Annotated in this window: 52 protein-coding genes and 4 tRNA genes (2 of these 56 cut by a window edge); 26 read left to right on the top strand and 30 right to left on the bottom strand. The window is 61.4% G+C overall.

What is annotated here, in order from left to right; genetic code table 11:
• The 3 genes from ACN9MO_RS07170 to ACN9MO_RS07160 form a co-directional block, all read left to right on the top strand.
• Positions 1-243: the 3' portion of an HAD family hydrolase gene (locus tag ACN9MO_RS07170; RefSeq protein ID WP_057256088.1), read on the top strand. It extends 462 nt beyond the left edge of the window; the window shows 243 of its 705 coding nt (coding positions 463-705); the start codon falls outside the window, past its left edge; its stop codon occupies positions 241-243.
• A gap of 180 nt (positions 244-423) precedes the next feature.
• On the top strand, positions 424-681 hold the full coding sequence (locus ACN9MO_RS07165; protein ID WP_156414768.1) for a hypothetical protein: 258 nt from the start codon (positions 424-426) through the stop codon (positions 679-681).
• A 70-nt stretch (positions 682-751) separates the two neighbouring features.
• Positions 752-836 (top strand) — tRNA-Leu (locus tag ACN9MO_RS07160).
• Positions 837-918: 82 nt separating this feature from the next.
• On the opposite strand, the gene ACN9MO_RS07155 is transcribed toward ACN9MO_RS07160, so the two are convergent.
• From ACN9MO_RS07155 to wrbA, 3 genes are all read right to left on the bottom strand, one after another.
• Positions 919-1,137, bottom strand: coding sequence for a hypothetical protein (locus tag ACN9MO_RS07155; RefSeq protein WP_057255959.1), 219 nt, complete (start codon positions 1,135-1,137; stop codon positions 919-921).
• A gap of 81 nt (positions 1,138-1,218) precedes the next feature.
• Positions 1,219-1,461, bottom strand: a complete 243-nt coding sequence (locus tag ACN9MO_RS07150; protein WP_057255956.1) for a DUF2188 domain-containing protein — start codon at positions 1,459-1,461, stop codon at positions 1,219-1,221.
• Positions 1,462-1,689: 228 nt separating this feature from the next.
• A complete protein-coding gene (gene wrbA / locus ACN9MO_RS07145) occupies positions 1,690-2,289 on the bottom strand; it encodes an NAD(P)H:quinone oxidoreductase (RefSeq protein WP_057255954.1) in 600 nt (199 codons plus the stop codon).
• 166 nt (positions 2,290-2,455) lie between these two features.
• On the opposite strand from wrbA, the gene ACN9MO_RS07140 reads away from it, so the two are divergent.
• Positions 2,456-3,208 (top strand): competence/damage-inducible protein A, encoded by a 753-nt coding sequence (locus tag ACN9MO_RS07140; RefSeq protein ID WP_057255952.1) that lies wholly within the window; start codon positions 2,456-2,458, stop codon positions 3,206-3,208.
• Positions 3,209-3,382: 174 nt separating this feature from the next.
• Positions 3,383-3,880: a xanthine phosphoribosyltransferase gene (gene gpt, locus ACN9MO_RS07135; protein WP_057255950.1), complete on the top strand. Its 498-nt coding sequence runs from the start codon at positions 3,383-3,385 to the stop codon at positions 3,878-3,880.
• A gap of 182 nt (positions 3,881-4,062) precedes the next feature.
• Here the strand turns inward: gpt and ACN9MO_RS07130 are convergent, their stop codons facing one another.
• Positions 4,063-5,538, bottom strand: a complete 1,476-nt coding sequence (locus ACN9MO_RS07130) for an NAD(P)H-hydrate dehydratase (protein WP_112996228.1) — start codon at positions 5,536-5,538, stop codon at positions 4,063-4,065.
• 343 nt (positions 5,539-5,881) lie between these two features.
• On the opposite strand from ACN9MO_RS07130, the gene ACN9MO_RS07125 reads away from it, so the two are divergent.
• The 3 genes from ACN9MO_RS07125 to hspQ all read left to right on the top strand — a co-directional run bounded on the left by ACN9MO_RS07125 (position 5,882) and on the right by hspQ (position 8,318).
• Entirely contained in the window at positions 5,882-6,220 is a 339-nt protein-coding gene (locus ACN9MO_RS07125; RefSeq protein WP_003528058.1) for a P-II family nitrogen regulator, read from the top strand.
• Between the two features lie 64 nt (positions 6,221-6,284).
• On the top strand, positions 6,285-7,694 hold the full coding sequence (gene glnA / locus ACN9MO_RS07120; protein WP_057255946.1) for a type I glutamate--ammonia ligase: 1,410 nt from the start codon (positions 6,285-6,287) through the stop codon (positions 7,692-7,694).
• 294 nt (positions 7,695-7,988) lie between these two features.
• A complete protein-coding gene (hspQ, locus tag ACN9MO_RS07115) occupies positions 7,989-8,318 on the top strand; it encodes a heat shock protein HspQ (RefSeq protein ID WP_057255944.1) in 330 nt (109 codons plus the stop codon).
• Positions 8,319-8,395: 77 nt separating this feature from the next.
• On the opposite strand, the gene ACN9MO_RS07110 is transcribed toward hspQ, so the two are convergent.
• Positions 8,396-9,025: an invasion associated locus B family protein gene (locus ACN9MO_RS07110; protein WP_057255942.1), complete on the bottom strand. Its 630-nt coding sequence runs from the start codon at positions 9,023-9,025 to the stop codon at positions 8,396-8,398.
• 307 nt (positions 9,026-9,332) lie between these two features.
• On the opposite strand from ACN9MO_RS07110, the gene ACN9MO_RS07105 reads away from it, so the two are divergent.
• Positions 9,333-11,114, top strand: coding sequence for an extracellular solute-binding protein (locus ACN9MO_RS07105; RefSeq protein ID WP_057256086.1), 1,782 nt, complete (start codon positions 9,333-9,335; stop codon positions 11,112-11,114).
• Between the two features lie 90 nt (positions 11,115-11,204).
• The gene (locus ACN9MO_RS07100) at positions 11,205-11,867 is read left to right on the top strand and encodes a DsbA family oxidoreductase (RefSeq protein ID WP_112996229.1); all 663 of its coding nucleotides are present in this window, start codon (positions 11,205-11,207) and stop codon (positions 11,865-11,867) included.
• 55 nt (positions 11,868-11,922) lie between these two features.
• Here the strand turns inward: ACN9MO_RS07100 and mfd are convergent, their stop codons facing one another.
• Complete coding sequence (gene mfd, locus ACN9MO_RS07095; RefSeq protein WP_113133175.1) at positions 11,923-15,426, bottom strand: transcription-repair coupling factor; 3,504 nt, start codon at positions 15,424-15,426, stop codon at positions 11,923-11,925.
• A 7-nt stretch (positions 15,427-15,433) separates the two neighbouring features.
• Positions 15,434-15,739, bottom strand: coding sequence for a succinate dehydrogenase assembly factor 2 (locus tag ACN9MO_RS07090; RefSeq protein ID WP_057255936.1), 306 nt, complete (start codon positions 15,737-15,739; stop codon positions 15,434-15,436).
• A gap of 329 nt (positions 15,740-16,068) precedes the next feature.
• Between ACN9MO_RS07090 and recG the strand changes: the two genes are divergently transcribed.
• Positions 16,069-18,174 (top strand): ATP-dependent DNA helicase RecG, encoded by a 2,106-nt coding sequence (recG, locus tag ACN9MO_RS07085; RefSeq protein WP_057255934.1) that lies wholly within the window; start codon positions 16,069-16,071, stop codon positions 18,172-18,174.
• A 47-nt stretch (positions 18,175-18,221) separates the two neighbouring features.
• Here the strand turns inward: recG and ACN9MO_RS07080 are convergent, their stop codons facing one another.
• The 4 genes from ACN9MO_RS07080 to glmU form a co-directional block, all read right to left on the bottom strand.
• On the bottom strand, positions 18,222-18,911 hold the full coding sequence (locus ACN9MO_RS07080; RefSeq protein WP_057255931.1) for a DUF502 domain-containing protein: 690 nt from the start codon (positions 18,909-18,911) through the stop codon (positions 18,222-18,224).
• An 18-nt stretch (positions 18,912-18,929) separates the two neighbouring features.
• Positions 18,930-19,427, bottom strand: a complete 498-nt coding sequence (locus tag ACN9MO_RS07075; RefSeq protein ID WP_057256082.1) for a GNAT family N-acetyltransferase — start codon at positions 19,425-19,427, stop codon at positions 18,930-18,932.
• Positions 19,427-21,253, bottom strand: a complete 1,827-nt coding sequence (gene glmS, locus ACN9MO_RS07070) for a glutamine--fructose-6-phosphate transaminase (isomerizing) (protein WP_112996230.1) — start codon at positions 21,251-21,253, stop codon at positions 19,427-19,429. The genes ACN9MO_RS07075 and glmS overlap by 1 nt, the downstream gene beginning before the upstream one ends.
• 249 nt (positions 21,254-21,502) lie before the next feature.
• Entirely contained in the window at positions 21,503-22,873 is a 1,371-nt protein-coding gene (gene glmU, locus ACN9MO_RS07065; protein WP_112996231.1) for a bifunctional UDP-N-acetylglucosamine diphosphorylase/glucosamine-1-phosphate N-acetyltransferase GlmU, read from the bottom strand.
• 244 nt (positions 22,874-23,117) lie between these two features.
• On the opposite strand from glmU, the gene ACN9MO_RS07060 reads away from it, so the two are divergent.
• Entirely contained in the window at positions 23,118-24,884 is a 1,767-nt protein-coding gene (locus tag ACN9MO_RS07060; protein WP_057255924.1) for a hypothetical protein, read from the top strand.
• 10 nt (positions 24,885-24,894) lie between these two features.
• Here ACN9MO_RS07060 and ACN9MO_RS07055 read toward each other — a convergent pair whose 3' ends face one another.
• A complete protein-coding gene (locus ACN9MO_RS07055) occupies positions 24,895-26,541 on the bottom strand; it encodes a Na/Pi cotransporter family protein (protein WP_057255922.1) in 1,647 nt (548 codons plus the stop codon).
• A 349-nt stretch (positions 26,542-26,890) separates the two neighbouring features.
• Between ACN9MO_RS07055 and ACN9MO_RS07050 the strand changes: the two genes are divergently transcribed.
• From ACN9MO_RS07050 to glp, 5 genes are read left to right on the top strand one after another with little or no spacing between them, the layout of a single operon-like run.
• Entirely contained in the window at positions 26,891-28,783 is a 1,893-nt protein-coding gene (locus ACN9MO_RS07050; RefSeq protein ID WP_113133129.1) for a peptidylprolyl isomerase, read from the top strand.
• Positions 28,784-28,801: 18 nt separating this feature from the next.
• Positions 28,802-29,815: an anthranilate phosphoribosyltransferase gene (trpD, locus tag ACN9MO_RS07045; RefSeq protein WP_057255919.1), complete on the top strand. Its 1,014-nt coding sequence runs from the start codon at positions 28,802-28,804 to the stop codon at positions 29,813-29,815.
• 16 nt (positions 29,816-29,831) lie between these two features.
• Positions 29,832-30,647, top strand: coding sequence for an indole-3-glycerol phosphate synthase TrpC (trpC, locus tag ACN9MO_RS07040; protein WP_112996234.1), 816 nt, complete (start codon positions 29,832-29,834; stop codon positions 30,645-30,647).
• Complete coding sequence (gene moaC / locus ACN9MO_RS07035; RefSeq protein ID WP_057255914.1) at positions 30,647-31,135, top strand: cyclic pyranopterin monophosphate synthase MoaC; 489 nt, start codon at positions 30,647-30,649, stop codon at positions 31,133-31,135. Before trpC ends, moaC begins: the two co-directional genes overlap by 1 nt.
• Before the next feature lie 4 nt (positions 31,136-31,139).
• Entirely contained in the window at positions 31,140-32,351 is a 1,212-nt protein-coding gene (glp, locus tag ACN9MO_RS07030; RefSeq protein ID WP_057255912.1) for a molybdopterin molybdotransferase MoeA, read from the top strand.
• Positions 32,352-32,662: 311 nt separating this feature from the next.
• Here the strand turns inward: glp and ACN9MO_RS07025 are convergent, their stop codons facing one another.
• The 8 genes from ACN9MO_RS07025 to pcsA form a co-directional block, all read right to left on the bottom strand.
• On the bottom strand, positions 32,663-33,955 hold the full coding sequence (locus tag ACN9MO_RS07025; protein WP_057255910.1) for a hemolysin family protein: 1,293 nt from the start codon (positions 33,953-33,955) through the stop codon (positions 32,663-32,665).
• Positions 33,956-34,120: 165 nt separating this feature from the next.
• Positions 34,121-34,864 carry a FadR/GntR family transcriptional regulator gene (locus ACN9MO_RS07020; RefSeq protein ID WP_057255908.1) on the bottom strand — a complete coding sequence of 248 codons (744 nt, stop codon included), beginning with the start codon at positions 34,862-34,864 and terminating at the stop codon, positions 34,121-34,123.
• A 264-nt stretch (positions 34,865-35,128) separates the two neighbouring features.
• On the bottom strand, positions 35,129-36,199 hold the full coding sequence (locus ACN9MO_RS07015; RefSeq protein WP_113133130.1) for a BMP family ABC transporter substrate-binding protein: 1,071 nt from the start codon (positions 36,197-36,199) through the stop codon (positions 35,129-35,131).
• Between the two features lie 48 nt (positions 36,200-36,247).
• The gene (locus ACN9MO_RS07010; protein WP_057255904.1) at positions 36,248-37,168 is read right to left on the bottom strand and encodes an ABC transporter permease; all 921 of its coding nucleotides are present in this window, start codon (positions 37,166-37,168) and stop codon (positions 36,248-36,250) included.
• Positions 37,168-38,262, bottom strand: coding sequence for an ABC transporter permease (locus tag ACN9MO_RS07005; protein ID WP_057255902.1), 1,095 nt, complete (start codon positions 38,260-38,262; stop codon positions 37,168-37,170). The genes ACN9MO_RS07010 and ACN9MO_RS07005 overlap by 1 nt, the downstream gene beginning before the upstream one ends.
• On the bottom strand, positions 38,252-39,826 hold the full coding sequence (locus ACN9MO_RS07000; protein ID WP_057255900.1) for an ABC transporter ATP-binding protein: 1,575 nt from the start codon (positions 39,824-39,826) through the stop codon (positions 38,252-38,254). The genes ACN9MO_RS07005 and ACN9MO_RS07000 overlap by 11 nt, the downstream gene beginning before the upstream one ends.
• 48 nt (positions 39,827-39,874) lie before the next feature.
• Positions 39,875-40,852, bottom strand: coding sequence for a quinone oxidoreductase family protein (locus tag ACN9MO_RS06995; RefSeq protein ID WP_057255898.1), 978 nt, complete (start codon positions 40,850-40,852; stop codon positions 39,875-39,877).
• Positions 40,853-40,861: 9 nt separating this feature from the next.
• Positions 40,862-41,587, bottom strand: a complete 726-nt coding sequence (pcsA, locus tag ACN9MO_RS06990) for a phosphatidylcholine synthase (RefSeq protein ID WP_057255896.1) — start codon at positions 41,585-41,587, stop codon at positions 40,862-40,864.
• 275 nt (positions 41,588-41,862) lie between these two features.
• Between pcsA and ACN9MO_RS06985 the strand changes: the two genes are divergently transcribed.
• Entirely contained in the window at positions 41,863-43,074 is a 1,212-nt protein-coding gene (locus ACN9MO_RS06985; RefSeq protein ID WP_057255894.1) for a UbiH/UbiF family hydroxylase, read from the top strand.
• Here the strand turns inward: ACN9MO_RS06985 and ACN9MO_RS06980 are convergent.
• Entirely contained in the window at positions 43,042-44,004 is a 963-nt protein-coding gene (locus ACN9MO_RS06980; protein ID WP_112996236.1) for an AEC family transporter, read from the bottom strand. The genes ACN9MO_RS06985 and ACN9MO_RS06980 overlap by 33 nt on opposite strands.
• 226 nt (positions 44,005-44,230) lie before the next feature.
• Complete coding sequence (locus tag ACN9MO_RS06975) at positions 44,231-44,977, bottom strand: cytochrome c biogenesis CcdA family protein (RefSeq protein ID WP_057256079.1); 747 nt, start codon at positions 44,975-44,977, stop codon at positions 44,231-44,233.
• A gap of 191 nt (positions 44,978-45,168) precedes the next feature.
• Here ACN9MO_RS06975 and ACN9MO_RS06970 point away from each other — a divergent pair.
• Together ACN9MO_RS06970 and ACN9MO_RS06965 are read left to right on the top strand one after the other, a co-directional pair.
• A tRNA-Lys gene (locus tag ACN9MO_RS06970) sits at positions 45,169-45,244 on the top strand.
• Positions 45,245-45,999: 755 nt separating this feature from the next.
• On the top strand, positions 46,000-46,191 hold the full coding sequence (locus ACN9MO_RS06965; RefSeq protein ID WP_425986964.1) for a hypothetical protein: 192 nt from the start codon (positions 46,000-46,002) through the stop codon (positions 46,189-46,191).
• A 179-nt stretch (positions 46,192-46,370) separates the two neighbouring features.
• Here ACN9MO_RS06965 and ACN9MO_RS06960 read toward each other — a convergent pair whose 3' ends face one another.
• Complete coding sequence (locus ACN9MO_RS06960) at positions 46,371-46,700, bottom strand: hypothetical protein (RefSeq protein ID WP_057255887.1); 330 nt, start codon at positions 46,698-46,700, stop codon at positions 46,371-46,373.
• Between the two features lie 198 nt (positions 46,701-46,898).
• Here ACN9MO_RS06960 and ACN9MO_RS06955 point away from each other — a divergent pair, with 198 nt between their 5' ends.
• The 3 genes from ACN9MO_RS06955 (at position 46,899) to ACN9MO_RS06945 (ending at position 48,134) form a co-directional block, all read left to right on the top strand.
• Complete coding sequence (locus ACN9MO_RS06955) at positions 46,899-47,141, top strand: hypothetical protein (protein WP_057255885.1); 243 nt, start codon at positions 46,899-46,901, stop codon at positions 47,139-47,141.
• Between the two features lie 205 nt (positions 47,142-47,346).
• Positions 47,347-47,601, top strand: coding sequence for a YMGG-like glycine zipper-containing protein (locus ACN9MO_RS06950; RefSeq protein WP_057255883.1), 255 nt, complete (start codon positions 47,347-47,349; stop codon positions 47,599-47,601).
• 269 nt (positions 47,602-47,870) lie between these two features.
• The gene (locus tag ACN9MO_RS06945) at positions 47,871-48,134 is read left to right on the top strand and encodes a hypothetical protein (protein WP_057255881.1); all 264 of its coding nucleotides are present in this window, start codon (positions 47,871-47,873) and stop codon (positions 48,132-48,134) included.
• A gap of 164 nt (positions 48,135-48,298) precedes the next feature.
• Here the strand turns inward: ACN9MO_RS06945 and ACN9MO_RS06940 are convergent, their stop codons facing one another.
• Entirely contained in the window at positions 48,299-49,279 is a 981-nt protein-coding gene (locus tag ACN9MO_RS06940; RefSeq protein ID WP_057255879.1) for a GlxA family transcriptional regulator, read from the bottom strand.
• Positions 49,280-49,738: 459 nt separating this feature from the next.
• On the opposite strand from ACN9MO_RS06940, the gene ACN9MO_RS06935 reads away from it, so the two are divergent.
• Positions 49,739-50,551, top strand: a complete 813-nt coding sequence (locus tag ACN9MO_RS06935; protein ID WP_057255877.1) for an alpha/beta hydrolase — start codon at positions 49,739-49,741, stop codon at positions 50,549-50,551.
• Positions 50,552-50,615: 64 nt separating this feature from the next.
• Here the strand turns inward: ACN9MO_RS06935 and ACN9MO_RS06930 are convergent.
• The 3 genes from ACN9MO_RS06930 to ACN9MO_RS06920 form a co-directional block, all read right to left on the bottom strand.
• Positions 50,616-50,692, bottom strand: a tRNA-Arg gene (locus ACN9MO_RS06930).
• A 36-nt stretch (positions 50,693-50,728) separates the two neighbouring features.
• The gene (locus ACN9MO_RS06925; protein ID WP_034791376.1) at positions 50,729-51,034 is read right to left on the bottom strand and encodes an ETC complex I subunit; all 306 of its coding nucleotides are present in this window, start codon (positions 51,032-51,034) and stop codon (positions 50,729-50,731) included.
• 252 nt (positions 51,035-51,286) lie between these two features.
• Positions 51,287-51,363, bottom strand: a tRNA-Pro gene (locus ACN9MO_RS06920).
• Positions 51,364-51,606: 243 nt separating this feature from the next.
• Here ACN9MO_RS06920 and ACN9MO_RS06915 point away from each other — a divergent pair.
• Positions 51,607-52,791 (top strand): GGDEF domain-containing protein, encoded by a 1,185-nt coding sequence (locus ACN9MO_RS06915; protein WP_112996634.1) that lies wholly within the window; start codon positions 51,607-51,609, stop codon positions 52,789-52,791.
• Between the two features lie 486 nt (positions 52,792-53,277).
• Positions 53,278-53,919 (top strand): DUF1062 domain-containing protein, encoded by a 642-nt coding sequence (locus tag ACN9MO_RS06910; protein ID WP_112996633.1) that lies wholly within the window; start codon positions 53,278-53,280, stop codon positions 53,917-53,919.
• A gap of 48 nt (positions 53,920-53,967) precedes the next feature.
• On the opposite strand, the gene ACN9MO_RS06905 is transcribed toward ACN9MO_RS06910, so the two are convergent.
• The 3 genes from ACN9MO_RS06905 to ACN9MO_RS06895 form a co-directional block, all read right to left on the bottom strand.
• Positions 53,968-54,615 carry an outer membrane protein gene (locus ACN9MO_RS06905; protein WP_057255871.1) on the bottom strand — a complete coding sequence of 216 codons (648 nt, stop codon included), beginning with the start codon at positions 54,613-54,615 and terminating at the stop codon, positions 53,968-53,970.
• Between the two features lie 184 nt (positions 54,616-54,799).
• Positions 54,800-55,279 carry a DUF192 domain-containing protein gene (locus ACN9MO_RS06900; protein WP_057255869.1) on the bottom strand — a complete coding sequence of 160 codons (480 nt, stop codon included), beginning with the start codon at positions 55,277-55,279 and terminating at the stop codon, positions 54,800-54,802.
• Positions 55,279-55,693, bottom strand: partial view of a cold-shock protein gene (locus ACN9MO_RS06895; protein WP_043623636.1) — the 3' portion only. It continues 164 nt past the right edge of the window; the window shows 415 of its 579 coding nt (coding positions 165-579); the start codon falls outside the window, past its right edge; its stop codon occupies positions 55,279-55,281. Before ACN9MO_RS06895 ends, ACN9MO_RS06900 begins: the two co-directional genes overlap by 1 nt.

The raw sequence follows: 55,693 nt of genomic DNA, 5'->3' as shown, positions 1-55,693 counted from the left end.
GCGAGCACCTACGAACGCCTCTTCAAGCGCCATGGCGACGGGCCGCTGAAAAGCCTGATGGTCGGCAACTCTCTGAAATCCGACATCGTTCCGGCCCTCGATGCGGGAAGCTGGGGTGTTTACGTCCCACATGCACTGACTTGGGCATTCGAGCATCACGACAAGCCGGAGAACCATCGGAGATTTCGCGAGATCGACGATCTCGGCGGATTGCCGCCGATCCTTGAACGCTTGCCGCTCTAGGCACGCGGGCTAATTGCCCTCCTGGGGCCACACCACCAAAAGGCTGTTGGCGAGGCGTCGGAGGCTATCGCGACCGCATCCGCGCTAGCGCGTCGAACGAAATCAGCGGTTGTACTCCCTATCCACCGCACTCCGAATCAGCGCGATATACCATCGCGATTTCGTCAGGGGGGAGTGACAATGGCACAAATATTCGGTGCAACAATTTCAATGCTGCTGCTCGGCACGCTGATCGGGTGGCTGCTGCGCAAGGTCTCCGCTCTCAGCGTGCTTTCGTCCCGTCTGGCGGGCTTGGTCGTCTTGGCGTTCGTGGCTCCTGCCATCTACTCATTCAATTCGGGCCGCCCCTATTTCGAAATGTTCATCCTCTGCGGCATCGCCGCGCTCATCGCAGCTGTCGTCTTCTACTTTCTGAAGCCTAAGCAACAGAGCGCCTGAGCGGCAATCCACCTTTCACCTGTCTGATGCACTTGACTGTTCCCCTTGAGTGTTTGATCTAGGGGGCAAAGCGGGCGTGGCGAAACTGGTAGACGCAAGAGACTTAAAATCTCTCGGCCTTGGCTGTGCGGGTTCGATCCCCGCCGCCCGCACCAGACATCCGGCTTTCAATGATTATTCCGCGCACGTGTAGCCGCTCGCTGAGAAGCGAGAGGTTGCTTCAGAGAGCGCGACCGCTCAGCTGTTGTAGTAGTAGCAATCGCATTCGGCCCGGTAAGCATCGTCGTGCCATACCCGGACGGCGAGCTTCGTTGCGCATCCCTGGTTTTCCAGCCTCAGGCCGAGAAGGGAGACCGCTGCCGCCTTCGAATTGGGGGCGTCCACCTCGATTGCCGATCCGACCTGGTGGACTCCCTGCCGCGGGGTCCAGGTGAAGATCTGAACGTTATAGTGCATCGAATATCCTCCGTGGGAGAGATGGTGTGCACGCAATACTCACGCTTGTGTTCGGATTGAGCCGGCCTGCCTTGAAGCGTACTAGCCGTCTTCTACGGTCGCTTCCGGCCGATCGCCGCCGTCTGTGTGCTCGAAGTGCCAGTGGCCTTCGTCATCCTGGAAACTGATATCTTCGTCGTCGCCGCCGACCTGTTGTTCGGCGGCGGCAGCCTTGGCGGCGGCTAGCGCCATTTCGCGGCTGGGAAAGGGCTCCGAATATGCTTCGGCGGCCTTATAGGCCCATCCTCCGTCATGAGGAACGATGGTGTAAGTGATCCGCGCCATACTTCCCTCCCAATCGTCCGAAAACGCTTCGGTCTTCGGCGGGCCGTTGCCGCACGGCCGTTCTTTCCTCCTCGTCAAAGGCATGTTCATGCCGAACGCCGCGGATATTACCACAGGTGCGGTGCGAATTGCCACCTTCGCGAATCACTCCGAAACGGCGTGTCGCGAATCAAAAGAGCGGCCCCTTTCGGAGCCGCCCTTGATCAAGAAATCCAATATCTTGAGCGATCAATCGGCGAGCTTCGCGGCGATCTTGGCGACATGTGCGCCCTGGAAACGAGCGGCTTCGAGTTCAACCTCGGAGGGCTGGCGCGAACCGTCGCCGCCGGTGATCGTCGAGGCGCCGTAGGGCGAGCCGCCCTTGATCTCGTCGAGGCCCATCTGGCCCTGGAAGGCATAGGGAAGACCGACGACGACCATGCCGTGGTGCATCAGGGTCGGGATGAAGCCGAGGATCGTCGACTCCTGGCCACCATGCTGCGTCGCAGAGGATGTGAAGACCGAGCCGACCTTGCCGACCAGCTTGCCCTTGGCCCACAGGCTGCCCGTCTGGTCGATGAAGTTGCGCATCTGCGAGGCAACGGTGCCGTAGCGCGTGCCTGCGCCGAAGATGATTGCGTCATATTGCGCAAGTTCTTCGACGGTGGCGATTGGCGCTGCCTGGTCCAGCTTGTAGTACGAAGCCTTGGCGACTTCTTCCGACACAAGTTCGGGCACGCGCTTCACGTCCACTTCGGCGCCGGCCGATTTCGCGCCTTCGGCCACCGCATAGGCCATCGTTTCGACGTGTCCGTATGCCGAATAATAGAGAACAAGAACCTTGGCCATAAAATGCTCCTTTGGATTCAAGCGATCCCACTTGATCACCGCTGCCGGGAAGATTTATCAAAATGCGGCCGCTTGCCAGAAGCTGTCCGAGAAACAGACTGTTCTCGCCCGTCGAACAATAAACAATCACTGTTAAATGATTGGCTTATATAAGTAGGAATTACCGATGAGCACAAAAATCGTCACTGCCGCGATGGTCGCCATCGGCGATGAACTTCTGTCGGGTCGCACCAAGGACAAGAACATCGGCCATCTCGCCGACATGATGACCATGGTGGGCATTGATCTGCGCGAAGTGCGGATCGTCGCCGATGACGAAGCCGCCATCGTCGAAGCGATCAACGCCGTACGCAGCCGCTACGATTACGTCTTCACCTCGGGCGGCATCGGCCCCACCCATGACGACATCACCGCCGACGCGATATCACGCGCCTTCGGCGTCGAGTGCGTCTACGAGCCCGAGGCGATGGCCCTGCTCGGCGCGATGTACGAGCGCCGCGGCATGGAGTTCACCGACGCCCGCAAGCGCATGGCGCGCATGCCGCTTGGCGCACGCCACATCCCGAATCCCGTCTCCACCGCGCCGGGCTTCGCGATCGGCAATGTGCATGTCATGGCCGGTGTGCCGCAGGTGTTTCAGGCCATGCTCGACGCCTTGCTGCCCGGCCTTCAGGTCGGTTCGCCCCTCCTCTCGCGCACCGTTCGCTCGCCATTCGGCGAAGGCGATATCGGCAGTCCGCTGACGGAGGTGCAGAAAAACCATCCGGAGACCAGCATCGGCTCCTACCCCAAGTTCGACGGCAAGAACTTCTCGACCGATATTGTCGTGCGTGCCCGCGATCCGCAGGCGCTGGCTGCGGCCGAAGCCGATGTGCAGGCGATGATCCAGGCAATCACCGAAGCACGCGCAAAAGCGTGACTTCCCTGTATAGCGCCCTTAGCGCGTCTTAAAGGACGCGCGGCGCTGTAGAGCCTTGCACTTTGACCGCTATTGCCGTTATTGCATGTCGGCAAATCAGGATGACGCGTTCCCGCCTGCCCGATCTGCCGGACGCTTCGTCTTTACCAAGTACAGACAAGCCGGAGCCCACTGATGTCGCTGCCCGATAAAGCCTTTCCCGTCTCCTGGGACCAGTTCCACCGTGACGCGCGCGCGCTTGCGTGGCGCCTCGCCGACAACGGCCAGGAATGGCGCGCCATGGTCTGCATCACACGCGGCGGCCTGGTTCCTGCGGCGATCATCTGCCGCGAGCTCAATATCCGCATGATCGAGACCGTCTGCATCGCGTCCTACCACGACTATGACACGCAGGGTCAGATGAAGGTGCTGAAGGGCATCGCACCCGAAATCGCCGAGAACGGCGGCGAAGGCGTGCTGATCGTCGACGACCTGACCGACACCGGCAAGACCGCCGCGGAAGTGCGCGCCATGCTGCCGAAGGCGCATTTCGCCGCCGTCTACGCCAAGCCGAAGGGCCGGCCGATGGTCGATACCTTCGTTACCGAAGTGAGCCAGGACACCTGGATCTACTTCCCCTGGGACATGGGCTTCACCTATCAGGAGCCGATCGCCAAGGGCACCCGCGGCTAAGAGCAATTCCAGGAAAAGTGTGAAACGGTTTTCCGTCCGGAATTGCGTAATTTCAAAGACTTAGATCATATCAGTGTTTCGATGAAACAATGAAATGATCTAAGAGCCGGGCAAACAGACAAAAGCGCCTCGAGCGGTCCCTCCCATGAAGTCCGGCTGCTCGAGGCGTTGCATTTCCAGCCTCACGCCAATGGCGGTATGACGCCAATCAATGTCTCGGCGGTGAGCCCCCGCCCGGCCTGGCTGCCGGCCGCGCCATGTCGCCACACGGCGGCCGCCGCTGCCTCGAAGGCCGGCATCCCTTGAGCAAGATGTGCGCCGATGATGCCGGCGAGAACGTCGCCCGAACCGGCCGTTGCCAGCCATGCTGGCGCATTGTTATTGACCACGGCCCGACCGTCCGGTGCTGCGATCACCGTGTCTGCTCCCTTGTAGACGATGACCGCATGGCTCTCGCGAGCCGCCTTCTGCGCCCTTTCGATCTTGGAGAGTGCGCCGTCGCCGGCAATTTGGGGAAAGAGTCGCGCGAATTCGCCCTCGTGCGGCGTCATGACCATCTGCCCTCCGCCCCTCGCAAGCGCGGCGAAGAGTTCCTCGCGGTTCGCCTGAAACGACGTGATCCCGTCTGCGTCGAGCACCAGCGACCGATCGCACAAAGCAAGCGCAAAGTCCCTCGCCTTCTTGCCGACACCGAAGCCGGGCCCGAGGACGAAGCTGCCCAAGCGACGATCCTGCAGCCATTTCGTCAGGTCTCGCTTACCTTCCACTTCGTTGACCATCACAGCGGTCAATTGCGACGCATTGATGCCGAGCGCAGCCTTTCCCGTTGCCACCGTGACCAGTCCGGCGCCGGCCGCGAGCCCTGCCGTGGCCGCCAGGCGCGCGGCCCCCGTTGCTTGCCGGTCGCCTGAAAAGACGACGAGGTGACCACGCCTGAACTTGTGCGTTGACGGCGCGAGATCTCCACGCCAGCCGGACCAGACCGTCGGCGAATTCAGACGCAGCGGGCCGGCCTCGGCCAGCACGATGCGCGGCGGGATTCCGATATCGAAGACGTCGAGCTTTCCGCACAGGGATCGACCGGGCAAAAGCCAGTGGCCCGGCTTCGGCGCCATGAAGGTTACCGTGTGGCGGGCTGCGAAGGCGGCGCCACGGACTTCACCGGTCCGCCCATCGATGCCGCTCGGCAGATCGACCGCGATGACCGGGAGCCCGCTCGCGTTGATCCGTTCAATGAGCTGAACGACGTCCCCCGAGAGACCGCGCGAGAGCCCGGCCCCGAACAGCGCATCGATGACGACATCGCCGGCCCGAAGTTCGATTGCGTCAAGCGACGCCGCCGTTCCCTTCCATTCCGACCGTGCGCGTGCGGCGTCGCCTTGAAGTGCCGCGGGATTGCCGAGTGTAAAAACCGCGACATCCGCCCCACTTTCCGCAAGACCGCATGCCGCGACATAACCATCGCCGCCATTGTTGCCCGGCCCGCAGAGCACGAGGAAACGGAGGGCATCCGGGAAGTGTCGCAAGGCCGCCGCGGTCACGGCCAGGCCGGCGTTGCGCATCAGTGTGAAGCTTTCGATGCCGGATTGGGCGGCCGCCTGATCGATTGCCGTCATTTCCGAGGGCGTGATCAACAAGTGCTGAAGTTCGGAGCGCATGTCGTAGACTTATCCATGCCCGACGGCGTGACGCAAGGCCTCACACCCAGCACGGATTTGCCCCAAAATTATGCATTTGCACATATTTGTTGCTCAAATAACGTGCTTCACCCTGTTGATGACTGAAAGCATCGACCGATGCCGGGCAACTTTCGATCGAAAATCATAAAAATTAGGCAGATCCCAGCCAGGAAATGGCATGGAAACCCCGCAATCCACGTCGTGGCAGTAGATTTTTTGTCGTTCTGACAGATTTTCGCAGAAAAACTGGCATGCAACGTGCATATTCAGGGCGAGCGGGCATAATCCTGCTTTAAAGGGAGAAGCGGAGAGACATTTTCTCATGAAAAAGATCGAAGCGATCATTAAGCCCTTCAAGCTCGACGAAGTGAAGGAAGCCCTTCAGGAAGTCGGCCTGCAGGGCATCACCGTCACGGAAGCCAAGGGCTTCGGGCGGCAGAAGGGTCACACGGAGCTGTATCGCGGCGCCGAATACGTGGTGGACTTCCTGCCGAAGGTTAAGGTCGAGGTCGTGCTGGCGGACGAAAACGCGGAGGCCGTCATCGAGGCAATCCGCAATGCCGCGCAAACCGGCCGCATTGGTGACGGAAAGATTTTCGTTTCCAATGTGGAAGAAGTCATCCGAATTCGCACGGGCGAAACCGGCCTCGACGCCATCTGATATCACGGGCCGTCCGGCCCGGTTCTTTTCAAACCTCGTCATCTCACACAGGGAATAACGGCAAATGACGACTGCAAGCGATATTCTGAAGCAAATCAAGGACAACGACGTCAAGTTCGTCGACCTGCGCTTTACCGATCCCAAGGGCAAGCTGCAGCACGTAACGATGGATGTGGTCTGCGTCGACGAAGACATGTTCGCCGATGGCGTCATGTTCGACGGCTCCTCGATTGGCGGCTGGAAGGCCATCAACGAGTCCGACATGGTGCTGATGCCCGATCCGGAAACAGCGCATATGGACCCGTTCTTCGCGCAGTCGACGATGGTCATCATCTGCGACATTCTCGATCCGGTTTCGGGCGAATCCTATAACCGCGACCCGCGCGGCACGGCCAAGAAGGCGGAAGCCTACCTCAAGGCATCGGGTATCGGCGACACCGTCTTCGTCGGCCCGGAAGCCGAATTCTTCGTCTTCGACGACGTCAAGTACAAGGCCGATCCGTACAACACCGGCTTCAAGCTCGACTCCTCGGAACTGCCGTCGAACGACGACACCGACTATGAGACCGGCAACCTCGGCCACCGCCCGCGCGTCAAGGGCGGCTATTTCCCGGTTCCGCCGATCGACAGCTGCCAGGACATGCGCTCGGAAATGCTGACGGTTCTGTCCGAAATGGGCGTAACGGTCGAAAAGCATCACCACGAAGTGGCCGCCGCCCAGCACGAGCTCGGCGTCAAGTTCGACGCGCTGGTGCGCAACGCCGACAAGATGCAGATCTACAAGTACGTCGTGCACCAGGTCGCCAACGCCTACGGCAAGACGGCAACCTTCATGCCGAAGCCGATCTTCGGCGACAACGGTTCGGGCATGCACGTGCATCTGTCGATCTGGAAGGACGGCAAGCCGACCTTCGCAGGCGACGAATATGCCGGCCTGTCGGAAACCTGCCTCTACTTCATCGGCGGCATCATCAAGCACGCCAAGTCGCTGAATGCCTTCACCAACCCGTCGACGAACTCCTACAAGCGTCTCGTCCCGGGCTACGAAGCACCGGTTCTGCTCGCCTATTCGGCACGCAACCGCTCGGCTTCCTGCCGCATTCCGTTCGGCACGAACCCGAAGGCCAAGCGCGTTGAAGTCCGCTTCCCGGACCCGACCGCGAACCCCTACCTCGCCTTCGCAGCCATGCTGATGGCCGGCCTCGACGGCATCAAGAACAAGCTGCATCCGGGCAAGGCCATGGACAAGGACCTCTACGACCTGCCGCCGAAGGAGCTGAAGAAGATCCCGACGGTTTGCGGCTCGCTGCGCGAAGCGCTCGAAAGCCTCGACAAGGACCGCAAGTACCTGACGGCCGGCGGCGTGTTCGACGACGACCAGATCGACTCCTTCATCGAACTGAAGATGCAGGAAGTGATGCGCTTCGAAATGACGCCGCATCCGGTCGAGTACGACATGTACTACTCGGTCTAAGACCATGCAGGCCGGCAGCAACACCGCTTCCAGCTAAGCACCCCATGCAGAAGGCCGGCGCCTCGATCGAGGTCGCCGGCCTTTCTTTTTCGGCTGATGCTCGCGCTCTTGGAAACGCCGCACCTTGTGGTGGGCGGCACGCTTTGCCGAATTGTGTGATATTATGTTGACGGCAACTTGTGCGCGTCTATCCGGACAGCTAGCGCAATTGCCCAACGCGGGGCGGAAGGGAGATCCCTATTGATGTTTTGGGTTCGCCAACCCAGATAATCTCCTGAAAGGATGTGTTGCGTCATGAAACAAAGAAACGCCAAATTCGAGATCGGACAGGTGGTTCGCCATCGGATTTTCCCGTTCCGAGGCGTCATTTTCGACGTCGATCCGGAATACGCCAACACCGAGGAATGGTGGAACGCCATTCCGCAGGAGATCCGCCCGAGCAAGGATCAACCCTTCTACCATCTGTTCGCCGAAAACGACGACAGCGAGTATGTCGCCTACGTTTCCGAGCAGAACCTGGAGTTCGACGACAGCGACCGGCCGATGCGCCACGCCCAAGTCGATGCCCTGTTCGACAAGGACGGCGTCGGCCACTACAGGCCCAAGGCGGCTTTCCGTCACTAGGGCTTTTCGCCCCGGACAAATAAAAACGCCCGGACGCTAAGTCCGGGCGTTTCTTTTTGGGAATAGCGAGAGATCGCTTAGTTCTTCTTGGCAGCCTTCTGGGCTTCTTCGAGCTTCTTGCGGGCGTCTTCCGCCTTCTTCTGCATTTCTTCCTGCAGAAGGCGCTGACGCTCTTCGAGCTGCGACTGCTCGATCGGCTCGCCGTCGAAAATACCGGTGAAGCCCGTGAGGGCCATCTTGATCGGGTTCGGAGCGCGCTGGAAGTTGACCGAGGTGAAGACCACCTCGTTGCCCTTCTTCAGGCTGGCGATCAGCTGGTCGGACAGCGGCGCTTCGGCGACGCACTTGTCCGGCATGCAGATTGCGTAGTCGAGCTTCACCGGCTTGCCGCCGTCGATCTGCATCTGGACGCCCGTCGGGATGAGGCGTGCGGACGGTACGGAAACCTGCAGGACCTTACGGTTGACCTTGCCGCTTACGGTGATGAGGCCGACGGCGGTCACGAGCTGGCCGTTGTTGGCGGTCAGGAGGTTCTGAACGATGCAGACGTCATTGTCTTCCTGCTTGGTGCAGATCTTGAACCAGCCCTGCGGCGGCTTGCCACCCGCCTGCTGGGCGGATGCAACACTCGGTACGCCCGCAGCAGCTACAGAGAGCGCCAGCGCTGCCATAGCCGAGCGTTTGGTAAAATTCGACTTGAAGATCATTGTGATTCCGTCTCCTGAAATCCGGTAACGGAACAGTTCGTTCCGCAGGTGAGTATCGTCAGCCGCCGTTGTCCTGTTGGCCAAATAAGGCAAATGCATGACCCCGTTTCCGGAAACACCTGTTACATTGGCTCGCTTCGATTATCCAGTGTTTCCTGTCATTTTTTGACTTGCTACTGGGCGGAATTTGGGCGGCTGATCGGTTGGCTTCATCGGTCTCCATTGGTAACGTTCAGGGAATCGGCCTGTTGATACCCCTTCACGGGAGGTGACTTTGCGTGCATTTCTTTCCGGTCTGGCCCTGCTCATGACCGTCACTTCGTTCGGCAATGGTGCGGTAGCCGCGCCCGTGCATGCCATTGCCATGCACGGCGAGCCGGCGCTGCCAGCCGATTTCAAGAACTTCCCCTACGTCAATCCGAACGTGAAAAAGGGCGGGAAGATCGCCTACGGCGTCGTCGGCAGCTTCGACAGCCTCAATCCCTTCATTCTGAAAAGCATGCGCACGACAGCGCGCGGCATGTGGGATCCGGAATACGGCAACCTCGTCTACGAATCGCTGATGCAGCGCTCGCGCGACGAAGCCTTCACCATGTACGGCCTGCTCGCCGAATCGGTTGAATGGGATGACGACCGGACCTTCATCCAGTTCAACCTCAACCCCAATGCCCGCTGGGCCGATGGGCAGCCGGTCACCGCTGAAGACGTGATCTTCAGCTTCGAACTGATGCGCGACAAGGGACGTGTCCCCTTCAGCAACCGCCTGACCAAGGTGGCGAAGATGGAGAAGGTCGGTGACCGCAGCGTACGCTTCACCTTCACCGAAGAAGCCGACCGCGAGCTTCCGCTGCTGCTCGGCCTCTCGCCGGTCCTGCCGAAACACGCCATCGACGTTGCAAGCTTCGACCAGACGAGCTTGAAACCGCCGCTCGGCTCCGGCCCCTATCGTGTCACTGAAGTGAAGCCCGGCGAACGCATCGTCTACAAGAGAAACCCGGACTACTGGGCGAAGGACCTGCCGTCGAAGGTCGGCCAGGATAATTACGACGAAATCTCGGTCGAATACTTCCTCCAGGAAAATTCGCTGTTCGAGGCGTTCAAGAAGGGCGAGATCGACATCTATCCGGAAGGCAGCGCCACCAAGTGGGCACGCGGCTACGATTTCCCGGCGGTCCGCTCCGGCGACGTCGTCAAAGAGACCTTCAAGCCGAAAACGCCCTCGGGCATGCTCGGCATTGTGTTCAATACCCGCAAGCCGATGTTCGACAATCTCAAGCTCCGCCAGGGTCTGGCGCTGGTGTTCGACTTCGAGTGGGTCAACAAGAACCTCTTCGATGGTGCCTACACGCGCACCCAGAGCTATTGGCAGAACTCGACGCTGAGTTTCCTCGGCGCACCGGCAGACGACCGCGAACTCGGCCTCATCGGCGATGCGCGCGATCGCATCAATCCGGCAATCCTCGATGGCACCTACCGGCTGCCGGTGACCGACGCCTCCGGGCGCGATCGCAACGTGCTGCGCGTCGCCGTCTCGCTGATGCGAGAGGCGGGCTTCCAGATCAAGGACGGCAAGATGGTGGACGCCAAGGGCGCGCCGCTCGCCTTCGAGATCATGAGCCAGAACGCGGGCCAGGAAAAGATCGCCCTCGCCTACCAGCGCTTCCTCGCGCCGCTGGGCATCCAGGTGTCGGTGCGCACCGTCGACGATTCGCAATACCAGCAGCGCAGTCAGTCCTTCGACTATGACGTGATCATCAAGTCCTTCCCGTCGACGTTGTCACCCGGCATCGAACAGGCCGGGCGCTGGTCCTCCCAGGCCAGGGATCGGCAGGGCAGCGACAACTTTGCCGGCGTTGCCGACAAGGATGTCGACCGCATGATCAACAACATTCTCCAGGCCCGCACGACCGAGGATTTCACGGCTGCCGTGCGCGCCCACGACCGGCTGCTGATCAACAATTCCTACCTGGTTCCGCTCTATCATCTGGACGCACAGTGGGTGGCCCGACGCAAGCACATCGGCCGCCCCGATGTGTTGCCGCTTTATGGCTATCAGCTTCCGGCCTGGTGGGATCAAAACGCCCAATAGAGGGTTGGTTCCCTTTTGGTAACGCATTGAAAGCCGGATAAAACCGGCTTATCTCGCCGACATACCAAAACAAGGAAAGGCACCCGCACCATGCAAACCGTCAGCATCGATATCGTCTCGGACGTCGTCTGCCCCTGGTGCTATCTGGGCAAGGCAAGGCTGGATCAGGCGATCACCAACGTCCCCGACGTGCTCGTCACCGTCAACTGGCGTCCCTATCAGCTCAATCCCGACCTGCCGCCGGAAGGCGTCGACCACAAGCAGCACCTGGCGGCAAAGCTCGGTGGCCAGGCGGCGGTCGATCGCGCCCATGATATGCTGCGCGAACTCGGAAACGCCGAGGGCATCGCCTTCGACTTTGACGCCGTGAAGATCAGCCCGAACACGCTCGACGCGCATCGGCTCGTCCGCTGGGCTGCAACCAACGGCGAGGCAGCGCAGACGGCCGTCGTCGGCATGCTGTTCAAGGCGAATTTCGAGGAAGGCCGCAATGTCGGCGATCACGCCGTGCTTCTGGATATCGCCGAGAAGGCCGGTCTCGACCGTCCCGTCATCGCGGCGTTGCTGACCTCCGACGCCGATAAGGACGCGGTCAAGGAAGAGGTCGGTTTGGCCCGCGAGATGGGCGTGACCGGTGTCCCCTGCTTCATCCTCGAAGGGCAATATGCCGTGATGGGAGCGCAATCCGTCGACGTGTTGACGAATGCGCTGCGCGAAATCGCCGAGATGAAGGCAAGCGGCAAGCCGAACTGAGCCGCCGCGAACGCTGACGCTGCCGCATCACGCGGCAGCGCGATGCCTGCATAGGCTATTTCGCCAACCCTGCGAGCTGCGTCATCACCATCGCAGCGCCCGAAAGACGCTTCTCCGGCGTTGCCAGTTCCCTTTGGAAGAAGATGCTGTGGTCCGGCCGGATCTTCACAAGCGTACCCTGCTTGGCGATGTAACCGACGAGCGCGGCCGGGTTCGGGAATTCCTTGTTGCGGAACTGCACCACGACACCCTTCGGCCCGGCATCGAGCTTCTCGACATTCGCCGTACGGCACAGCGACTTGATGTAGACGATCTTCAAGAGGTGCTGGACCTCGATCGGCAACGGGCCGAAGCGGTCGATCATTTCGGCGCCGAAGCCGTCGATCTCCTTGAGATCCGTCAGTTCCCCGAGGCGGCGATAGAGACCGAGCCTCAGATGCAGATCCGGCACGTAGTGTTCGGGGATCATGACCGGGGTTCCGACCGAGATCTGCGGCGACCAACCGGTATCGTGGATTTCTTCTTCACCCTTGAGCTCGGCGACCGCCTCTTCCAGCATCTGCTGGTAAAGCTCGAAGCCGACCTCCTTGATATGGCCCGACTGTTCCTCGCCGAGCAGGTTGCCGGCGCCGCGAATATCGAGGTCGTGGCTCGCCAGCTGGAAGCCGGCACCGAGCGTGTCGAGCGACTGCAGCACCTTCAGCCGTCGTTCGGCAGGTCCCGTCAGCGTCTTGTTTACCGGAAGCGTGAAAAGCGCGAAGGCACGCACCTTCGAGCGGCCGACACGACCGCGCAGCTGGTAGAGCTGCGCAAGTCCGAACATGTCGGCGCGGTGCACGATCAGCGTATTGGCCGTCGGCACGTCGAGACCGGATTCGACGATCGTCGTCGAAAGCAGCACATCGTAACGCCCATCGTAGAAGGCGTTCATGATGTCTTCGAGCTCGGTTGCCGGCATCTGGCCGTGAGCAACCGCTACCTTCAATTCCGGAACGTCCGATTTCAGGAAGTCGTGGATCTCCGAGAGGTCACTCAGGCGCGGGCAGACATAGAAGCTCTGGCCGCCGCGATAATGCTCGCGCATCAGCGTTTCGCGAATCACCAGCGCGTCGAAGGGTGAGATGAAGGTGCGCACCGCCATGCGGTCGACCGGCGGCGTGGTGATCAGCGACAATTCGCGAACGCCGGTCAGCGCCAGCTGAAGCGTGCGCGGGATCGGCGTTGCCGAAAGCGTCAGCACGTGGACATCCGACTTCAGCTCCTTCAGCCGCTCCTTGTGCTTGACGCCAAAGTGCTGCTCTTCGTCGATGATCAGAAGGCCGAGATTGGCGAAATTGACCGACGTGCCAAGCAGCGCGTGGGTGCCGACGACGACGTCGGTCTTTCCGTCCGCCACCTCCTTCTTGGTCAACGCCAATTCCTTCGATCCAACGAGGCGGGATGCCTGCTGGATGCGGATCGGCAGACCGCGGAAACGCTCGGAGAAGGTCTTGAAATGCTGGCGCGCCAGCAGCGTCGTCGGCACGACGACGGCGACCTGTACGCCGTTCATGGCCGCGATGAAGGCGGCACGCAGTGCAACTTCCGTCTTGCCGAAGCCGACGTCGCCGCAGACGAGGCGGTCCATCGGGCGGCCGCTGCCGAGATCGTCGCGCACGGCCTCGATCGAGTTCAGCTGGTCCTCGGTCTCATCATAGGGGAAGCGCGCGGCGAATTCGTCATAGACGCCATCCTGCGCGGCAAGAACCGGTGCCCGACGCGTGTGGCGTTCGGCGGCGATACGGATGAGACCGCCTGCCATGTCCAGCAGGCGCTTCTTGAGCTTGGCCTTGCGTGCCTGCCAGGCGACGCCACCAAGCTTGTCGAGGATCGCATCGGTCCCTTCTGCTCCATAGCGCGACAGAAGCTCGATGTTTTCGACCGGCAGGAACAGCTTGGCATTGTCGGCATAGACGAGCTCGAGGCAATCATGCGGTGCGCCGACGGCTTCGATGGTGCGCAAGCCGACAAACCGGCCAATGCCGTGTTCGGCATGCACGACGTAGCTGCCCTCGTCGAGGCCCGCGACTTCGGCGATGAAGTCGGCCCCGCGCTTGCGGCGCCTCGAACGGCGTACCATGCGGTCGCCCAGGATATCCTGTTCGCCGATGATCACGAGATCGCCGGTCTCGAAGCCGGCCTCGATGCTGAGGACGGTCGATCCCGCCTCGCCCGGCTTCAGGCTCTTGACCTCGGCCAGCGCCTTGATCGGCTTGATGTTGCCGAGTCCGTGCTCGGCAAGCACCTGCAACAGGCGGTCCAGCGATCCCTCGCTCCAGCCCGAAATGACCACCTTGGCGCCCTTCGAGCGCCGCTCGGCGATGTACTTGACCGCCTGGTCGAAGACGTTGACGCGCTCGCTATCGGTCTCGCCCTCGCCGGCCGACTTGGCCCAGCGCATGCCCTGGCGCGCGTCGACCGATATCACCTGCCGGGCTTCGCCTTCATACTCGTTGAAAGGCGACAGACGAATAGCGTCGCGCGAGGTCAGTGCAGCATTGAAGCCCTGCGAATTCAGATAGAGCAGTTCCGGCGGAACCGGCTTATAGGGCGTGCCCTGGGTCGTCTGCGATTTGCCGGGAGAGGCCGATGCCAGACGGGCATCGTAATAGTCGAGAATGAGCTTCGAGCGTTCGGCCGCAGCTTCACGCGCCAGATGATCGGTGACGATGCGGAAACCATGGAGATAGTCGAAGACCGTCTCCAGCCCGTCATAAAAGAGCGGCAGCCAGTGCTCCATGCCGGCATAACGCCGCCCTTCGGATACGGCCTGGTAGAGCGCATCGTCGCGGGTGGTCGCGCCGAAAAGCGACAGATACTGCTTGCGGAAATGGCTGATCGTCTCCGGCGTCAGCGACACCTCGCTCATCGGGTTGAGATCGAGAGAGCGGACCTGGCCGGTCGTGCGCTGGCTTGCGGGATCGAAGGAGCGGATGGTCTCCAACGTATCGCCGAAGAAGTCGAGGCGCAAAGGTTCGCCGCTGCCGGGCACGAAGACATCGAGGATGCCGCCGCGCACGGCATATTCGCCAACCTCACGCACCGTCGCGACGCGCTCGAAACCATTGCGCTCGAGCCGCATCGCGATGTCATCCATGCGCACCTGGTTGCCCGGGCGGGCCGAAAACGCCAGACTCTCGATCACATTCTGCGGCGAGATCTTCTGCAGGGCAGCGTTGATCGTCACCAGCACGATCGCTGCATGCGGTTTCTTCTTGTGCGCGATGAGCGCACTGAGCGCCGCGAGACGCCGCGCTGACGTGTCGGCGCTTGGCGACACGCGGTCATAGGGAAGGCAGTCCCAGCCCGGCAGCGTCAATACCGGGATATCGGGTGCCACGAAGCCGAGAACCTGCTCAAGATCCGCGATCCGTTGACCATCCGAGAGAATATAGGCGACCGGCTGGCCCGCCCGCGCGAACTCGGCGAGAACCAGTGCCTCGGCGCCTGATGGAACCGGGCCGATCGTGATCTCTCGTTGTGCTTCGACAATCTTCTTCGGATCAAGGCCAACCAGCATCATCGCTCTATTTCATCCCTTCGGGAAGCTTGTCGAAATCCGGACGATAGGCGGCAATGCGCTCGAACATCGGCGTCTGATAGCGAACGGGCAGAGGTTGTTCACCGGTGATCCACCTGACGAGATCATTGTCCTCTTCGCGCATGATCGTCTCGAGTTCATCGAGCTCCACTTCGGAAAGCACCGAAAGCTCGGCCTCTGCAAACTGCCCGAGGATCAGGTCCATCTCGCGGATGCCGCGATGCCAGGCGCGGAACAGGATCCGCCGTCGCCGCGGATCGAGATCGGCGCTGGTGCGTGAGATGCCAGTCATGGAAATTCCTTCCTGCCGCCCGCTACCGCGCCGCGCGTCTTCCAAGGCGCACGAAAGTCGCTGTAGCACTTTAGATTGCTGCATGTTTTTGTCCCTAAACCGGATTGGATTTAGGGAGAAAGGAAACATGCAGGAGAGCGCCGCGCATTCGGACGAACACGCGAGGGACGCTCCAGCGCTTTGATTCCAGAGCACCTTGTCGCCTTCAGTGATACCACTTGAAAGCGGGACGCTCTAGGCTACGGTTTGTCGTCAATGGGCTCTATAAACTCTGAATTGGTGATTGTCAGCCTTGCCAAAGCCCGATTTATCATCGCAATTTCATCACCATGCGTCCCGCCCTGCTCGACCCGCTCTTCTCACCGCTCGACACGCTTCCCGGCATCGGCCCGAAGATCGGCGAGCTCTATGCCAAGCTGCTCGGCCGCGAAACGATCGAGGATTGCCGTGTCGTCGATCTTGTCTTCCATGCGCCGCATTCGCTGATCGACCGTCGCCAGCAGCCCGGCATTGCCCATGCGCCGCAAGGGGTAATCGTCACCATTACCGGCCGGGTCGATCGCCATCAGCCACCGCCGCGCGGCAAACCAAACCTGCCCTACCGCGTCTTCCTGCATGACGAAACCGGCGAACTGGCGCTCACCTACTTCCGGGTCAAAGGCAATTGGCTGGAGAAATCGCTGCCGGTGGATGAGACGGTGATCGTCAGCGGCAAGGTCGACTGGTTCAACGGCCGGCCTTCGATGGTCCATCCAGACTACGCGGTCCGCGCAAGCGAGGCGGAAAACCTGCCGCTGGTCGAACCGGTCTATGGTCTGACCGCCGGACTTTCGCCCCGGACCTTGCGCAAGTCGATCGAGGCGGCTGTCGCCCGCGTCCCGGAAATGCCGGAATGGGTGGACGATGCGCTGCTCACCAAGCAGGGCTTCGCCAGTGCGGCCGAGAGTTTCCGAGCGCTGCATGATCCCCGGGATGCAACGGATATCGATCCCCAGGCACCCGCGCGCCGCCGCCTGGCCTATGACGAATTTCTTGCCGGGCAACTGTCATTGGCACTGGTCCGGCAACGTCTGCGCAAGGTCGCAGGCATTCCGGTCCATGCTACCGGCGCGCTCTCCCGCCCGGTCATCGACGCCCTTCCCTTTTCGCTGACGGCGAGCCAGTCCACGGCTATTGCCGACATCCTCAAGGATATGGCAGGCACCGAACGCATGCTGCGGCTGCTGCAGGGCGACGTCGGCTCCGGCAAGACGATGGTGGCGCTGATGGCGATGCTCGCAGCGGTCGAATCCGGCGGCCAGGCCGTGCTGATGGCACCGACGGAAATCCTCGCCCGGCAACACCATGCGACCCTTGCCAGGATGGCCGCCCCGGCCGGCATCACGATTGACGTCCTGACTGGCCGCACCAAGGGCAAGGAACGCGATGCAATCCTTGATCGCATCGCATCCGGCGAGACGCGGATGGTGATCGGTACGCACGCACTTTTCCAGGATACGGTGAACTATAGAGAATTGACGCTGGCGGTGGTGGACGAGCAGCATCGTTTCGGCGTTCACCAGCGCCTGCGCCTGACCGCCAAGGGAATCTCGCCGCATATGCTCGTCATGACGGCAACACCGATCCCGCGTACGCTGGTGCTCGCGGCCTTCGGCGACATGGATGTCTCGAAGCTGACTGAGAAGCCTGCCGGGCGGAAGCCGATCCAGACCGTGACGATTCCGACGGAGCGTACCGGCGATATCGTCGAACGGCTGGATGCAGCGCTTCGCGAAGGCAAAAAGGCCTATTGGATCTGCCCGCTTGTCGAGGAGTCGGAAGCAGTCGACGTCATGTCGGCGGAAGAGAGGTACGAAGGCCTCGCCAAACGCTTCGGCAACACCGTCGGCCTCGTACACGGTCGCATGAATGGGGCGGAGAAAGATGCAGTCATGCTCGCCTTCAAGAATGGCGAGATCCGCTTGCTGGTCGCCACCACCGTCGTGGAAGTCGGCGTCGACGTGCCCGATGCGACGATCATGGTGATCGAACATGCGGAACGCTTCGGCCTTGCCCAGCTTCATCAATTGCGCGGCCGCGTTGGCCGGGGCGATGAGGCTTCGACCTGCATCCTGCTCTACAAGGGACCGCTCAGCGAAAATGGCCGATCACGGCTCTCGATCCTGCGCGACAGCGAGGACGGCTTCCTGATCGCCGAGGAAGACTTGAAGCTGCGCGGCGAAGGCGAGTTGCTCGGCACGCGCCAGTCGGGCACGCCGGGCTTCCGCATCGCCAGCCTGGAAGCCCATGGCGACCTGTTGGAAATCGCGCGGAAGGACGCCGCCTATGTGATCGAGCGCGACCCAGATCTGACGTCGGAACGCGGTGAAGCACTCCGGACGCTGCTCTATCTCTACCGACGCGACGAGGCGATCCGCTTCCTGCGCGCCGGCTAGAGGCGAGAAAGCGTGAGCCGGTTTCCGTCCCGAAGTGTGCCTCGATGTCAGGCGGTTTTCTGCTGGCTGATCTTCAGCGGCGCGTTGGCGAGCGGCTTGTAGTCGGGCGTCACCAAGCCGCCGGAAATCAGCAGCTTGGCTGCATCTTCCGCGCTCATCTCAAGCGGTATGATCTTGTCGCGCGCAACAAACAGCAGAAAGCCGGCAGTGGGGATCGGAGTCGGTGGCAGGAACACCGCCACCATGTCCATGCCACGATCGTCGAACTTGGATGCGATCTCGCCTTTAACGTCGGTCGCAATGAACACGAGCGACCAGAGGCCGGGGCTCGGATACTCGATCAGCCCTGCCTTCTTGAAGGACGACGACTGTTCCTGCAGCACCGTCTGGAAGATCTGTTTCGTTGCCTTGTAGATCGTACGGACGAGCGGCGTTCGATTGACCAGGGACTCGGCGAAATTGACGATCGACCGACCGACGAGGTTTGCGGTCATGAAGCCGACGAACGTGATCACGAAAATGGCAACGAGCAACCCGAAGCCGGGAATGGCTACGGGCGAATAGGTGTCCGGATTGTAGAAGTTCGGCAGATACGGCTTCACCCACCCATCGGCCCAATCGATGAACGTGCGCACGAGCCAAACGGTGATCGCCACCGGTGCGCAGACGATCAGGCCGGTCAGGAAATAGTTGCGCAGCCGGGTGCCGATATAGCCGCGTTTTGAGTGTTCCGTCATGCTTCTTCCGTCTTAACCTCACTCGGCCCCAAAGGCCGGATGATAGGCGACCGTGCCAGCCGCCATCGCGCTGGAAAGAGCCAGCGCCATGAAATATTGCGGCGCACAACCGGGGAATACAAGAGCCGATTCGTTGCGGAAACCGAACTTTTGATAATAGGCAGGATCGCCGACGACGACGCAGCCAGAGGCACCCTCGGCACGCAGCCATTCGAGGCCCTCGCGGATCAACTGCCTGCCGATGCCCTGTGCCTGAACGTCCGGCTTGACCGACACAGGCCCAAGCCCGAACCAGCCGGATTCTGCCGGCGTCAGAGTGACGGGCGAGAAGGCGACGTGCCCGACAATCTCGTCGTTCATCTCGGCAACCAAAGACACGCTGAGCGCCCCGGCTTCGCGCAGGCGTTCGATGATGAGGGGCTCGCTCTGATCACTGTGCGGATGCCCTTCGAAGGCGGCCGCGGTCACCTCGCGGATCCCCTTCTCATCTCCTGGGCGCTCATGCCGGACGTAGATCACTCAACGGTCACCGATTTGGCGAGGTTGCGGGGCTGGTCGACGTCTGTGCCCATGAACACCGCGGTGTGGTAGGCAAGCAGCTGGATCGGCAGAGAAAAGATCATCGGCGCGACGACCTCGTCGACATTTGGCAGCACGATCGTCGCCATAGTTTCGAGCTTGGAGGCGGCGGCCCCCTTCTCGTCGGTGATCAGGATGATCCGGCCACCGCGCGCAGCCACTTCCTGCATGTTGGAGACCGTCTTCTCATAGAAGCGGTCGTGCGGCGCGATGACGATGACCGGCATGTTTTCATCGATCAGCGCGATCGGTCCATGCTTCAGCTCGCCGGCGGCATAACCTTCGGCGTGGATATAGGAGATCTCCTTGAGCTTCAGCGCGCCTTCCATCGCCAGCGGGAAGCTGGTGCCGCGGCCGAGATAGAGCACGTCGCGGCACTTCGACAGCTCGCGCGACAGAAGCTCGATCTGCGGCTGGATCGCGTTCAGCACCTGGCCCATGGTACGCGGCATTTCGGCGAGAGAGCGAACCAGCACCTGCTCCTCGTCTGCACTGACCGTGCCGCGGGCGCGTCCGGCGCCGATCGCGAGCGACGCCAGCACCGCGAGCTGGCAGGTGAAGGCCTTGGTGGAGGCCACACCGATCTCCGGACCGGCGAGGATCGGGAACACGGCGTCCGACTCCCGGGCGATCGTCGATTCGCGCGTATTGACGACGGCGCCGATCTTTAAGCCCAGCTCCTTGCAATAGCGCAGCGAAGCCAGCGTGTCGGCGGTTTCGCCCGACTGCGAGATGAACAGTGCTGCCGACTGCGGCGACAACGGGATTTCGCGATAGCGGAACTCGGAAGCGACGTCGATTTCCACCGGCAGGCGGGCATAGCGCTCGAACCAGTATTTGCCGACGAGGCCGGCAAGATAGGCCGTGCCGCAAGCGGAGATTGCGAGACTCGGAACTTTGGCAAAATCGATCGTGCCGCCGAGTGCCTTGATGCGGTTGCCGGCAAAATCGATGTAGTGACTGAGCGCGTGCGCGATCACCTCCGGCTGCTCATAGATCTCCTTCTCCATGAAGTGCCGGTGGTTGCCCTTGTCGATCATGTAGGCGGCGGCCGACGAGATCTGCTTCGGGCGATCAACGGCATTGCCGGCGAGATCGAAGATATGCACGCCGTTTGCGCCGATCACCGCCCAGTCACCATCGATCAGATAGGTGATCTCGTTGGTGAAGGGCGAAAGCGCGATCGCGTCGGAGCCGAGGAACATCTCGCCCTTGCCGTGGCCGATCGCCAGCGGCGGGCCGTTGCGCGCCGCCATGATCGTCGACGGGTCGTCCTCAAAGAGCACGGCGAGCGCATATGCGCCGGTGACCCGCTTGAGCATCGCATGCATCGCCTCGCGCCGGCCAAGGCCCTCGCGGCGGAACCTGGAGAGCAGATGTGCCACGACCTCGGTGTCGGTGTCCGTCTCGAACTTGGCGCCGTCGGCGATCAGTTCGTCCTTCAAATCGGCAAAGTTCTCGATGATGCCGTTGTGGACGACGGCGACACCGTCGGTGAAGTGCGGATGGGCGTTGCGCTCGGTCGGCGCGCCATGGGTCGCCCAACGCGTGTGCGCAATGCCGATCGTGCCGGCGAGCGGCTCTTCGCGAAGCCGGATCTCGAGATTGACGAGCTTGCCCTCGGCACGCCGGCGCTCCAACGCTCCGCCATTGATGGTCGCAACGCCGGCGGAATCGTAGCCGCGGTATTCGAGGCGCTTCAGCGCATCAACCAGGCGCTCCGATACCGGCTGGTTGCCAACGATGCCAACAATACCGCACATAGTCGTCTCCGATTTGTCCCCGCGCCCGTCGTGGCGCCTCAGCCGATAAGGGCGGATGTCCCGCCCGTTGCGCTGCCTTGGTAAAGCATTTGTCGAGCGAGGCAATCCGCCCCGATTTCACTTTCGGTTTCAGTATTTAACGCTCCGCAGGCTTCCTTGAATCGCAACCGATTCAGGCAAGAAAACCTGCAGCAATCAAAGCGCTACAGCGACCTTTGCGCATCCGATAAGGCGCGCGGCGCTGTAGATCTATTCGGCCGTTTTCGCAGCTTTCTTGGCCGCCTTCACAGCCAGGTAGCGCTCGCGCAGCAGCCGCGCCCGACCCGGCTTGATCTCCTGGCGCGCGCGGCCGAAGGCAACGGCATCGGCCGGAACATCCTCGGTAATCACGCTGCCCGAGGCGACCAGGGCGCCATCGCCGATCGTCACCGGTGCGACCAGCGACGAATTCGACCCGATGAAGGCATCTTCGCCGATGCGGGTCTCATGCTTGTTCACGCCATCATAGTTGCAGGTGATCGTACCGGCCCCGATGTTCGAACCCGCGCCGACGAAGGCGTCGCCGATATAGGTCAGGTGGTTGACCTTGGCGCCGGCGCCGATCTCCGCCTTCTTGACCTCGCAGAAGTTGCCGACCTTGGACTTTTCGCCAAGATCGGCGCCCGGGCGCAGCCGAGCGAAGGGACCAACTGTCGCCCCTGCCCGGACCGTCGCGCCCTCGACATGCGAGAAAGCGTGGATGATCGCACCGCTCTCGACGCGCGCGCCGGGACCGAAGACGACATTCGGCTCGACCAGCACATCCTGCTCAAGCACCGTATCCCAGGCGAGGAACACCGTTTCCGGCGCGATCATCGATACGCCCGACAACATCAGCTCGTGGCGCCGCCCCTGCTGCCAGAGCCGCTCGATGAAGGCGAGTTCGGCGCGTGTGTTGCAGCCGGTCAGTTCCTCCTCAGGAGCCTCGACGGCGATCGCCCGCCCGCCGATCTCGCGCACGATCTCGACGAGATCCGTCAGGTAATATTCGCCCTTGACGTTGGCGTTGCCGATGCGCCCGAGGAGATCGAGCGCCTTGCGGCCGTCGATCGCCATCAGTCCACCGTTGCAATAGGTGATGCGGCGTTCTTCGTCGGTCGCATCCTTATGCTCGCGAATGGCGAGCAAGGCACCGTCCTTGACGATTAGACGTCCATACCCGCTCGGATCCGCCGCCTCGAAGCCGATCACCACCACGTCGTTGCCGGCGGCAAGGCCATCACGTGCGGCCTTCAGCGGCTCCGGCTTGATCAGCGGCGTATCACCGAAGACGACGAGAATATCGTCATAGCCTTTCGCTATGGCGTCACGCGCGGCCAGCACTGCATGACCCGTGCCCAGCCGTTCCTTCTGCAGATAGGAAGAGACCGACACGCCGCCGACATCGGCCGCCGCCGAAACCGATTCCGCATCACGACCGACCACCAGGGCGATATCGGAAATCGAAGCGCTTGCCAGCGCCTGGACGACATGAGCGATCATCGGCCGGCCGGCGACCGGATGCAGCACCTTCGACATGGACGATTTCATCCGCGTGCTTTCACCCGCAGCCAGAATGATGGCCAGGCACGTCCGTTCCATACAATAGTCTCCTTGGTCTTTCCGAGGCCGACGCCCCCTGCACAATTTCTTAAATCGAAATCGCCTCAAGTACAAAATCACGCACGATTCGGCGCTGTGGTATCGCCAAGATATTGCGAGAAGCATAATTCTCACAATCACGTCGCATTAACCGGCTTAAAACCGGATGATGGCATAAGAAGGCGCGGAGCCTGTGTCAGCAAGCAGTGCGGGTGCATCGCTCCCCGGGGGGAACGAAACTGCAATGCATAGCCGCACCGAACTGGATGTACAGGCACGACAGGCGAGCGTGGCCCTCACCTTCGTCCGCTCACCATTGTTCTTGCTTGTCGTCACCCTCGGCGTGCTCGCGCTCCTGCTCTCCATCACGATCCGGCAGCCGATCGGCCCGATGTTCTGGGATCACTACCTTTATCTCGATGCCGCCAACCGCATACGAGACGGGCAAGTGCCGTCAGTCGACTTCTTCACGCCCGTTGGCGCGCTTGGCTACTACCTGTTCACGGGTCTCCAGGGCATCTTTCCCAACGGCCAGCCGTTGCTGCTGGCGAGCTGGTGCTTGCTGCTCGTCACCGGGCCGGCGATCGCGCTCGTCGTCTTCGACGTGCAAAAGCGCTCTGCGCTCCTTGCCTATGCGATCCTGCTGCCGTTCCTGGTCTTCTCGGTGGTGCCGTTCAACACCGGCGATTTCTACCCCTACCCCGGCTCCGATGGCTTCGGCATTTACAACCGCCAGGTCTGCCAGCTCCTCTACGTGCTGGCAGCGGCATTGGTTCATGTTCGCGACCGTCGTATTCTCGTGGTCGTCGTTGCAGCGGCGATGGCCGCTCTCTTTTTCGTGAAGATCACGGGCGTTATCGCTGGCACAGTTCTTTGCCTAGTGGCATTTGCCGCAGGCCGTATCCCCTTCAAATCAGCGGTAGCCGTAGCGTTGCTGTTCTTCGCCGTGCTGGCCGTGGTCGAGATTTCGATGGGCGCGGTGTCTGCCTATATCGACGACATCCTTGCGCTGCTGGCCGTCAATGACGGCAGCCTGTTGCCGCGTCTGCTGCAGGCGGCGTCGCTCAATGCCGGCCTGCTGATTCCGGCCGGACTGCTCGCGCTGGTGCTTTTCGTGGCGCACCTTCTGTCCTTTGCGCGGTCCTTGCGACAACTTGGCGGGAACCCCTCTGCATCGGCACTCGCGGACGTCTTCGACCAATCGTTTCTTTGGCTGGCGGCCTTCGTTTTCGCCGGCATTCTTTTCGAAAGCCAGAACACCGGCAGCCAGGCCTTTATCTTTCTGCTGCCTTTGCTGCTCAAGATCGTTGTCGACGAGGTCAGCGGTGCCGCGCCCAAGCCACGTGCGATCACAGTGGCCATTCTTGCCCTGGCGGCCGCCCTGCCGCCGGCCAGCGCCATTGTTCAAAAGAGCGCTCGCGCCTGGATCGGCGCCGTCAACAATGTGCCGCTCGAGAGCCGAAACCTCAAAACGATGGGGGCAGTCAATCTACGGCCGATTCTCGCACTGCGCGCCGAGCGCCTGCGCGATATCTATGCGGCGCATCGCCCCACATTCGATGCCATGGCGGATGCCGGCGAGCTACCGTCTTTCCTGCTTTACAGCGATTTCGATTTCCAGGCCGGCTGGCTGACCAATGTGGATGAAGCCATCGATGCGATGCGCGCCTATGAAACGGCAAATGGCGTACGTTTCGAGACGATCCTCAACGTCGATTTCACCAATCCTTTTCCCTGGCTGATGGATCGCCGCGCGCCGGAACATGTCGCCATCGGTGCCGATCCGTTCCGTGCTGTCCCTCCGCCGGATGAAAATGTCCGCGCCGCTATCCGGTCACTCGACATCGCGCTCGTACCGACTTGTCCGGTCACCAACGTAAACCGCATGCTGCTTTCGCTCTATCAGCCGAGCCTCGAGCCCGGCCACACCCGAGTGATGCTGACGAAATGCTATGACGCCTTCATCCGCAATGAATTAAAGGCCGCGGCGCCCGCCGCCAGTGGCTCTTGAGATCTGACGATTAGGCTTCGGGCCGGAGACGGCTTTCGGTCAAAAGCCCGCTCTCCTCCAGGATCGGATAGGCGACGGACGCGATATGCGCGTTGACGCGCTTGAGATCGCGCAGCATGTCGAGATGCAGCGAGCTGGTCTGCAGGCTTTGAACCAGCCCGTCGCGCAACCGCTCGATGTGCCGCTCGGCCGAACGCTTCTCCATGTGGCGAACGCTCACCTTCACCTCGATGAGCTGGCGGGCGAGATCGGCATTGCGACTGACGAAGATGGATTGGGCAACGCGAAGATTGTCGATCGTAAGATTGAACAGGCTTTTCAGCTCCTGATAACCTTCCTCCGAGAACTTCAGACCGTTGTTGACCTTCTTGGCGATCTCATCGCAGAGCCCCTTCTCGATGATGTCGCCCATATGCTCGAGGTTGATGGCGTAGTCGATGATGACGATCGAGCGCCGGCCGTCTTCCTGGCTCAAACCATCGCGCCCCAAGCGCGACAGGAAGATCTTCACTTCCTGCTGTAGCTGGTCGACCTGTTTTTCGAACTTGGCGATGTCGCGAATATCGGAGAGATCGTTGTTCTCGAAAGCATTGGCTGCGCGCATCAGCATCATCTCGACCAGGTCGCCCACGCGCAGCACCTCGCGGGTCGCTCCGGAAAGCGCCATGACCGGGGTGTGCAGGGCATTTTCGTCGAGATAGCGCGGCCCGCTCTCTTCCGTCTCCGTATCGGGAATGAAGCGGACCATCAGTTGCGACAATAGCCCGGCAAAAGGCCAGGCGAGGATCGCGACGGCGAGATTGAAGGCAAGATGGATATCGACGGGCAGGTTCTGGCGCGGCAGCGGCAGGCTCTGCAGGAACTCGACGCTCATGCTGGTCAGCGGCAGCGCAATCAAACAGCCGACCGCACGAATGACGAGATTGCCGAGAGTGACGCGGCGCGCGGACGGGGCAGAAGCCAGGGTCGCCATGACCGGCGGGATCGCTCCTCCAAGGTTCGCGCCAAGCACGAGCGCCACCGTCAGCCCCACGGTGAGAATGCCCGCAGACGAAAGCGACAGGACCAGCATGACGACCGCCAGGCTGGAAGATGAAGCGAAGGCAAGCCCGGCAGATATGATGAGCGCGACGGGCCAGGCGCTGTCGAGCATGCCGAGAAACGCGGCGAGCGCCGGAGAATCACGCATCGGCTCGGTCGCCGAGCCCAGCAGATGCAACGACAGCAGCATGAGGCCGATGCCGACAAAGGCCGCCCCGAGACCCTGGCGGGCGTTCGAGCGGCTGGCACGGTGCAGAACTACGCCGACGAGGATCACGAGCGGCGACAGCCACTCGATGCCGGTCGCGACGATCCAGGCGGTCATGGCTGTCCCGACATTGGCCCCGAGAAGCACGATCTGCGCCATGCGCGAGCGCACGAGCCCCTTCTCCACGAAGGAAGCGGTCATCAAGGCGGTGGCCGTCGAACTCTGCAGGGCCAGCGTCGCCACAAGTCCGGTCGCGAACGAGCGTACGGCCCCGTTGGTTCCTTGGGCGAGACCGGCGCGCAAGCGCGCACCGAAGGCGCGTGTCACGCCGTCCTTGACGAGCGACAGGCCGAAGAGCAGCAGTGCGACTGCTCCAAAAAGATTGACCATCACGATTGTCGACTGCATGGCATGCCTTCCTGCGGGGTCTTCAGAATCGCCCCTTACCGTGCAACAGAAGCACAGTTCCAAGGCGTATTCGACACAATCTGACAGATAAATTTCAATTGCCGGCTAATGAATCCGACATGGATTGTACCGCGCGCGCCCGATGGGCTGGCGGGCTGACCGGCGATCTCACGCGCGCGCTGCAATGCGCCGGTGGCAACCATTGAAAACCGGGCGATCGGGATCGACCAACGATCCCGTGAGCGCGCGCAATTTGCGGCAAACAACCCTTCATTTCCTGTTTCGTTTGTTTTAAGGAACGAATTCGTTTGGCCAATGGCCGCCGCATTGCAACGAGGTTTCTGCCCCCATGCTCGAATTCCTGAGAACTGCCGCCCAGACCTGGGTTGTCAAAGGCCTGCTAGTCATTCTCGTGCTGTCGTTCATGGTGTGGGGCGGCTCATCTCTGACGATGACGAACCAATCGGATGCGGTGGTGGTCGTCGGCGACGTCAAGGTCAAGGCGCCGGAGTTCCGGCTTACCTATGAAACCATGCTGGCTCAGGCCTCCCGCCAGCTCGGCACGCGGCTGACGCCACAACAGGCACGCGCCTTCGGCATCGAACAGCGGGTCTATTCGCAGGTCGTCGCCGGCGCTGCTCTCGACCAGCTTGCAGACGACATGAACCTCGGGCTGTCGCAGGACCGGCTGGCCAAGCTGATCGCCGACGATCCGGCGTTCCACAGCGTCAACGGCCAGTTCGACCGTCTGACGTTCTCCAGCGTTCTGCGCAACGCCGGCCTGCGCGAACAGGACTACATCAACAGCCAGAGCCAGACCGCGATCCGTTCGCAGATCGTCGATGCCCTCTCGGACGGTTATGCCGCTCCCAAGGTGCTGACCGACGCGATCGGCGCCTACCGCCACGAAAAGCGGACGGTCGACTACCTGCTGCTCTCGAACGCCAATATCGACGCTGTGAAGGCACCGGGCGACGACGTGTTGACGCCCTGGTACGATGGCCGCAAGGCAAACTATCGCGCCCCCGAATACCGCAAGGTCAGCTATGTAAAGCTCGAGCCGGTCGACGTCGCCGACACCGCAGCCGTGACGGAAGATGAGATGCGCACCGAGTATGACCGGCGCAAGGAGAGCTTCCGCACCGTTGCGACGCGGACCATCGAGCAGCTTACCTTCCCGTCGCGTGCAGCGGCTGACGCCGCAGCGGCCAAGCTCTCGTCCGGCACGAGCTTCGACGATCTGGTGAAAGCCGAAGGCAAGACGTCGGCCGACGTTCTTCTCGGCGAATTCTCCAAGGATCGCGTGCCTGATGCCAAGGTCGCCGAGGCGGCCTTCGCGGTTGCCGCAGACGGCGGCGTATCTCCGGTTGTCGACGGAGCCTTCGGCCCGGTCATTCTCCGCGTGACGAATATCCGGCCGGAAGCGGTGCGCAGCTTCGACGAAGTCAAGGAAGAGCTGCGCAAGGACATCGCGCTTTCCGCGGCGAGCGAAGAAGTCATGCGCCTCCACGACAAGATCGAGGACGAGCGCGCTTCCGGGGCTCCGATCAAGGAAGTGGCCGACCAGCTCAAGCTGAAGCTGGTGACCATCGATGCGATCGATGCAACCGGCAAGGACAAGAACGGCGACGACGTTGCCGGTCTGCCAGAGCAGGCAGCCCTTCTGCAGGAAGTCTTCAAGGCGGATGTCGGCGCAGAAACCCTGCCGGTGAATGTCGGCCGCGACGGCTATGTCTGGTTCGACCTCGATGAAGTTACCCCCGCGCGTGATCGCACGCTGGACGAGGCTCGCGACGAAGTCGGCGCCGACTGGATGGCCGAACAGCAGCGCGCAGCACTTGCCAAAAAGGCCGGTGAGCTGAAGCAGCGTCTCGCGCAGGGTGCAAAGCTTGCCGACATTGCCAATGAACTCGGCCTCGCCGTCGAAACGAAGTCCGGCCTGATGCGCTCCACTTCGGACGCCGCCCTTAGCCCGGCGGCTGTCGTCGCTGCCTTCTCGGGCCCGAACGGTTTTGTCACCAACGCCGCCGGCATCGGTGGCGAAGGCCAGGTGCTCTTGCAGGTGACGGCGGTCGAGGATGGCGGCCCGACGGATGCCCTGCAGGACGATAGCCGTCAGATCGAGGCTTTGGCCGGCGTGAGCGGTGCAGATATTGTCGATCAAATGGTCGCCACGCTGCAGGCCGCCTATGGCGTGACGATCAACCAGACGCTCGGCGAAACCGCAATTGCGCAACGATAGGCTTCGAGGAAACAAACGATGAGTGATCTGAAGCCATTCGTCGCCAAGGTGGCCGCCCGTGAGGCGCTGAACCGCGAAGACGCGCGTGCCGCCTTCGAAATCATCATGTCGGGGGCCGCGACGCCATCGCAGATCGGTGGCTTCCTGATGGCGCTGCGCGTGCGCGGCGAAACGGTCGATGAGATCGTCGGCGCGGTCGGCGCCATGCGTGCCCGCATGCTGCCGGTCGATGCACCTGATGATGCCATCGATATCGTCGGAACCGGCGGCGACGGCGCCGGCACCTACAACATCTCGACGCTCGCTTCGCTCATCGTCGCCGGCGCCGGTGTACCGGTTGCCAAGCACGGCAACCGCGCGCTGAGCTCGAAGTCGGGCACCGCCGATGCGCTCTCGTGCCTCGGCGTCAAGCTCGACATCGGCCCGGAAGCTATCTCGCAGTGCATTCGCGAGGCGGGCGTCGGCTTCATGTTTGCACAGCAGCATCATTCGGCAATGCGCCACGTCGGCCCGACGCGGGTGGAGCTTGGCACGCGCACGATCTTCAACCTGCTCGGCCCGCTCTCCAATCCGGCGGGCGTCAAGCGACAGCTGGTCGGCGTCTATGCGCCACAGTGGGTGCAGCCGCTCGCGGAGGTGCTGCGCGATCTCGGCTCCAAAAATGTCTGGGTCGTTCACGGCGAAGGTCTCGACGAGATCACCACGACCGGGACGACGCAGGTCGCTGCCCTCGAAGACGGCAAGATCTCGACTTTCACGCTGACGCCGGCCGATTTCGGGCTTCCGACGGTGACGCTCGATGTACTGAAGGGTGGCGACGGCGCGCACAATGCCGTTGCGCTCCAGGCCGTGCTCGATGGCGCCGAGAACCCCTATCGGGACATTTCCCTTGCCAATGCAGCCGCATCGCTGATGATAGCAGGACGGGCGAAAGACCTCGGCGAGGGTATGGCACTCGCCCGCCAGTCGCTTTCGAGCGGCGGCGCCAAGATGGCGCTGCAGCGCCTGATCAGCGTTTCGAACGCAGCCTGAGGAAGGATCGGCAACGATGACGGATATCCTGCGCAAGATCGAAGCCTACAAGCGCGACGAGATCGCGGCCGCGAAAGCACAGACGCCGCTTTCCGAACTCAAGGCGCGTATCGCCGAACAGTCTGCGCCGCGTGGCTTTCACGCCGCGCTCACCGCGCGTAGCGCCGCCGGCACATTCGGGCTGATCGCGGAGATCAAGAAGGCAAGCCCATCCAAGGGGCTCATTCGCCCGGACTTCGACCCGCCGGCGCTTGCCAAGGCCTACGAAGCTGGTGGTGCCGCCTGTCTCTCGGTACTCACGGATGCGCCGAGCTTTCAAGGTGCACCGGCCTTTCTGGAAGCCGCACGCGCGGCCTGCGGCCTGCCGGCACTGCGCAAGGACTTCATGTTCGAAAGCTACCAGGTGTTCGAGGCTCGGGCCTGGGGCGCGGACTGCATCCTGCTGATCATGGCTTCGCTCAGCGACGACGACGCCCGCCGCCTTGAAGATGCGGCCTTCGAGCTTGGCATGGATGTGCTGATCGAAGTGCACGACGCCGAGGAAATGGAACGGGCGCTCAAGCTCGCCTCCCCCCTCGTCGGCATCAACAACCGCAATTTGCGCACCTTCGAGGTCAACCTCGCCGTCTCGGAGCAGCTAGCAGGCATGGTCCCTTCCGACCGGCTGCTGGTCGGCGAAAGCGGCATCTTCACCCATGAGGATTGCCAGCGCCTGGAAAAGAGCGGCATCACCACCTTCCTCGTCGGCGAAAGCCTGATGCGCAAGAGCGATGTGGAAGCGGCCACGCGTACCCTGCTGACCGGCGCTGCAAACACATTGGCGGCCGAGTGATGGGTAAGCCGACGCTCACGCATCTTGGTGGCAGCGGCGAAGCGAACATGGTGGATGTCGGCGAAAAGGCCGAGACGGTGCGCATTGCGGTCGCCGAGGGCCATGTGCGCATGAAGGCGGAAACGCTGACGCTCATTCTCGAAGGCGATGCGAAGAAGGGCGATGTCATCGGCACCGCGCGGCTCGCCGGCATCATGGCCGCCAAGCAGACCGCCAATCTCATCCCGCTCTGCCACCCGCTGATGCTGACGAAGGTTGCCGTTGACATCACGCCCGACCCCACGCTTCCCGGCCTCCGGGTCGAGGCACTCGCCAAACTCACCGGCCGCACGGGCGTCGAGATGGAAGCGTTGACGGCTGTGAGCGTCGCGTGCCTTACCATCTACGATATGGCGAAGGCCGCAGATCGGGAAATGGAGATCGGCGGGATCCGGGTGGTCAGCAAGTCCGGCGGTCGGTCCGGCGATTTTCGGCGCGAAGGGAACTGAGGTCATGTCGCTGCTGTCCGTCGAAGATGCACTCGACCGAATTCTCGACAGCGCAACCCCGAGACCACTGGCAGAGCGTGTCGATCTTCACGACGCTGTCGGCCGCGTCCTTGCCGAGGATATCTCGGCACTCGTCACTCATCCCGCCTTCGACAATTCGGCGATGGACGGCTATGCGGTTCGCCATCAGGATATCGAGACCGCTGGCGCGGAACTTATTGTGATCGGCCAATCGGCTGCCGGCCATGGCTTCAAGGGAGAGGTGGGGCCTGGAGAGGCCGTCCGCATCTTCACCGGAGCCCCCCTGCCCGCCGGTGCCGATACGGTGATCATCCAGGAAGATACCGAGCGCCGGCCGGAAGACCGGATCCGCACCAAGTTCGTGCCCGGCAAGGGCCGCCATATCCGCTTGGCCGGACAGGACTTCGCTCAGGACGAAAAGGCGCTATCGGCTGGTAACCTACTCGATGCCGGGCGACTGACGCTGGCCGCGGGCATGAACCACGCGAATCTCCCCGTTTTCAAGCGGCCGAAGATCGCAATCCTTGCGACCGGCGACGAGCTTCTGCCTCCCGGGAGCAAGCCGGGGCCGGACCAGATCATCGCCTCGAACAGCTTCGGCGTCGCGGCAATCGCGCGCGACAATGGCGCGGAGGTCATCGATCTTGGCATTGTCGCCGACGACCAGCAGGCAATCGCCGCTCAGGTCGCGCGGGCTCAAGCAGCCGATGTCGACGTGCTTGTCACGCTCGGCGGCGCGTCGGTCGGCGACCATGACCTGGTTCAGGCAACTCTACTTTCCTGCGGCATGACGCTCGACTTCTGGCGCATCGCCATGCGGCCGGGAAAGCCACTGATGGTAGGCAAGCTCGGAGCTACGACCGTGCTCGGCCTCCCCGGCAACCCGGTCTCGAGCCTCGTTTGCGCGCTGCTGTTCCTGGAGCCGCTGACACGCAAGCTCGCACAGCTACCGTTCCGCGAACGCATGACGACGGCGAAACTTGCAAGCGCCTTGCCCGCCAACGACATCAGGCAGGACTATGTGCGCGCGCGGCTCACTAAGGGTGAGGATGGTGACCTCATTGCCCATCCGTTCTCGCGGCAGGATTCGTCGATGATGAAAGTCTTTGCCCAGTCCGACTGCCTGATCGTGCGCCGGCCGCACGCTGCAGAAGCACCCCAGGGCGCATCCTGCGACATCCTCAGGCTTCGCTGAACCGCTTTGTCAATTCTGCTGGCATCCGCGGACCGGCGGACCAAGCGTCGCCGATACTGGACGGACTCATTTCTGCTCCGGAGCCGTGGCTGGTGTCATGGCGCCGACATCATAACTCTGTACAAGCAAGCTACCACCGCCGAGGACCTCCGACTACGGATGTACTAGCGGACCCGCGGTGATCTGGAAAAAGGTCGGGTTTAGCCCGGCCTTTTGCATTTGCGGCGGGTGAGGCAATCCATAGCGACGCTACCGCCTCGCGCCGAGAGCAACTGCGCCCCCGGCCCCCTCGACACGTTTCATGGACTGGATCAGTTGGCCGCTTCGTCGCTTCGGCTGACCAGGATCTTGTCGATCCGGCGTGCATCCATGTCGATTACCTCGAACCGGTAGCCGTGAGCGATGGCGATATCGCCCTCCTCCGGCGTCTTGCGCAGCTGCTGCACCAGGAAACCGGCGATTGTCTCGAAGTTACCGTCGGCATCGATGCCTTCGATGCCGATCGTCAGGTGAATTTCGTCGATCGGCGTGCGGCCGTCGACGAGGTAGCTGCCATCCTCACGCACACGGATCAGCGCGTGTTCGATGTCGTCGTAGTTCGACGGCAACACGCCGACGATCGCTTCGAGGATATCGGCGATGGTGATGATGCCTTCGGTGCTGCCATATTCGTCGACGATCATCGCCAAATTGATGCTCGACGACTTGAAGGCTTCCAGTGCCTTTAGGCAGGAAGCCGTCTCCGGCAAGGTGTGGATTTCCTTTATGTACCTGCGCACATCGAACGGACTGGAGGTCGGGGCGTTCAGGACCTCCTTCGCTAGGACGGCGCCAAGCACGTCGCCGCTCGGTCCATCGACCACCGGATAACGGGAATGGTTGAATTGGCCGATCTTGCGGCCCACCGTCTCCAGACTGTCGTTGACGTCGATGAAGCTCACCTCGGTCCGGTGGGTCATAATCGACTTCACGTTGCGGTCGCCAAGCCGGATGATGCGGCGGAGCATCTCGTGCTCCGACTTCTCGATCGCGCCGCTTTCGACACCCTCGGCCATGATCGCGTGGACTTCCTCCTCCGTTACATGGTCCGGATCATCCGGGCGCATGCCGAGGAGGCGCATGGCGACCGATGCGGCCGTTTCGAACAGATAGACGATCGGAGCCGCGATCCGCGACAGAAGATGCATCGGGCGCGCGACGAACATCGCCAGCGCTTCGGAATTCTTCAGTGCCAGTTGCTTCGGGATAAGCTCGCCGATCACGACCGAGAGGAACGTAATCAGGGTGACGACGAGCGCGACGGCGACCGTATTTCCGTAGGGATGAATCCAGGCGATTTCATCGAGGGTCGGTGCGATCTTGGCAGCGATAGTCGCACCGCCATAGGCGCCGGCCAGCGTGCCGACCAGCGTAATGCCGACCTGTACCGTGGAAAGGAATTTACCGGGATCTTCCGCCAGCCGCAGCGCAACCTCGGCGCGGGCGTTTCCCTGTTTTGCCATCTGGCGAAGCATGGGCTTGCTTGCCGAGACGATTGCCATTTCCGAGAGAGCAAAAAATGCATTAATCAAAAGCAGGACGAAAATGACAAAAAATTCGGACATGGTCTCCAGATCACCGTTGACGAAAGCCGCTCCGCTGGGAACGACCAATCACCAGATAAGGCCAGCGGGCGATCTGAGCAAGCGCAAGCATTGAAATCTATGCGATCTGCTGAACATTGGAGATCATCAATAGCGGGATTTCGAACAATCCCGGAGAAGCTGAACTCAGGCGCGGTTATGCAAGGCGCTGCGGACCCGCTCGCGACCGATCTTGATCACATTCTCCATCGCGAGCCGGGCGCCGACTTCGTCGCGGCGGCCGATTTCCTCAACGATGCGGATATGGTTGCGGGCGACCTCGTCTATGCCGCCCCTTTCGGCGACAGGCGAGCTCAGCTTGAAGACGCCAACCAGCGCCGCTTCAATCAGCCCGCCGACCGTCCGCATGAACGGATTTCCGGAGGCTTCGGCGACAGCGAGGTGAAATTTCAGATCCGCCACGGCAAGGCTCTCTGCCGTGTGTCCCTCTTCGCCCATGGCAACGGCGAGCCGCATCATACGGCTGATTTCCGCTTCCGAGGCGTTTCGCGCGGCCAGGGCTGCTGCATGCGGCTCGAAGGCGAGGCGCACTTCACTCAGGTGGTAGAGAAAATCTTCATCGACCCCGCACTCGAAATGCCAGGTCAGGATATCGCTGTCGAACAGGTTCCAGTCGTTGCGCGGCGTTACGCGCGTGCCGATGCGGGCACGGGGCACGACCAGCCCCTTGGCGGCAAGCGTCTTCATGGACTCGCGCAGTACTGTTCGCGACACCTTGAAGCGCGCGGCGAGCTCCGGATCTCCCGGAAGGATCGAGCCCACAGGAAACTCGCCGGATATGATCGCCTTTCCCAGTTGATCGACGACATGCGCATGGCTCGTGCGTTTGCGCGAGCCGGACACAACGGTTTCCAGCAAACTCCTGTTCAATCCATCTCCTCCAGGCACTCCCCTGCCTGACTTTGCCGACACACGGATATCGGTGCTGCGCAGCGCCGCCGACCGTTTGTCCAAACTTGCGCAAACGAGTGTAGTTTGATCGACCGATTCCGGAAAGCCCCCGGAAAGACAGGCGAAATCGGCGTTGGCAAACGATGTCCGATCGTAGCCGCACAGGCTTGCCATGCCCCATTCTGAAACGAACAAACCCCGCCAGGCGGCGGGGTTTGCCCCACTTCGCTTCTGTGCAGCCGTTTACTTCGGCAGCTGGTCGTCGACGCCCTCGACGTAGAAGTTCATGCCGAGCAGGGTGCCGTCATCAGACGTTGCGCCGGCTGCGAGCCATTCGCTGCCGTCCTGCTTCTTCAGCGGGCCGGTGAAGGGCTTGAGCTCGCCCGACTTGATCTTGGCTTCGGTTTCCTCGGCCAGCTTCTTCACGTCATCAGGCATGTTGGTGTAGGGCGCCATCGTCAGGATGCCGTCCTTCAGGCCGTCCCAGCTCGATGTCGTTTCCCACTTGCCGTCGAGGAAAGCCTGCGTGCGTTTGATGTAATAGGCGCCCCAGGTGTCGACAATGGCCGTCAGCTGCGTCTCCGGGCCAACCTTGATCATGTCGGAAGCCTGGCCGAAGGCCTTGATGCCGCGTTCCGCGGCAACCTGCATCGGAGCCGTCGTGTCGGTGTGCTGCGTCAGGATGTCGACGCCCTGGTCAACCAGCGCCTTGGCGGCATCGGCTTCCTTGCCGGGGTCAAACCAGGTGTTTGCCCACACGACCTTGATCTTGAAATCGGGGTTTACCGAGCGCGCACCGATGATGAAGGAGTTGATGCCCATCACCACTTCCGGGATCGGGAAGGATGCGATGTAGCCGGCGACGCCCTTCTGCGACATTTTCGCGGCGATCTGGCCCTGGATGTAGCGGCCTTCATAGAAGCGGCTGTTGTAGGTCGCGACGTTCGGCGCGGTCTTGTAGCCGGTGGCATGTTCGAACTTCACGTCCGGGAACTTCTGCGCGATCTTGATGGTCGCATCCATGAAGCCGAACGACGTCGTGAAGATCAGGCCGCAACCAGAGCGTGCCAGGCGCTCGATTGCGCGCTCCGCATCGGGGCCTTCCGGCACGCTTTCGAGATACTGGGTCTCGATCTTGTCGCCGAGTTGCTTTTCCAGCTCCTGACGGCCGATGTCGTGCGCCTGGGTCCAGCCGCCATCGGTCTTGGCACCGACGTAGACGAAGCAGACCTTGGCCTTTTCCTGAGCGCTGGCACCCGTGGCGAAGCCGATCACCGCCGCGGTGCTTGCGAGAGCGAGCAGTAGTTTCTTCATTTTTTTACCCCTGTCGGTTTGAGAAACGTTTGTCTGAAATACTGTCTGTCAGCGGTCCGGCACGAACGGTTTGCCGAGCGATGCCGGTGTATTGATCAAGGTCATGCGCCGGTTGTGCGAAATGAGAATGAGTACGACGATCGTCGCCACATAAGGAAGCGATGAAAGGAGTTGTGAGGGAATACCCAGACCGAAGGCCTGCGCATGCAGCTGGCTGATCGAGACCGCACCGAAGAGATAGCCGCCGGCCACCAGCCGCCAGGGCCGCCAGGAAGAAAAGACCACCAGCGCCAGCCCGATCCAGCCGCGCCCCGCCGACATGTTTTCCACCCATTGCGGCGTGTAGACGAGCGACAGCTGCGCACCGGCGAGCCCGGCGCAAGCGCCGCCGAACATGACGGCCAGATAACGGGTGCGGATGACGTCAACGCCGAGCGCGTGCGCGGAAGCGTGGCTGTCGCCGACAGCCCTGAGCTTGAGACCGGCGCGGCTGCGAAACAGGAACCAGTGCACGCCGGCGACAATCGCAATCGATAGATAAAAGATGATGTCCTGTCGGAACAGCAGCGGACCGATAACCGGAATGTCCGCCAGAAGCGGTATCGTGATCGGCTGCAGCTTGATGCCCTGAAGGCCGAGGAAACTCTCGCCCATCATGCCGGAAACGCCGATCCCGAGCAGCGTCAGGGCAAGGCCGGTCGCCACCTGGTTTGCCACGAGCGTCAACGTCAGGAAAGCGAAGAGCTGCGAGAAGATCGCGCCGCAGGCAACACCTGCAAGCATGCCGAGATAGGGCGAGCCGGTAATCTGGGTGATCGCGAAGGCGGAGACCGCCCCCATGATCATCATGCCTTCGACGCCGAGGTTGAGAACGCCTGAGCGTTCCGTCACCAGTTCGCCGATCGCGGCGAGCACCAGCGGGGTCGCGGCGGTGATGACACTCAAGAGGATCGCTTCGACAATACCCATCAGCGGCTCACCTCGGTGTTTGTCGCGGTCAACCGGTCGAAGACCAGTTTGATGCGGTAGTGGATGAGGGTGTCGCAGGAGAGCACGAAGAAGAGCAGCAATCCCTGGAAGACGCGCGTCACCTTTTCGGAAACGCCGATCGAAAGCTGCGCCGCTTCACCGCCGAGATAGGTCAAGGCGAGCACCAGGCCGGCGGCCACAATGCCGAGCGGATTGAGGCGACCAAGGAAGGCGACGATGATCGCGGTGAAGCCGTAGCCGGGCGAGATGACCGGGCGCAGCTGCTGGATCGCACCGCTGACCTCGGATATGCCGGCGAGCCCAGCCAAGGCGCCGGACAGCAGCATCGAAAACCAGATCATCCGGCGCGACGAGAAACCGGCAAACCGCCCTGCCCGTTCCGACTGGCCGAGAACGGAAATCTCGAAGCCCTTCAGCGTGTAGCGCATCATGAACCAGACGAGGACTGCCGCGATGATGGCGAAAGCGAAGCCCCAATGGGTCCGTCCCGAGGCGATCATCTCCGGCAGGATCGCATCGACGGCGAAAGTGCGCGTCTCCGGAAAATTCATCCCACCCGGGTTGCGCCAGGGGCCACGCACCAGCCAGTCGAGAAAGAGCTGAGCGACATAGACCAGCATCAGGCTCGTCAGGATTTCATTGGTGTTCATATGCGCCTTGAGGAAGGCGGGAATTGCCGCAAACAAAGCGCCGCCGAGCATGCCCATTAGCATCATCAGCGGCAGCACCAGCGGCGACTGCCAGTCGTAGAAGACCACCGGCAGGATCGAACCGGCGATGGCGCCCATGATGAACTGGCCCTCGGCACCGATGTTCCAGTTGTTGGAGCGGAAGCAGACCGAAAGCCCGACGCCGATCAGGATCAGGGGGGCTGCCTTGATCGCCAGTTCGTGCAGCGACCAGACCTCGCTCAACGGTTCGACGAAGAAGCTGTAGAGCGCCATCACCGGGTTCTTGCCGAGCAGCGCGAACATGATGCCGCCGAAGACAATCGTCAGCAGGAAGGCGATGAACGGCGACAGGATCGAAAACAGCGTCGAGACCTTGGCGCGCTTTTCCAGTTCAATGCGCATGTGCGGCCTCCGTGCCTTCCGTCTTGCCGTACATGCCGCCCATCAGCAGGCCGATCTTTTCGCGCGAGAGTTCTTTCGCCGGATAGGGATCGGAGAGCCGCCCGTCGCTGATGACGGCGATTTCCGTCGCCACCTCGAAGATCTCGTCCAGATCCTGGCTGATGACGAGAACAGCCGAGCCCGCCTTGGCAAGGTCAACGAGCGCCTGGCGAATACGGCTGGCGGCGCCGGCATCGACACCCCAGGTCGGTTGATTGACGACGAGCACGCTCGGCTGCCGGTCGAGCTCACGGCCGACGATGAACTTCTGCAGGTTGCCGCCCGACAGCGAGCCCGCCGGCGGGTCCTCGCCGCTCTTGCGCACGTCCATCGCCTCGGAAATGCGCTTCGTGGCGCTCGTCACCGCATCGCGGCGGATGATCTTGAGGAAACCGCCACCAAGGAATGCCTTGGCGTCCGAACGGCTGCGGGCAAGCACGAGATTGTCCGAGAGCGGCAGCGCCGATACGGCGGCATGGCCGTGGCGCTCTTCGGGAACGAAGCCCGCGCCCATCAGGCGGCGGGCATTGATGTTCCTGTTGCCGACCGGCTTCTGCCGGATCTGCACGGCATTCTCGTCAACGACCGGATACTCGCCCGACAGCGCATCGAAGAGTTCGCCCTGGCCATTGCCGGCGACACCGGAGATTGCCAGCACCTCGCCGGCGTGGACCTTTAGACAGATGTTCTTCAGCGAAACGGCAAAGGGTGTGCGGGCCGGAACCGTCAGATGCCGCGCCTCGAGCTGCACCTGGCCCTTGGCGCTCGTGCCTTCGGCCGTCACCGCCGCGACGTCACTTCCAACCATCATGCGCGCCAGCGACGACGGGGTCTCCGCCTTCGGATCGCAAGCGCCCGTCACCTTGCCGTGACGCAGCACCGTTGCGCGGTCGCAGATGCGTTGGACCTCTTCGAGCCGGTGGCTGATATAGAGAACCGAGCGGCCCTCCGCCTTCAGCTTGTAGAGCGTTTCGAACAGGCGATCGGCTTCCTGCGGAGTCAGAACCGAAGTCGGCTCGTCGAGAATGATGAGGCGCGGGTTCTGCAGCAGCGCGCGCACGATCTCGATCCGCTGGCGCTCGCCCACGGAAAGATCGGCCACATGCGCCTTGGGGTCGAGCGGCAAGCCGTAGGCATGCGATAGGCGCGAAGCCTCTTCCGCCACCTTCGCGAGCGAGATGTTCGCATCCATGGAGAGCGCAATGTTTTCCGCGACGGTCAGCGCCTCGAACAGCGAAAAATGCTGGAAAACCATGCCGATGCCGAGTTTGCGCGCGGCGGCGGGATTGGCGATGCGCACGCTCTGGCCCTGCCAAAGGATCTCTCCTGCCGTCGGCGCCAATACGCCGAACAGCATCTTCACCAGGGTCGATTTTCCGGCACCGTTTTCGCCGAGAAGGGCGTGGATTTCGCCCTGTTCAATCTGCAGATTGATCCCATTGCAGGCCGCGAAGCTGCCAAACAATTTCGTCAGGTTGCTCACAGCCAATAGGTGACCGTTCGCCGCTACTCCCTCAACAGGCACGCTGCCCTCTTTCCCCTCTGTTGATCCGCGTCCGCCTTAAGGCTTCGATCACGGAATCAGCAGTGTTGTTCCACTTGTTTTTCTTGTCTCGAGATCCGTATGCGCCCGCCCTGCATCGGCGAGCGGATAAGTCTGATTTATATTGATACGCACTTTGTTGCTTTGCACAATATCAAACAGGGAATTTGCACACGCTTCCAGCGCAGGCCGCGTGGCAACGTAACCGAAGAGTGTCGGACGGGTCGCGAAAATCGATCCCTTCTGCGCCAGAATGCCGATGCTAAACGCGTCCACCGGACCGGACGAATTGCCGAAGCTGACCCAGAGACCGCGCGGCTTCAGGCAGTCCAGCGACGCCGGATAGGTATCGCGCCCGACGGAATCGTAGACGACATCAACACCGCGGCCATCGGTCAATTCCTTCACCCGCGCGACAAAATTGTCGGTGCTGTAGTTGATGACGTGGTCGTAGCCGTGCGCCAGCGCCAGATCGATCTTGCCCTGCGAGCCCGCGGTGCCGATCACGGTTGCGCCAAGCGCCTTTGCCCACTGCCCAGCGATTAGACCGACGCCGCCGGCGGCCGCATGGAACAGGATCGTCGCGCCGGGGCCCACCTGATATGTCTGGTTGAGCAGATATTGCGCCGTCATGCCCTTCAACATCATCGCCGCCGCGGTCTCGAGGCTGATGCCGTCTGGCACATTCACCAGTTGCGAGGCGTCGACATTGCGCTCACTGGCATAGGCGCCGTCGGCCGACGCATAGGCGACGCGATCACCAACGGAGAAGAGGCTGACGCCATCGCCAACCGCCGTGACGATGCCTGCGCCCTCCTTGCCCGGCACGAAAGGCAGGCCAGAGGCGGATTTATAGAGGCCGGTGCGGAAATAGACGTCGATGAAGTTGAGGCCAACAGCAACCTGGCGGATCTGCACCTCGCCCGGACCCGGCGGCGAGAGCGTGACGCCTTCGAGTTTCAGGACCTCCGGTCCACCGAGTTCGCGTACCACAATCGCCTGTGCCATTGCCTGCTCCTATTTCTGGCCGAGACTTGGAAAAATCTGCAGCACGAAGCCAATTACGTAGAGATAGATGCCTGTCACGACAAAACCGGTCACGACCCAAGCCGGCGTCGCGAAATGCAGGAGCAGCGCATAGACACCCAGCGCCGACCAGATCAGGAAGACGCCGAGGTTCAGCGGCCGCAAACGCTGGACGCGGACCGGGTGAAGGAAATTGATCGGCAGGAAGGTCAGCACCACGGAGACGAAGACGACGACCGACGCCGTCACCTCGCTCGCCTGGATGACGAACAGCGTGAAGACCACCATGTTCCAGACGACGGGGAAGCCAGAGAAAAAGTATTCATCCGTTTTCATGCCCATGTCGGCATAGTAGATCGCGCTCGAGACGACGATCGCACCCGCCGCCACGAAGGACCATGGCTCGCCGATCATGCCACTCTGATAGAGCGCAAAGGCCGGCAGCAGGACATAGGTCACGTAGTCGATGACGTTGTCGAGCGTGTCGCCCGACCAGTTAGGCAGCACTTCCTTGACGCGGACCTTGCGGGCGATCGGCCCATCGATACCATCGACGAGCAGCGCCAGGCCCAGCCACCAGAACATATCGACGAAGCGGTGCTCGGCCGCCGCAACGACGCCGAGGAAAGCAAGAAACGATCCCGAGGCGGTCAAGATATGCACGGAAAAGGCGCGAATCTCGGCGTAGGGAACTCGTTTGTAGTTAAAGAACTTCATCTGCGGACGCCGCCCACCCCTGCTGTTTTCCCCGTACGGACCCGGAAGCCCGCCTCAACCGCTCTGCGGCGCATTGGGCGTAATATGCACCCTTTGCAACGCATCGCCACTAAAATTCAAGCTCGGTCGCTTCCTGCAGCCCCATTGTCCTGTGGACACCTGCAAATTGCTTCTGCGCTGATTCTACCCATTTATTTCGCTCTCGCCCGCGACTAGAGGTATGATCGAGGCTCGGCCAAGACGCCTCGCAGCGTGCGTGAAAGGTTGGTTGCCTCATGGATCACTACGATATCGCCATCATCGGTGCAGGTCTCGCGGGATCGCTCGCGGCCATCGCGCTTGCCGACGCCGGTTACCACGTCGCCTTGATCGGTCCGGAGCCGACGGTCGCCGACGGACGCACCACGGCGCTGATGGACCAATCGATCGAGTATCTCAAAAAGCTCAACCTTTGGGAAAAGGTCGAGCCGCTGACGGCAACGCTCTCGACCATGCGCATTCTCGACGGAACCAACCGGCTGCTGCGTGCGCCGCCGGTCAATTTTCGCGCCTCGGAAGTCGGGCTCGACGCCTTTGGTTACAACATCCCGAACGCGCCTTTCATCGACATTCTCCGCCAGCGGGCCGAAGAGAGCCCGAAGCTGACGCGCATCACCGCCTCCGCAATCGGCTTCGACCTTTCGGATACTGTCGCGACGATCGAGCTGGCAAACGGCAGCCAATGCAGTGCGCATCTGCTCGTCGGCGCCGATGGCCGCCGCTCGCCGGTGCGCGAAGCGGCAAAGATCTCCGTCAGCACCTGGTCCTATCCGCAGACGGCGGTCGTTTTGAACTTTGCGCACGAACTGCCGCACCAGAACATCTCGACCGAGTTCCACACCGAAAGCGGCCCCTTCACCCAGGTTCCCCTGCCCGGCAACCGCTCCAGCCTCGTCTGGGTACGCAAACCCGACGATGCCGCACAGACGCTGACGTTGGATCTTGCTGCACTCTCCCGCGCGGTCGAGGACCGGATGCAATCGATTCTCGGCAAGGTGACGGTCGAGGGCACGCCGCAATCCTTCCCGCTTTCGGGCATGACCGCGCGGCGCTTCGGCAAGGGGCGTGTCGTGCTCCTCGGCGAGGCGGCGCACGCCTTTCCGCCGATCGGTGCCCAAGGCCTGAACCTCAGCCTGCGCGATGTGATGACGCTCGTCGATATCATCGGTACGGCCAGTGGAGAAACGCTCGCCGGCGATATCGGCGATCGTTTCGATAGCCGCCGCCGGCCGGACATCATCAGCCGCACGGCGAGCGTGGATCTGCTCAATCGCTCGCTGCTTTCCGGCTTCCTGCCGGTGCAGGCGCTACGCGCCCTCGGGCTGCACGTGCTTTCCGCCGTCGGGCCGCTCCGCAGCCTCCTGATGCGCGAAGGCGTTCATCCCGGCAGCGCGCTTCACGCCTTTAGGGATAGCCTACGGGAAAAGATCGGGCGGAAGAGCGCCTGAGCGGATCAGGTAAAGCAGGCCGGTGACGGTTGCGACCGACAGCGTCGTTGTGATCAAGATCGTCGCCGAGGCCCGCTCCTGCCATACGCCATACTGGTGGCCGATGACGAAGACGTTCGTTGCCGTCGGTAGTGCTGCCAGCAGCACCGCGGTCTGCACCCAGATCGGATCATAGTTGCCCGTCAGGCTCATGGCCGTGAACATGACGAGCGGATGTAAAAGCAGCTTGGCCGGAACGATGTAGCCGATCTCGACGGGAATGCGCTTGATCGGGCGCAGCGCCAGTGTCACGCCCATGGCAAAGAGCGCGCAAGGTGCTGCACACTGCGCGAGATAATCGATGAGCCGCTGAACCGGCACCGGCGGCAGCACCGCGAAGAAGGCGGCGACGACGCCGGCGAGCGTCGCAAGGATGAACGGGTGCAGGATGATCTTGCGCGCGACACTTGCGGCAAACACCAGCGGTTTTTCCTGTCGGCCGCCTGATATCGCCATCATCGCCGGCGCGACGGCGAAATGGGCTGCATTCTCGAAACTGAAGATCAGCGCCACCGGCACCGCGGCCGCATCACCCAACGCAAGAAGCGCCAGGCCGGGACCCATGTAGCCGATATTGCCATAGGCGGCGCCGAAGCCCTGGATCGTCGCCTCGGCAATGGAGTTGCGCCTGATATAGACGCCGATGAGAAAGATCAGCGAGAACACGATATAAGTCGCCCCGACCGTCGTCAGGATGAAGTCGGCGCGCGCCAGCTGCTCGATCGGCGTGCGTGAGACGAGCTTGAAGAACAGCGCTGGCAGGGCGAGATAGATGATGAAAGTGTTGAGCCACCCCATTGCCTCGCCTGGATGCTGGACGAAACGCGCCGTCAGATAGCCGAGAAAGATCAGGCCGAAGAACGGCATCACCAGGCCCGCGATTTCCGTCATCTTTCCCCTCGCATCTTTCACTTCCCCGCGCCGGCACCTACAGCGCCGCGCGTCTTACCAGACGCGCAAAGGTCGCTGCAGCACTTTGAATTGCAGCATGTTTTTGTACTTTAATCGGGTACGATTAAAGGAAACATGCAGTAGCCTTCGCACGCCTAGCCCATGAACCGGCCTGACGATTAGGCCGGCCCTTAGGAAAAGTGATTCCGAAATACGAGGGTATGCCCTAGCCGATTTTCATCAGGATCGGGAAGGTCGTCTGGAACCAGATGGCGACGGAACTGATGAAACCGAAGAGGAAAGCGAGGCCCGCCAGCACCAACAGGCCGCCCATCAGCTTCTCGACCAGGCCGAGATGACGGCGGAAGCGCAACAGGAAGCGCATGAAGGCGCCAGAGAAGCCAGCCGCGATCCAGAACGGAATGGCAAGCCCGAGCGAATAGACGGCCAGCAGCATGGCGCCGTCGGACACCGTGTCACGAGCAGCGGCGACACCGAGGATCGTGCCGAGTACCGGACCGATGCAGGGCGTCCAGCCGAAGGCGAAGGCTAGCCCCATGATATAGGCGCCGGAGAGCGTCGCCGGCTTGCCGCCGCCCTGGAAGCGTGCCTCGCGCGCCAGCAGCCCGATCTTGAACACGCCGAGGAAATGCAGGCCCATGATGATGATGATCACGCCGCCGATGCGCGACAGGAGATCCATATGCTGCCTGAGCAGCATGCCGATCGACGAGGCCCCTGCCCCAAGGGCCACAAAGACAGTTGCGAACCCGAGCGTGAACAACAGCGCCGCCGGCAGGACCGCACGCCGGGTGCTTCCGACCGTCGCCGCATCGCCGCTACGAAACTGGTCGACCGAAACGCCCGCCATGTAACAAAGATAGGGCGGCACGAGTGGCAGAACACAAGGGGAAAGGAACGAGAGGGCGCCGGCAAGAATGGCGGTCCAGATGGAAATATCGGCGATCGACAACGGCAAGAACTCCGGCATGCGGCATTTGGGCCATTCCTTAGCCGCAGGATCATGATGATACCAATCACCTTTTGGCGATCATTGCGCCATGCACCGTTTCTTCACAAAAGCCGCAATTTTTCGGTTGACCGACAGGAAACACGCGTGCATATGTCCGCCCACTTCCGCCGGGCTTCACAGCCGCGGCCAGGGAGCGCGTAGCTCAGCCGGTAGAGCAACTGACTTTTAATCAGTAGGTCCAGGGTTCGAATCCCTGCGCGCTCACCAACGAATTCAAGGGGTTAGGGCCATTCCTAGCCCCTTTTTCATGCGCCCCAGCAATAACATGCTTTCCCTTATTCTCCGGGCTTTTTTAGGCGCTTCCCGCCCTTCCCGGTATCAAAATGGTCTCACGAAAACATGAGGGCGGAACGCCTTCAGAGCCGTCGGCTCCAGAGACCCTTGCATGCGCCCGGAAGTTGCCACTTGGATGTGGCGCGGCGGCGGCTTTGGCACACATTTGCACTAGCTTTGTCACAACGAGAAATCCGTAGCGCGCCTTTTTGGCGACGGTCACCCCGAGGCCCGCAACTTCCGTCTAGTTGCATTGCCGCAGTGTCGGCTCATAATCGCGCCATCGCCGGGCGTAGATGAGGGCCTCGGCGGCTGGAAGATCATCACGCTTTCGCCCCAGTATAGGAGGTCGCGCGATGTACCTCGCGACGAACCAATTCGACGGTCCTTCTCCCTCACGAAATGAATCAAATCGAACAGATCTTTAAGGACGTCCTGCGCGAACTCGGATTGTCGCGGAACAGTGCAAGTCGGCCGAAGCGATCGCAAAACGAATTATGGATTTCTACCTAAGCGGCGTCCGCGAGAGCGTTGCTCTGAAGTACCTGGCCTATCTCGACGAGTCGGTAGCAAATCCGCTGCGTTGGATCCGAACGCGGACACTCTTCGGCAGGGCAACCAAGAGGTCTCGATAGTGGATATTTCAGGAGAGCCTAAAGGGCGCTCGGATCACCCCGGACGAACTAGACATGCTTCAACGGACGTTCGACCGGGTGTGCATCTGGTGCAGTATCCCGCGTCATGGAAAACGCGCCGATTTACTGGCCCGGTACATCACCGATCAATTCCGCGAGGGACTGAGCGACGAGGCCGCACTGTTCGGCGACGCCATGTGGCGGGAGCAGAATTCCGACGCCGCTCGATATCGCCCGGATGCCTAGCTCCGTTTCGGGATATCACACTGGACTTAAGTTCAAGATCACCAGCAGGCTATCTGATCTGCAATAATGTGAGGCGCGTTGGCAGCTTACATTGTGCATTCTCGCCACTATGAGGGGGTCATGCCCGAGCGCAAGCCGACGACCTCATCGACCTGCTGAATGTCCTCACGCGATTCCCGCTAAAAATCGAAGTAGACCGTAACGCCGGATCGACGCTGGTAGCGGTAATAGTCGCGGTAGCCATAGTAGCCGCGGTCACGGTAGCCACCATAGTAACCGTAATGGCGGGGGTAGCACCTGCCATAGTAACCGCAGGCGTACCGCCTATCCCACCGACGATCCCACCGGCGATCCGCGCGCCAATGACGATGACTCCGGTGCTTAACCAGTTCGACAGTGTCCGTCTGCACTTGGACGGGTTTCGGCGCGAAAATCGGAGCGGCGCTTAGCGGCAACGCGAAAGACGCAGCCAAGCCAATCGCTGCGAAGGCGGATAAGAGCTTTTTCATCGTAACTCCTCCTATCTGCCAATTACTGTGGGCTGATCAGCCTGAACCTCCGATGAACAATGGACCCCGCACGGGCCGAGTGGTCTGGCACCATCGGAGCCGTCCCCGCGAGCGGTATGGCGGCGGCGCAGGCGTGCAGTTCCGGAACTTCCTGTCGAATCGACAGTTCCTTCCCTGACCACCACAAGGAGAAACATCGTGGCGAAAGATCTGAAAGCGGGCTTCACCGGAAAACCCATCGAACCACCTACAGGCGCCCGCAAGGTCGCAAAGACAGCCGCCGACGCCGTGAGCCGTGAGGCAAACGCCGCGGCGGTCGGGGCCGCAGATCACCCGTACACTGCAGCCGGACTAGCGCTTGCCGTCGGCTTGCTTGCGTTTGCGATTGGCTACGTCATGGGCCGATCGTCGGTCGCCAGCGGGCAAAGCTACTGGCGATAGTTGCCCCTGCGCTTAGATGATCTACCGCCGGTTGGTGGACCGCCGGCTGTGGGCCTCGAGCGAGCAATGCCTGACCGTCAGAGATTCCTTGCTCCCAGCAAAACACCACTATCGACAATTGCGCGCGTTGCGTAGATGCTTAAGCTCGCGCTGAGGATGCAGAGTGGTGAACTCCCAGGTTGATTTGTAGCAAAGGGGTGAAAGCATGAAAAAGCTTATCATTGCGATTGGAATGATTGGTACGCTTGCGTCCTGCACGCAGACCGAGAAAGGGACGGCGATTGGCGCTGGCACCGGTGCCATCATCGGGGGCGCCGTGAGCGATAGCTGGGGCGGCGCGGCAATCGGCGCTGTCGCCGGCGGCGTCATAGGCAACCTGATCGGTCGTTCGCAAGAGCGCGCCGGCTATTGCATCTATCGTGATCGCTACGGTCGGCGATACGAAGCACGCTGCCGATAACAGCAACATTCGGAGCGGACGGGGTGTCAATTTCGACGCTCCGTAGCTTCGAATCTGGCCAGCGGCCTTCCCATCGCCAACAACCTAGCCGCCACGCGTAGCGCCTGGGCGGTCGGGCCATGTTTTTGGATGGGGCCAAGCCATGCCGGCACCAGCTTCTCGGTGCCAAGTACAAGATGGCGGTGACGACTAGCATCGATGCCCGCTGGAGCAGCGATAACTGCCGAACAGCATGAGACGTCCTTTATCAAGCGTGTTAGACTGCGGAAATGACTGACGAAGAGCAGACGTACGAGTATTCAGAATTTTCCGGCCAGTTCAGTGACGACGGCGTCGTCGTCGAATTGCGCATTTATCGGCCAGCGGGCTCGAATCTCGATTGGGTCCTCGAGGTTATCGATGAGGAAGGTTTTTCCACCACGTGGGAGGAACCCTTCCCCACCGATCGCGAAGCCTTTGAGGAGTTCATTGCGACCGTGCGGCGAGACGGCATCCAGGCGTTTACCGACGAACCGCCGCAGACGGTCCACTGACCCCTAGTCCTGATCTGAATATCTGAGATGTCTACAGCGCCGCGCGTCTTATCAGACGCGCAAAGGTCGCTGTAGCACTTTGAATTGCTGCATTTTTTTGTCCTTTAATCGGGTACGATTAAAGGACAAAAACATGCAGCAGGCGCGTTTGGCCTTTGCCAACGCTAAGCCGCAGCCGCTCGCCGCGCCAGCCGCATCTTCAGTGGGCTCATGCCGTATTCGCGGCTATAGGCACGCGAGAAAGCCGACAGGCTGTCGAAGCCGCAGCGGAGTGCAATCTCGCGAATCGGGCTGCCAGAATCGCGAACCAGACGGTGTGCGACCTGAAGGCGAAGGCGCAGATAGTAGGCGCCGGGACTGGTCGACAGTCCCCGCGCAAAAAGTAACTCCAGCTTGCGCTGCGAAATCGACAGCCGCTTCGTTAAAGCCGCGATCGTCAACGGACGCTCAAGGGTGCGCTCCATCAGCCGAATCGCCTCGGCGAGCTCCGGGTCGCGCGTCTCGATGCGCCCAAGCGAAACGAATGGCTGAACGTCGGTCGCGTTGTGCGTTTGGTCGTAGACGAAGATGCTGGCGACATCGAGTGCCAGCGCCGAACCCAATCTCTGCGTGATCCAGTGCAGCATCATGTCGAAGGTCGGCGATGCGCCGCCCGATGTCCAGAACTTGCCGTCGGCGACGAAGCGGTCGCCAAGCACGGTCAAGGCCGGAAAAGCCTGGCTGAAATCTTCGAGCTCTTCCCAGTGGGCGGTCGCCCGCCGGCCATTGAGCAAGCCGGTTCGCCCGAGCAGCCAACAGCCTGACTCGATGCCGGCGACGATGTCGAAATGCCGGGAGGACTCCTGCAGGATCCCGATGAATTTTTTTCCCACATGCCGGTCGAGATTGAAACCGCCAATCACCAGCAGCGCGTCGCCGGCGAGCGGCTGGGCAAAGGTGCCATCGACCACGATCGGCACGCCGCAGGTCAACGTCACCGCCTTTCCATCCGCCGAGAGCAACCGCCAGCGAAATACATCGCGACCGCAGATGCGGTTGGCAGCGCGCATTGGATCCAGCACCGAGGCGAGCGACATGATCGACGACTCCGGCAGGATGACAACAGAAACTTCGATCACAGATTGTGGGCGTCCATCGGAGGGCATGCGGGAAATGTCAATTTTTGAGCGATAAATGTCAATTCCGGAAATGGCGTTCGGGCATTATCAGTCCGTATCGATCTCCCTACGCGCGGCGCTGCAGCCCCGCGCAGAGACGTTCCCCTTTCCGCCTTTTGCCGGAACGGGCCGGTTGGAGCCATCCACCGGCCCGTTTTTTTATGTGTCATCACAAGAGGAAGGGCCGCAGGCGGCCGTCACAGACATTGTCGACCAGGCTCACCTGGTCCAGTCTTCGTGCGGACGTCGAGGATCGGCACGGCGTGAGCAAAATACAGACCAATTACAACTTCTACCGGATGTTAGCGAACATATCCGCCACTGGCTCCGGACGTTTCGCACCATCCGCTGACACTGCAGTACTCAGCATCAATATTTTCGGATATTTCGATCGATGTCGTTTTTTTTGACGGAGACTCTTCTCTCCCTGTAGCTGGATGTGGCGTCATGAGCATCACAAGATTTCTACTCATCTTGCCGCTGGTGGCGGTGCTGACCTATCTCGTTCTTCTCGGCCTCATCTATTTTTCGCAGCGCACCCTTCTCTATCCCGGTGCCGACGCCACTGCCGCACCGAACCCAGCGAGTTGGGGTGAGAACGTCTCCGTCAAAACACCGGATGGTGAGACGCTGCACGGGCTTTATAGTCACGGTAAGCCCGACAAACCCGGTGTGCTGCTCTTTTTCGGGAATGGAGATCGAACAGACAACTATGGGTTTCTCGCACAGGCATTGGCTGCGCGGGACATTGGATTGCTTGCGATTTCCTATCGCGGCTATCCGGGATCGACCGGCTCACCAAGCGAGGACGGCTTGCTGACCGACGGCATCGCGGCGTTCGACTGGCTGGCGCATCGCAACAAAGGGGGCATCGTCGTGCTCGGCCGCTCGCTCGGCACCGGCGTCGCCGTGAACACGGCGGCACAAAGGCCAGTCTCCGGCGTGATCCTTATCTCCCCATATCTGTCGGTTCTGTCGGCCGCCGAAGCGCGCTATCCGTTCCTGCCGGTCGCACTTCTCATCAAGGATCCCTTCCGCTCCGACCTCAAAATAACGACGGTGAAGCAACCAAAGCTTTTCATTCACGGGCGGTTGGACGACAGCATTCCCCTGTCGTCGGGCGAGGCGCTCTATCGCATTGCGCCTGAACCCAAGCAGATGCAGATCGACGAGCGCGCCGGCCACAACGACATCTGGAACGACAATACGGTAAGCGAGGTTATCCACTTCGTGGAGGCGCTGAAGCGGAACGCCACATAGGCCGCCCTCCGCACCTCGTGACAGGATCCACAAATTCTATCGAAGAAACAGATCGTTAGAAACTTGGCGACCCCTGCAGGATTCGAACCTGCGACAACCTGCTTAGAAGGCAGGTGCTCTATCCAACTGAGCTAAGGGGCCGTCCCGGGCTTTGCCCGCCGAATGCGACCGGAGGACTTAGTGGGTCCAGGGCTGCATCCGGTTGAAACGGAAGTTGTCCGGATATGACACGCTCTTTCGCGTCGCTTCCTTCGGCGCGATCACGCGGTATTCGATGCCGTTGCGCTCCGCATAAGCGATGGCCTGCTCGGCGTTTTCGAAGGTCAGCCGCAGTTGCTGTTTCATGTCGCCGGAGCTGGTGTAGCCCATGATCGGGTCGATCGTGCGCGGCTTTTCCTGATCAAACTCCAGCACCCACAGATTCGTCTTGGCCTTGCCAGACTGCATGGCGGTCTTTGCTGGACGATAGATCTTTGCGGACATGGTTTCGAACGGCTCCATACTTTCGCTGGCAACATTCACGGGCGCCAGCATTCCGTCATCCCATAACGCAGATTGATTTAAAACGGAATGACTTTTGGCCGGATAAATTCGGCTTTTCGGCTAGACGACCGCGCGGGATACAGGTTTCGCTGACACGGCCCTGCAGTCGCCGTTCAACAAGTGCCCAAAAGGCAATATCTGACGAAGTGAAAAGACGCAGGGAGATCAGGAACGCCACCTTCGGCGTTACGATGGTCGGAGTGGAGAGATTCGAACTCCCGACCCTCTGGTCCCAAACCAGATGCGCTACCAGACTGCGCTACACTCCGTGCCAACGGCGCCGGAGATACACGCTTCGCCCTTGGCCTGCAACATGTAATTTCGTTGACGTCCACACTGATAAAACCTGCATTCGTCCCGCGCATGGCCCTCGGCTGGCAGAAATGTCCCGAAATGGGACAAACGTGTGTGTTTATCATTCGAGTTTAGTAATCGCTAAATCCATTGCCGCTAGAGCCAAGGGTGCACAACTGCACCGCGCCAGCCTCCCAAGCCCGCCCGAGCATCATTCCATGAACACCCAACTCGATCTCACCACCGTTCTGCTGCTTCACAAATCGTCGTTCCTCGTCGGCGCGTTCTGCTTTCTTTATGCCCGCTGGCAATCGCCGCGGGATGAAGGTCTCGGAATTCTCGCGAGCGGCTTCTTCTTCCTGGCTCTTGCGTCGACGCTCGCCGGCTACGGCGAACAGCAGCTGCTGCCGGCCTATCTGTGGACGCTTTCGAGCTTCACGCTCGGGATCGGCGGTTATGCGCTGTTCTGGATCGGTGTGCGCCGCTTGAGCGCTGGCCGGCGACGCAAGGCGGACTGGCTGGCACTTTCGATACCGGCCGCGGGCGCAGCAATCGGTCTTGCCACGCATTTCCATGTGGTCAACTACATCCGCGCCAGTGTGTTCAATGCCACCGCCTTTGCATTTCTGGCGGCCGCCGCCCTCGCCGTCATCGCCGATCGCAACAGGGAGCCGCTGCCGGTACGCGCGCTGTTTGCGGCGGCCATGACCATCGGTGCCAGCCTCTGCCTTGCCGTGGTGATCGGTCTTGTGAAGCCGGGCGTCATACCGATCACCACCACCTACGCCTTTTTCCTCTCGATCATATGCCACTTCGCGATCGCCCTTTTTGCGCTCGTCCTCGTCAAGGAGAGGGCCGAAGCCGAGCTCAGGTGTTCAGCCGACACCGATGCCTTGACCGGCGCGCGCAACCGACGCTGGTTTCTCACGCAACTGCCTGGATCAAACTGGCATGGCGACTGCCTCATCGTCATGGATCTGGACTTCTTCAAGCGCATCAACGATCGCTATGGCCACCAAGCCGGCGACCAGGCGCTGATCGCCTTTGCCGATCTGATGAGGAAGAACCTCAGAAAGGGCGATTGCTTCGCCCGCCTTGGCGGGGAAGAGTTCGGCCTCTACCTGCCGCAGACCAGCGAAGCGCAGGCGCTTGTCATCGCCGAGCGCCTGCGTCGCGCCGTCGAAGAACTCGTGGTGATCGGCAACGAGCAACGCATAGTGCTCAGTGTCAGCATGGGCCTCGCAGCCGGCGGCGACGAAGGTTCGTGGGAGGACCTGTTCAACAGGGCAGACGCGGCGCTCTACGAGGCCAAGCGCAGCGGTCGCAACCGCGTCACGTCATTTTCCGCAGCGACTGCACCTGCTTCATTGTCAATGGAGCTGAGTTTCGGCCGCGTCGGCTGAGGAGGAACGGCTACGCCGTCCAAAAAAGAAGCGGCCGTCCTAATGCAGAGGCCGCTCCAGATTGGAGGTGTAATGCCTCATACTACTCCTATTGAGCGAAATTGCCTGTGGCCAAATTTCACCTATTCCGAGCAAAAAGCCACCATGGCGCGTAAGCATGGCAACTCCGCACTTTGCGCGGCACACGCCGCGGTGTAGAACGGGCATGCAGCCACAATCGCGCTCTCCTGGAGTCTCGCTTTGCCTTTGTAAAATCCGGTCTCGCTAGTTTCACCCCGTACGCCCGATAGCGCCCGACGCTATCGGTGTGATATTTCACGCGTTCGTTGAGGTGACGGTTCGAGACCGGAATGGCATTGCCGATCTCAAGCCCGGTGCAACACCACCAGGCGGAACCATCACCTACAAACGCTGCCAGACCGCGTCCCCGGAACGGGTACTCAAACCGTCGTCTCGATGGACTTCCTATTGGAAGAACCAGACGACATGTCTCACACATTGACGGTCCTGTGGACCATTGAACCACAAGCCGCGCCGCGCCCCTGGCTCGCCTGCAGCCGCTGCCGCGGCGCGCGCCCATTCGAATGCAGCGGCAAGACGCGGCTGAACGCCAACGGCCGGCGGCTGGATGCCTGGCTGATCTATCGCTGCGCCGACTGCGACGACACCTGGAATCGCCCGATCTTCGAGCGGCAGTATGTCCGCGACATCGCGCCCGATACGCTCGACGCGCTTCAGAATAGCGACCCGGGCTGGATTCGCCGGGTCTCGTTCGACGTCGAGGGCCTTCGCCGAAGCACCGACAAGATCGAAGAATTCGCCGATTGCCATGTGACAAGGCGCGTCGTCGCTCAACCGCGGGACGCCTGTACCCATCTTGAGATCGTCCTTGAGGTGCCGTTGGCAGTCAGTATGCGGGCGGATCGCCTGCTGTCGGCGGAACTCGGCCTGTCGCGCAACAGGCTCGTCCGGCTTGAGGAAGCAGGACGGCTTACGCTGCTGTCCGGCTCACGCAAGGCGTTGCAACGGCCCATCCGAAACGGTCTGCGCGTGGCTCTCGATCTCTCGGACGAAGGCGATCGCGGCGAAATTGCCGATCGCGCAGGGGGAATATTGCAGCCTGCATGAACGAATCAAGGAAGCGGCGGCCAGATGCTGGCGCTGCCTGCGCATTGGTCAGAATTTTACACCGACGCCGATGGTGAACTGCTGCTGATCGAGATCGACGTTGACGCCGCCGATGTCCTTGTCGCCATAGTCGTTGTAGCGATACTCGGCGCGCCCGAAGACGTTGTCGGTGAACGAATAATCCACACCGGCGCCGATCGTCCAACCGTTGAAGGTCTCTTTCTCCTTCGAGGCTCCGGGCACATCGACGAAGCCGCGGGTGACCGCCCAGCCTCCTGCCCCGTAAAGCAGCGCTTTGTCGTTCAGCACATAGCCGACGCGTCCGCGTATCGCGCCGGAGACATCGGTGCCGACTTCGGCGGAGGTTCCGCCAACATCGACGCTCTTGTCATTCCAGTTGTAGTTGACATCGCCCTCGATGCCGTAGACCCAATCACCCTGCTGATAGTTGAAACCGGCAAAGGCACCGAGCAAGCCGCCGTTGAAATCTTCTGAACCGCTGCCGCCGGGCGCGCTGAAATCGCCATTCAGCCAGCCGCCACCGCCCTGAAGGCCGACATACCCGCCGGTCCATACGAAAACGGGCGGCGTTTCTACAACCGGCGCCGGCTCCAGCGCCGGCGTCAGGTCTGCCGCCATCGTGTTTTGCGCGAACGCAGCGGCCGCCACGATCGCAACAACCACACTCCGGACCATCACAGATGCCTCCTGTCGTCTTCGGCAGAATATTAGCAACTTATTAAGTTGAAGTCTGCCCAAAAGGCTTTGCAGTCGTCATCGAAAGGATCGATTCGTCTCGATACAGGTGATTTAGGCGCTGATGCCCAAACTACAAGGCCAACGGATGCCAGCTGTCGATTTGTGATCATCTCCCCCGGGATCATCGCCCCGGGATTCGAGCGCCTTCAAGACGGTCTCCGGCCCGAATAGCAAGGCGTTTGACAGTGCCGGCATTGAGCTCGAGAACGAAGGCGACCGGCTCGCCGGAATCAATGATCGCTTCGGAAAATGGGACGGCGCCCTGGCGGATCGTCCGCACCACGCCCTTGTTGTCGATGAACAGCATGTCCAGCGGCAGATAGGTGTTCTTCATCCACATCATCACGCGGCGGGTTTCACCGAAATCGAACAACATGCCGTGATCCGGCGCCATCGACCGGCGGAACATCAGTCCCTGCTCACGCTGGTCGGGATCGACGGCAAGCTCGACGGTCAGTTCGTGCACCTTCCTGTCGGCGGTCACGAGCCGCATCTTGTCCGTGGTGAACTCAACCTCCGCCAAAGCCGCAGCGGCAAAGGCGAACAACAAAAAAAGCGCCACCAGGGCGCTTTTTCCGGAAAGATCTCGTACCGCGAGCATCAGTGCGACCGGCTCGTCGGCGACGGGCCGTCCGGATGGATCTCGGCGGCCATCAGGCCCTTTTCGCCATCGCCGAAGCGCACCAGGACAACCTGTCCCGGACGAAGCTCCGTGAGGCCGAAGCGCCGCAGGGTCTCCATATGAACGAAGATGTCCTCGGTCCCCTCGCCGCGCGTCAGGAAGCCGAAGCCCTTGGTGCGGTTGAACCACTTGACCAGGACCCGTTCGAGGCCGCTGGTCGGCGTCACCTGCACATGGGTGCGCACCGGCGGAAGCTGAGACGGATGTACGGCGGTCGACTGATCCATCGACAGGATGCGGAATGCCTGGTAACCGCGATCGCGCTTCTGGATGAGAGCCACGACGCGCGCGCCCTCGAGAACCGTCTGGTAACCGTCGCGCCTCAGGCAGGTC

The sequence above is a fragment of the Ensifer sp. R-19 genome, assembly GCF_049905105.1.
Classification (GTDB): domain Bacteria; phylum Pseudomonadota; class Alphaproteobacteria; order Rhizobiales; family Rhizobiaceae; genus Ensifer.
This window is presented reverse-complemented; position numbering and strand designations above follow the sequence as displayed.

What these genes read in the sequence shown, in the direction of transcription:
- ACN9MO_RS07165 (WP_156414768.1), top strand. Translation starts at nt 424, where the DNA reads ATGGCACAAATATTCGGTGCAACAATTTCAATGCTGCTGCTCGGCACG.
- ACN9MO_RS07155 (WP_057255959.1), bottom strand. Translation starts at nt 1,137, where the DNA reads ATGCACTATAACGTTCAGATCTTCACCTGGACCCCGCGGCAGGGAGTC.
- ACN9MO_RS07150 (WP_057255956.1), bottom strand. Translation starts at nt 1,461, where the DNA reads ATGGCGCGGATCACTTACACCATCGTTCCTCATGACGGAGGATGGGCC.
- wrbA (WP_057255954.1), bottom strand. Translation starts at nt 2,289, where the DNA reads ATGGCCAAGGTTCTTGTTCTCTATTATTCGGCATACGGACACGTCGAA.
- ACN9MO_RS07140 (WP_057255952.1), top strand. Translation starts at nt 2,456, where the DNA reads ATGAGCACAAAAATCGTCACTGCCGCGATGGTCGCCATCGGCGATGAA.
- gpt (WP_057255950.1), top strand. Translation starts at nt 3,383, where the DNA reads ATGTCGCTGCCCGATAAAGCCTTTCCCGTCTCCTGGGACCAGTTCCAC.
- ACN9MO_RS07130 (WP_112996228.1), bottom strand. Translation starts at nt 5,538, where the DNA reads ATGCGCTCCGAACTTCAGCACTTGTTGATCACGCCCTCGGAAATGACG.
- ACN9MO_RS07125 (WP_003528058.1), top strand. Translation starts at nt 5,882, where the DNA reads ATGAAAAAGATCGAAGCGATCATTAAGCCCTTCAAGCTCGACGAAGTG.
- glnA (WP_057255946.1), top strand. Translation starts at nt 6,285, where the DNA reads ATGACGACTGCAAGCGATATTCTGAAGCAAATCAAGGACAACGACGTC.
- hspQ (WP_057255944.1), top strand. Translation starts at nt 7,989, where the DNA reads ATGAAACAAAGAAACGCCAAATTCGAGATCGGACAGGTGGTTCGCCAT.
- ACN9MO_RS07110 (WP_057255942.1), bottom strand. Translation starts at nt 9,025, where the DNA reads ATGATCTTCAAGTCGAATTTTACCAAACGCTCGGCTATGGCAGCGCTG.
- ACN9MO_RS07105 (WP_057256086.1), top strand. Translation starts at nt 9,333, where the DNA reads ATGACCGTCACTTCGTTCGGCAATGGTGCGGTAGCCGCGCCCGTGCAT.
- ACN9MO_RS07100 (WP_112996229.1), top strand. Translation starts at nt 11,205, where the DNA reads ATGCAAACCGTCAGCATCGATATCGTCTCGGACGTCGTCTGCCCCTGG.
- mfd (WP_113133175.1), bottom strand. Translation starts at nt 15,426, where the DNA reads ATGCTGGTTGGCCTTGATCCGAAGAAGATTGTCGAAGCACAACGAGAG.
- ACN9MO_RS07090 (WP_057255936.1), bottom strand. Translation starts at nt 15,739, where the DNA reads ATGACTGGCATCTCACGCACCAGCGCCGATCTCGATCCGCGGCGACGG.
- recG (WP_057255934.1), top strand. Translation starts at nt 16,069, where the DNA reads ATGCGTCCCGCCCTGCTCGACCCGCTCTTCTCACCGCTCGACACGCTT.
- ACN9MO_RS07080 (WP_057255931.1), bottom strand. Translation starts at nt 18,911, where the DNA reads ATGACGGAACACTCAAAACGCGGCTATATCGGCACCCGGCTGCGCAAC.
- glmS (WP_112996230.1), bottom strand. Translation starts at nt 21,253, where the DNA reads ATGTGCGGTATTGTTGGCATCGTTGGCAACCAGCCGGTATCGGAGCGC.
- glmU (WP_112996231.1), bottom strand. Translation starts at nt 22,873, where the DNA reads ATGGAACGGACGTGCCTGGCCATCATTCTGGCTGCGGGTGAAAGCACG.
- ACN9MO_RS07060 (WP_057255924.1), top strand. Translation starts at nt 23,118, where the DNA reads ATGCATAGCCGCACCGAACTGGATGTACAGGCACGACAGGCGAGCGTG.
- ACN9MO_RS07055 (WP_057255922.1), bottom strand. Translation starts at nt 26,541, where the DNA reads ATGCAGTCGACAATCGTGATGGTCAATCTTTTTGGAGCAGTCGCACTG.
- ACN9MO_RS07050 (WP_113133129.1), top strand. Translation starts at nt 26,891, where the DNA reads ATGCTCGAATTCCTGAGAACTGCCGCCCAGACCTGGGTTGTCAAAGGC.
- trpD (WP_057255919.1), top strand. Translation starts at nt 28,802, where the DNA reads ATGAGTGATCTGAAGCCATTCGTCGCCAAGGTGGCCGCCCGTGAGGCG.
- trpC (WP_112996234.1), top strand. Translation starts at nt 29,832, where the DNA reads ATGACGGATATCCTGCGCAAGATCGAAGCCTACAAGCGCGACGAGATC.
- moaC (WP_057255914.1), top strand. Translation starts at nt 30,647, where the DNA reads ATGGGTAAGCCGACGCTCACGCATCTTGGTGGCAGCGGCGAAGCGAAC.
- glp (WP_057255912.1), top strand. Translation starts at nt 31,140, where the DNA reads ATGTCGCTGCTGTCCGTCGAAGATGCACTCGACCGAATTCTCGACAGC.
- ACN9MO_RS07025 (WP_057255910.1), bottom strand. Translation starts at nt 33,955, where the DNA reads ATGTCCGAATTTTTTGTCATTTTCGTCCTGCTTTTGATTAATGCATTT.
- ACN9MO_RS07015 (WP_113133130.1), bottom strand. Translation starts at nt 36,199, where the DNA reads ATGAAGAAACTACTGCTCGCTCTCGCAAGCACCGCGGCGGTGATCGGC.
- ACN9MO_RS07010 (WP_057255904.1), bottom strand. Translation starts at nt 37,168, where the DNA reads ATGGGTATTGTCGAAGCGATCCTCTTGAGTGTCATCACCGCCGCGACC.
- ACN9MO_RS07005 (WP_057255902.1), bottom strand. Translation starts at nt 38,262, where the DNA reads ATGCGCATTGAACTGGAAAAGCGCGCCAAGGTCTCGACGCTGTTTTCG.
- ACN9MO_RS06995 (WP_057255898.1), bottom strand. Translation starts at nt 40,852, where the DNA reads ATGGCACAGGCGATTGTGGTACGCGAACTCGGTGGACCGGAGGTCCTG.
- pcsA (WP_057255896.1), bottom strand. Translation starts at nt 41,587, where the DNA reads ATGAAGTTCTTTAACTACAAACGAGTTCCCTACGCCGAGATTCGCGCC.
- ACN9MO_RS06985 (WP_057255894.1), top strand. Translation starts at nt 41,863, where the DNA reads ATGGATCACTACGATATCGCCATCATCGGTGCAGGTCTCGCGGGATCG.
- ACN9MO_RS06980 (WP_112996236.1), bottom strand. Translation starts at nt 44,004, where the DNA reads ATGACGGAAATCGCGGGCCTGGTGATGCCGTTCTTCGGCCTGATCTTT.
- ACN9MO_RS06965 (WP_425986964.1), top strand. Translation starts at nt 46,000, where the DNA reads ATGCTTCAACGGACGTTCGACCGGGTGTGCATCTGGTGCAGTATCCCG.
- ACN9MO_RS06960 (WP_057255887.1), bottom strand. Translation starts at nt 46,700, where the DNA reads ATGAAAAAGCTCTTATCCGCCTTCGCAGCGATTGGCTTGGCTGCGTCT.
- ACN9MO_RS06950 (WP_057255883.1), top strand. Translation starts at nt 47,347, where the DNA reads ATGAAAAAGCTTATCATTGCGATTGGAATGATTGGTACGCTTGCGTCC.
- ACN9MO_RS06945 (WP_057255881.1), top strand. Translation starts at nt 47,871, where the DNA reads ATGACTGACGAAGAGCAGACGTACGAGTATTCAGAATTTTCCGGCCAG.
- ACN9MO_RS06940 (WP_057255879.1), bottom strand. Translation starts at nt 49,279, where the DNA reads ATGCCCTCCGATGGACGCCCACAATCTGTGATCGAAGTTTCTGTTGTC.
- ACN9MO_RS06935 (WP_057255877.1), top strand. Translation starts at nt 49,739, where the DNA reads ATGAGCATCACAAGATTTCTACTCATCTTGCCGCTGGTGGCGGTGCTG.
- ACN9MO_RS06925 (WP_034791376.1), bottom strand. Translation starts at nt 51,034, where the DNA reads ATGTCCGCAAAGATCTATCGTCCAGCAAAGACCGCCATGCAGTCTGGC.
- ACN9MO_RS06915 (WP_112996634.1), top strand. Translation starts at nt 51,607, where the DNA reads ATGAACACCCAACTCGATCTCACCACCGTTCTGCTGCTTCACAAATCG.
- ACN9MO_RS06910 (WP_112996633.1), top strand. Translation starts at nt 53,278, where the DNA reads ATGTCTCACACATTGACGGTCCTGTGGACCATTGAACCACAAGCCGCG.
- ACN9MO_RS06905 (WP_057255871.1), bottom strand. Translation starts at nt 54,615, where the DNA reads ATGGTCCGGAGTGTGGTTGTTGCGATCGTGGCGGCCGCTGCGTTCGCG.
- ACN9MO_RS06900 (WP_057255869.1), bottom strand. Translation starts at nt 55,279, where the DNA reads ATGCTCGCGGTACGAGATCTTTCCGGAAAAAGCGCCCTGGTGGCGCTT.